At 63.6% G+C, this 56,247-nt stretch carries 52 protein-coding genes and 1 pseudogene (1 of these 53 only partly in view); 38 read left to right on the top strand and 15 right to left on the bottom strand.

The window, feature by feature from the left end:
• The 6 genes in view from EB231_RS00265 to EB231_RS00240 are tightly spaced (at most 44 nt apart) and all read left to right on the top strand, a layout consistent with a single transcriptional unit that may run on beyond the window.
• On the top strand, positions 1 to 873 hold the 3' portion of the coding sequence (locus EB231_RS00265) for an ABC transporter substrate-binding protein (protein ID WP_172347090.1). 771 nt of this gene lie to the left of the window's left edge; the window shows 873 of its 1,644 coding nt (coding positions 772-1,644); the start codon falls outside the window, past its left edge; its stop codon occupies positions 871 to 873.
• Positions 874 to 891: 18 nt separating this feature from the next.
• Positions 892 to 1,953 (top strand): ABC transporter permease, encoded by a 1,062-nt coding sequence (locus tag EB231_RS00260; RefSeq protein ID WP_172347089.1) that lies wholly within the window; start codon positions 892 to 894, stop codon positions 1,951 to 1,953.
• Positions 1,950 to 2,870, top strand: a complete 921-nt coding sequence (nikC, locus tag EB231_RS00255) for a nickel transporter permease (RefSeq protein WP_172347088.1) — start codon at positions 1,950 to 1,952, stop codon at positions 2,868 to 2,870. The genes EB231_RS00260 and nikC overlap by 4 nt, the downstream gene beginning before the upstream one ends.
• Positions 2,867 to 3,700 carry an ABC transporter ATP-binding protein gene (locus tag EB231_RS00250; protein WP_172347087.1) on the top strand — a complete coding sequence of 278 codons (834 nt, stop codon included), beginning with the start codon at positions 2,867 to 2,869 and terminating at the stop codon, positions 3,698 to 3,700. The genes nikC and EB231_RS00250 overlap by 4 nt, the downstream gene beginning before the upstream one ends.
• A complete protein-coding gene (locus EB231_RS00245; protein WP_172347086.1) occupies positions 3,697 to 4,446 on the top strand; it encodes an ABC transporter ATP-binding protein in 750 nt (249 codons plus the stop codon). Before EB231_RS00250 ends, EB231_RS00245 begins: the two co-directional genes overlap by 4 nt.
• A gap of 44 nt (positions 4,447 to 4,490) precedes the next feature.
• Positions 4,491 to 4,826 carry a hypothetical protein gene (locus tag EB231_RS00240; RefSeq protein WP_172347085.1) on the top strand — a complete coding sequence of 112 codons (336 nt, stop codon included), beginning with the start codon at positions 4,491 to 4,493 and terminating at the stop codon, positions 4,824 to 4,826.
• Positions 4,827 to 4,838: 12 nt separating this feature from the next.
• On the opposite strand, the gene EB231_RS00235 is transcribed toward EB231_RS00240, so the two are convergent.
• Genes EB231_RS00235 through EB231_RS00225 form a run of 3 tightly spaced genes read right to left on the bottom strand, consistent with a single transcriptional unit; the run spans position 4,839 to position 10,143 of the window.
• Positions 4,839 to 7,937: an efflux RND transporter permease subunit gene (locus tag EB231_RS00235; protein ID WP_281411428.1), complete on the bottom strand. Its 3,099-nt coding sequence runs from the start codon at positions 7,935 to 7,937 to the stop codon at positions 4,839 to 4,841.
• Complete coding sequence (locus EB231_RS00230) at positions 7,937 to 9,013, bottom strand: efflux RND transporter periplasmic adaptor subunit (RefSeq protein ID WP_172347084.1); 1,077 nt, start codon at positions 9,011 to 9,013, stop codon at positions 7,937 to 7,939. Before EB231_RS00230 ends, EB231_RS00235 begins: the two co-directional genes overlap by 1 nt.
• Positions 9,010 to 10,143, bottom strand: a complete 1,134-nt coding sequence (locus EB231_RS00225; protein WP_172347083.1) for an efflux RND transporter periplasmic adaptor subunit — start codon at positions 10,141 to 10,143, stop codon at positions 9,010 to 9,012. Before EB231_RS00225 ends, EB231_RS00230 begins: the two co-directional genes overlap by 4 nt.
• Positions 10,144 to 10,381: 238 nt before the next feature.
• Between EB231_RS00225 and EB231_RS00220 the strand changes: the two genes are divergently transcribed.
• The gene (locus EB231_RS00220) at positions 10,382 to 11,659 is read left to right on the top strand and encodes a 4-aminobutyrate--2-oxoglutarate transaminase (protein ID WP_172347082.1); all 1,278 of its coding nucleotides are present in this window, start codon (positions 10,382 to 10,384) and stop codon (positions 11,657 to 11,659) included.
• Positions 11,660 to 11,768: 109 nt separating this feature from the next.
• Here the strand turns inward: EB231_RS00220 and EB231_RS00215 are convergent, their stop codons facing one another.
• Complete coding sequence (locus EB231_RS00215) at positions 11,769 to 13,022, bottom strand: NAD(P)/FAD-dependent oxidoreductase (protein WP_172347081.1); 1,254 nt, start codon at positions 13,020 to 13,022, stop codon at positions 11,769 to 11,771.
• A 433-nt stretch (positions 13,023 to 13,455) separates the two neighbouring features.
• On the opposite strand from EB231_RS00215, the gene EB231_RS00210 reads away from it, so the two are divergent.
• The 18 genes from EB231_RS00210 to trmB all read left to right on the top strand — a co-directional run bounded on the left by EB231_RS00210 (position 13,456) and on the right by trmB (position 30,875).
• Complete coding sequence (locus EB231_RS00210; protein ID WP_172347080.1) at positions 13,456 to 14,745, top strand: imelysin family protein; 1,290 nt, start codon at positions 13,456 to 13,458, stop codon at positions 14,743 to 14,745.
• Positions 14,746 to 14,856: 111 nt separating this feature from the next.
• On the top strand, positions 14,857 to 15,168 hold the full coding sequence (locus tag EB231_RS00205) for a (2Fe-2S)-binding protein (protein WP_140775518.1): 312 nt from the start codon (positions 14,857 to 14,859) through the stop codon (positions 15,166 to 15,168).
• Positions 15,134 to 15,619, top strand: coding sequence for a bacterioferritin (gene bfr / locus EB231_RS00200; RefSeq protein WP_115144684.1), 486 nt, complete (start codon positions 15,134 to 15,136; stop codon positions 15,617 to 15,619). Before EB231_RS00205 ends, bfr begins: the two co-directional genes overlap by 35 nt.
• A 12-nt stretch (positions 15,620 to 15,631) precedes the next feature.
• On the top strand, positions 15,632 to 17,233 hold the full coding sequence (locus EB231_RS00195; RefSeq protein ID WP_172347079.1) for a di-heme oxidoreductase family protein: 1,602 nt from the start codon (positions 15,632 to 15,634) through the stop codon (positions 17,231 to 17,233).
• Entirely contained in the window at positions 17,233 to 18,312 is a 1,080-nt protein-coding gene (locus tag EB231_RS00190; protein ID WP_172347078.1) for an imelysin family protein, read from the top strand. Before EB231_RS00195 ends, EB231_RS00190 begins: the two co-directional genes overlap by 1 nt.
• A 3-nt stretch (positions 18,313 to 18,315) precedes the next feature.
• Complete coding sequence (locus EB231_RS00185; RefSeq protein WP_172347077.1) at positions 18,316 to 19,419, top strand: DUF1513 domain-containing protein; 1,104 nt, start codon at positions 18,316 to 18,318, stop codon at positions 19,417 to 19,419.
• A 97-nt stretch (positions 19,420 to 19,516) separates the two neighbouring features.
• The gene (tsaB, locus tag EB231_RS00180) at positions 19,517 to 20,194 is read left to right on the top strand and encodes a tRNA (adenosine(37)-N6)-threonylcarbamoyltransferase complex dimerization subunit type 1 TsaB (RefSeq protein ID WP_172347076.1); all 678 of its coding nucleotides are present in this window, start codon (positions 19,517 to 19,519) and stop codon (positions 20,192 to 20,194) included.
• Positions 20,194 to 20,688, top strand: a complete 495-nt coding sequence (locus EB231_RS00175) for a GNAT family N-acetyltransferase (protein ID WP_172347075.1) — start codon at positions 20,194 to 20,196, stop codon at positions 20,686 to 20,688. Before tsaB ends, EB231_RS00175 begins: the two co-directional genes overlap by 1 nt.
• Positions 20,689 to 20,818: 130 nt before the next feature.
• Positions 20,819 to 21,619 carry a lysophospholipid acyltransferase family protein gene (locus EB231_RS00170; RefSeq protein WP_172347074.1) on the top strand — a complete coding sequence of 267 codons (801 nt, stop codon included), beginning with the start codon at positions 20,819 to 20,821 and terminating at the stop codon, positions 21,617 to 21,619.
• 75 nt (positions 21,620 to 21,694) lie between these two features.
• A complete protein-coding gene (miaB, locus tag EB231_RS00165; protein WP_172347073.1) occupies positions 21,695 to 23,104 on the top strand; it encodes a tRNA (N6-isopentenyl adenosine(37)-C2)-methylthiotransferase MiaB in 1,410 nt (469 codons plus the stop codon).
• 135 nt (positions 23,105 to 23,239) lie between these two features.
• Positions 23,240 to 24,232 carry a PhoH family protein gene (locus EB231_RS00160; RefSeq protein ID WP_019863063.1) on the top strand — a complete coding sequence of 331 codons (993 nt, stop codon included), beginning with the start codon at positions 23,240 to 23,242 and terminating at the stop codon, positions 24,230 to 24,232.
• A gap of 18 nt (positions 24,233 to 24,250) precedes the next feature.
• Positions 24,251 to 24,757, top strand: coding sequence for an rRNA maturation RNase YbeY (gene ybeY / locus EB231_RS00155; protein WP_172347072.1), 507 nt, complete (start codon positions 24,251 to 24,253; stop codon positions 24,755 to 24,757).
• 27 nt (positions 24,758 to 24,784) lie between these two features.
• Positions 24,785 to 25,879 carry a hemolysin family protein gene (locus EB231_RS00150; RefSeq protein ID WP_172347071.1) on the top strand — a complete coding sequence of 365 codons (1,095 nt, stop codon included), beginning with the start codon at positions 24,785 to 24,787 and terminating at the stop codon, positions 25,877 to 25,879.
• A gap of 15 nt (positions 25,880 to 25,894) precedes the next feature.
• On the top strand, positions 25,895 to 26,365 hold the full coding sequence (locus EB231_RS00145; RefSeq protein WP_172347070.1) for a VOC family protein: 471 nt from the start codon (positions 25,895 to 25,897) through the stop codon (positions 26,363 to 26,365).
• A gap of 200 nt (positions 26,366 to 26,565) precedes the next feature.
• Positions 26,566 to 28,155: an apolipoprotein N-acyltransferase gene (gene lnt, locus EB231_RS00140; protein WP_172347069.1), complete on the top strand. Its 1,590-nt coding sequence runs from the start codon at positions 26,566 to 26,568 to the stop codon at positions 28,153 to 28,155.
• A gap of 138 nt (positions 28,156 to 28,293) precedes the next feature.
• Positions 28,294 to 28,713, top strand: coding sequence for a helix-turn-helix domain-containing protein (locus tag EB231_RS00135; protein ID WP_172352762.1), 420 nt, complete (start codon positions 28,294 to 28,296; stop codon positions 28,711 to 28,713).
• A 168-nt stretch (positions 28,714 to 28,881) separates the two neighbouring features.
• The gene (gene metK, locus EB231_RS00130; RefSeq protein ID WP_140775500.1) at positions 28,882 to 30,147 is read left to right on the top strand and encodes a methionine adenosyltransferase; all 1,266 of its coding nucleotides are present in this window, start codon (positions 28,882 to 28,884) and stop codon (positions 30,145 to 30,147) included.
• Between the two features lie 26 nt (positions 30,148 to 30,173).
• A complete protein-coding gene (gene trmB / locus EB231_RS00125; protein WP_172347068.1) occupies positions 30,174 to 30,875 on the top strand; it encodes a tRNA (guanine(46)-N(7))-methyltransferase TrmB in 702 nt (233 codons plus the stop codon).
• A gap of 26 nt (positions 30,876 to 30,901) precedes the next feature.
• Here trmB and EB231_RS00120 read toward each other — a convergent pair whose 3' ends face one another.
• On the bottom strand, positions 30,902 to 31,066 hold the full coding sequence (locus EB231_RS00120) for a hypothetical protein (protein ID WP_140775498.1): 165 nt from the start codon (positions 31,064 to 31,066) through the stop codon (positions 30,902 to 30,904).
• Positions 31,067 to 31,357: 291 nt separating this feature from the next.
• Between EB231_RS00120 and rimP the strand changes: the two genes are divergently transcribed.
• The 10 genes from rimP (at position 31,358) to EB231_RS00070 (ending at position 43,807) form a co-directional block, all read left to right on the top strand.
• The gene (gene rimP, locus EB231_RS00115) at positions 31,358 to 32,005 is read left to right on the top strand and encodes a ribosome maturation factor RimP (protein ID WP_172347067.1); all 648 of its coding nucleotides are present in this window, start codon (positions 31,358 to 31,360) and stop codon (positions 32,003 to 32,005) included.
• Positions 32,006 to 32,054: 49 nt separating this feature from the next.
• Positions 32,055 to 33,650, top strand: coding sequence for a transcription termination factor NusA (nusA, locus tag EB231_RS00110; protein WP_172347066.1), 1,596 nt, complete (start codon positions 32,055 to 32,057; stop codon positions 33,648 to 33,650).
• A 38-nt stretch (positions 33,651 to 33,688) separates the two neighbouring features.
• Complete coding sequence (locus tag EB231_RS00105) at positions 33,689 to 34,339, top strand: RNA-binding protein (protein ID WP_172347065.1); 651 nt, start codon at positions 33,689 to 33,691, stop codon at positions 34,337 to 34,339.
• Complete coding sequence (gene infB / locus EB231_RS00100) at positions 34,336 to 36,918, top strand: translation initiation factor IF-2 (RefSeq protein WP_172347064.1); 2,583 nt, start codon at positions 34,336 to 34,338, stop codon at positions 36,916 to 36,918. The genes EB231_RS00105 and infB overlap by 4 nt, the downstream gene beginning before the upstream one ends.
• A 125-nt stretch (positions 36,919 to 37,043) precedes the next feature.
• Positions 37,044 to 37,496: a 30S ribosome-binding factor RbfA gene (rbfA, locus tag EB231_RS00095; protein ID WP_172347063.1), complete on the top strand. Its 453-nt coding sequence runs from the start codon at positions 37,044 to 37,046 to the stop codon at positions 37,494 to 37,496.
• The gene (gene truB / locus EB231_RS00090; RefSeq protein WP_172347062.1) at positions 37,496 to 38,473 is read left to right on the top strand and encodes a tRNA pseudouridine(55) synthase TruB; all 978 of its coding nucleotides are present in this window, start codon (positions 37,496 to 37,498) and stop codon (positions 38,471 to 38,473) included. Before rbfA ends, truB begins: the two co-directional genes overlap by 1 nt.
• A gap of 98 nt (positions 38,474 to 38,571) precedes the next feature.
• Positions 38,572 to 39,666, top strand: a complete 1,095-nt coding sequence (gene corA / locus EB231_RS00085) for a magnesium/cobalt transporter CorA (protein WP_172347061.1) — start codon at positions 38,572 to 38,574, stop codon at positions 39,664 to 39,666.
• Between the two features lie 78 nt (positions 39,667 to 39,744).
• The gene (gene rpsO, locus EB231_RS00080; RefSeq protein WP_281411427.1) at positions 39,745 to 40,119 is read left to right on the top strand and encodes a 30S ribosomal protein S15; all 375 of its coding nucleotides are present in this window, start codon (positions 39,745 to 39,747) and stop codon (positions 40,117 to 40,119) included.
• A 406-nt stretch (positions 40,120 to 40,525) separates the two neighbouring features.
• Positions 40,526 to 42,673 (top strand): polyribonucleotide nucleotidyltransferase, encoded by a 2,148-nt coding sequence (pnp, locus tag EB231_RS00075; protein ID WP_172347060.1) that lies wholly within the window; start codon positions 40,526 to 40,528, stop codon positions 42,671 to 42,673.
• A gap of 123 nt (positions 42,674 to 42,796) precedes the next feature.
• Complete coding sequence (locus tag EB231_RS00070; protein WP_172347059.1) at positions 42,797 to 43,807, top strand: class I SAM-dependent methyltransferase; 1,011 nt, start codon at positions 42,797 to 42,799, stop codon at positions 43,805 to 43,807.
• Positions 43,808 to 43,824: 17 nt separating this feature from the next.
• Here the strand turns inward: EB231_RS00070 and EB231_RS00065 are convergent, their stop codons facing one another.
• The 4 genes from EB231_RS00065 to fabA form a co-directional block, all read right to left on the bottom strand.
• A complete protein-coding gene (locus EB231_RS00065; RefSeq protein WP_172347058.1) occupies positions 43,825 to 45,369 on the bottom strand; it encodes a putative bifunctional diguanylate cyclase/phosphodiesterase in 1,545 nt (514 codons plus the stop codon).
• A 175-nt stretch (positions 45,370 to 45,544) separates the two neighbouring features.
• Complete coding sequence (gene fabI, locus EB231_RS00060) at positions 45,545 to 46,348, bottom strand: enoyl-ACP reductase FabI (RefSeq protein ID WP_056569944.1); 804 nt, start codon at positions 46,346 to 46,348, stop codon at positions 45,545 to 45,547.
• 31 nt (positions 46,349 to 46,379) lie between these two features.
• Complete coding sequence (gene fabB / locus EB231_RS00055) at positions 46,380 to 47,600, bottom strand: beta-ketoacyl-ACP synthase I (RefSeq protein ID WP_172347057.1); 1,221 nt, start codon at positions 47,598 to 47,600, stop codon at positions 46,380 to 46,382.
• A 48-nt stretch (positions 47,601 to 47,648) separates the two neighbouring features.
• Positions 47,649 to 48,164, bottom strand: a complete 516-nt coding sequence (gene fabA, locus EB231_RS00050; RefSeq protein ID WP_172347056.1) for a 3-hydroxyacyl-[acyl-carrier-protein] dehydratase FabA — start codon at positions 48,162 to 48,164, stop codon at positions 47,649 to 47,651.
• 242 nt (positions 48,165 to 48,406) lie between these two features.
• Between fabA and irrA the strand changes: the two genes are divergently transcribed.
• Positions 48,407 to 48,838 (top strand): iron response transcriptional regulator IrrA, encoded by a 432-nt coding sequence (gene irrA / locus EB231_RS00045; RefSeq protein WP_172347055.1) that lies wholly within the window; start codon positions 48,407 to 48,409, stop codon positions 48,836 to 48,838.
• A gap of 78 nt (positions 48,839 to 48,916) precedes the next feature.
• Positions 48,917 to 48,967: pseudogene (locus EB231_RS35590) on the top strand (hypothetical protein); the annotation flags it as partial.
• 75 nt (positions 48,968 to 49,042) lie between these two features.
• On the opposite strand, the gene EB231_RS00035 reads toward EB231_RS35590, so the two are convergent.
• Positions 49,043 to 49,603: an SH3 domain-containing protein gene (locus EB231_RS00035; protein ID WP_172347054.1), complete on the bottom strand. Its 561-nt coding sequence runs from the start codon at positions 49,601 to 49,603 to the stop codon at positions 49,043 to 49,045.
• 148 nt (positions 49,604 to 49,751) lie between these two features.
• Between EB231_RS00035 and EB231_RS00030 the strand changes: the two genes are divergently transcribed.
• Positions 49,752 to 50,753: a 2-hydroxyacid dehydrogenase gene (locus EB231_RS00030; RefSeq protein WP_172347053.1), complete on the top strand. Its 1,002-nt coding sequence runs from the start codon at positions 49,752 to 49,754 to the stop codon at positions 50,751 to 50,753.
• A 32-nt stretch (positions 50,754 to 50,785) separates the two neighbouring features.
• Here the strand turns inward: EB231_RS00030 and EB231_RS00025 are convergent, their stop codons facing one another.
• The 5 genes from EB231_RS00025 to dnaA all read right to left on the bottom strand — a co-directional run bounded on the left by EB231_RS00025 (position 50,786) and on the right by dnaA (position 56,175).
• Positions 50,786 to 51,262 (bottom strand): GNAT family N-acetyltransferase, encoded by a 477-nt coding sequence (locus EB231_RS00025; RefSeq protein WP_172347052.1) that lies wholly within the window; start codon positions 51,260 to 51,262, stop codon positions 50,786 to 50,788.
• Positions 51,263 to 51,276: 14 nt separating this feature from the next.
• Entirely contained in the window at positions 51,277 to 52,029 is a 753-nt protein-coding gene (locus EB231_RS00020; RefSeq protein ID WP_172347051.1) for a molybdopterin-synthase adenylyltransferase MoeB, read from the bottom strand.
• A 31-nt stretch (positions 52,030 to 52,060) separates the two neighbouring features.
• A complete protein-coding gene (gene recF, locus EB231_RS00015) occupies positions 52,061 to 53,200 on the bottom strand; it encodes a DNA replication/repair protein RecF (RefSeq protein WP_172347050.1) in 1,140 nt (379 codons plus the stop codon).
• 78 nt (positions 53,201 to 53,278) lie between these two features.
• Entirely contained in the window at positions 53,279 to 54,397 is a 1,119-nt protein-coding gene (dnaN, locus tag EB231_RS00010) for a DNA polymerase III subunit beta (RefSeq protein ID WP_010913340.1), read from the bottom strand.
• A gap of 305 nt (positions 54,398 to 54,702) precedes the next feature.
• Positions 54,703 to 56,175, bottom strand: coding sequence for a chromosomal replication initiator protein DnaA (gene dnaA, locus EB231_RS00005; protein ID WP_445299295.1), 1,473 nt, complete (start codon positions 56,173 to 56,175; stop codon positions 54,703 to 54,705).
• Positions 56,176 to 56,247 lie beyond the last annotated feature (72 nt).

Here is a 56,247-nt window from a genome sequence, read left to right as displayed (position 1 = left end):
ATGAAGGAAAGCTCGGCCCAGCGCCTGGCGCTTGAAGCCGGCGACATCGACGTCGCCCGCAACCTCGAGCCGAACGATCTCGACGCCATCGCCAAGAACGCCGACCTCACCTCGACCAGCGCGCCGAAGGGCACGGTCTATTACATCAGCCTGAACCAGAAGAATCCGAACCTCGCCAAGCCCGAAGTGCGCCAGGCCTTCAAATATCTGGTCGACTACGACGCGCTGAGTTCGACCATCCTCAAGGGCATCGGCGAGATCCACCAGACCTTCCTGCCCAAGGGCGTGCTTGGCGAACTGGACGAGAACCCGTTCAAGCTTGACGTCGCCAAGGCCAAGGAATTGCTGGCCAAGGCCGGCCTGCCCGACGGCTTCAACGTAACCATGGACGTGCGCACCGGTCAGCCGACGACCGGCATGGCGGAATCGATCCAGCAGACGCTCGGACAAGCCGGCATCAAGCTCGAGATCATCCCGGGTGACGGCAAGCAGACGCTGACCAAGTATCGCGCTCGCAATCACGACATCTATATCGGCCAATGGGGCCAGGACTATTTCGATCCGAACTCCAACGCCCAGACCTTTGCCTCGAATCCGGACAATTCGGATGAAGGCAAGACCAAGACGCTCGCCTGGCGCAATGCCTGGGATATTCCGGACCTGACCAAGGAGACGGAAGCGGCCCTGTTGGAGAAGGACTCAGGCAAGCGCGCCGACATGTACAAGGACCTCGAGAAGAAGATCCTCGACACCAGCCCCTTCGTCGTCATCCATCAGCAGTTGGAAGTCGCCGGCCTGCGCAAGAACCTCAAGGGCTTCGCGCTCGGCCCGAGCTTCGACACCAATTTCGTCGGGCCGGTCTCGAAGGAATAGGGCCCGCGGACGCGCCGCATGAGTGCGGTTGAAAACGAAAGCGGGCGCGGTGGCGCCCGCGCCGTCGCCCTTGCATCATCGCTCGGCCGTTTCCTGGTCATCGCGATAACCACCTATCTTGGTCTTCTCGCGGTGACCTTCTTCATCGGCCGCGTCATCCCGATCGATCCGGTGCTGGCGGTGCTCGGCGACCGGGCGCCGGCCAATGTCGTCGAGCGCACGCGTCGCGAGATGGGCCTCGACCTGCCGCTGATCGAGCAGTTCTACATCTATGTGAAAGGCGCGCTGAACGGCGATTTCGGCACCTCGGTGCTGACCACCAATCCGGTCATGACCGACATCCGCCGCGCGCTTCCGGCAACCACGGAACTGGCGACGCTCGGGACGCTGATCGGTGCGCTGTTCGGCGTGCCGCTTGGTGTGCTGGCCGCGGTCAGGCGCGGCAGCGTCATCGACCAAATCGTGCGCGTCATCGGGCTGATAGGCTATTCCGTGCCGATCTTCTGGCTCGGCCTGCTGGGCTTGGTACTGTTCTACGCCAAGCTGCAATGGGTGGCCTTTCCGGCACGGCTCGACGTCGTCTACGAGTACACCTTCACCCCGATCACCGGTTTCTACCTCCTCGATTCGGCGATGCAGGGTCAGTGGGATGTCTTCCGGGACGCCTTCCGGCACATCATCCTGCCTGCCTCGCTGCTCGGCTATTTCTCGCTCGCCTATATCAGCCGCATGACGCGCTCATTCATGCTCAACGAACTCGCCCAGGAATACATTGTCGCGGCGCGTGCCAAGGGCCTGTCGGAAACCCGCATCATCTGGGGCCACGCGCTGCGCAACGCCGCCGTACCGATGGTCACGGTGATCGCGCTCTCCTATGCCGGCCTGCTCGAAGGCTCGGTGCTGACGGAAACCGTCTTTTCCTGGCCGGGCATCGGCCTCTACATCACCAATTCGCTGCAGAACGCCGATATGAACGCCGTGCTTGGCGGCACCATCGTCATCGGCTCGGTGTTCATCGGCATCAATCTCTTGTCCGATCTTCTCTACCGTGTACTCGATCCGAGGACGAAGACTGGATGAGTACAGACACCATCCAGAGCCGGCGCGACTGGCTGCTCAGCGAGCGGCCGGCCTCGCGCATGCAGGCAAGGCTTGGCCGCGCCTATGTCGCGTGGCGGCGTTTTTCCGCCAACCGGCTGGCGCTCGTCGGCCTGCTGATCATCATCGCCCTGCTGGTCATCGCCGCCCTTGCCGGCGTGCTGGCGCCCTATTCGCCGACCTTCGGCGATCTGAAGAACGCGCGGCTGCTGGCGCCGAGCGAGCAGCACTGGTTCGGCACCGACGACCTCGGCCGCGATATCCTTTCACGCATCCTCTACGGTTCGCGCTGGACGCTCTATGTCGTCATCCTGGTCGCCATTATCGCGGCCCCCATCGGTCTGCTGGTCGGCACCGTCGCCGGTTACGCCGGCGGCTGGACCGATGCCGTCCTGATGCGCATCACCGACATCTTCCTCGCTTTCCCGAAGCTGGTCCTGGCGCTGGCCTTCGTGGCGGCGCTCGGCCCCGGCATCGAAAACGCGGTGCTTGCCATCGCCATCACCTCCTGGCCGCCCTATGCCCGCATCGCGCGCGCCGAAACGCTGACGGTGCGCAATTCCGATTACATCAAGGCGGTGCAATTGATGGGCGCCTCGCCCACTCGTATCGTGCTGCGCCACATCATGCCGCTCTGCATCTCCTCGCTGATCGTCCGCGTGACGCTCGACATGGCTGGTATCATCCTGACCGCCGCCGGCCTTGGCTTCCTCGGTCTCGGCGCGCAGCCGCCGCTGCCCGAATGGGGCACGATGATCGCGTCCGGCCGCCGCTTCATCCTCGACCAGTGGTGGGTGGCCGGCGCCCCGGGCTTCGCCATCCTCATCGTCAGCCTCGGCTTCAACCTGCTCGGCGACGGCCTGCGCGATGCGCTCGATCCCCGCAGTGGTGACCAATGAGCGCGCTTCTTGAGGTCGAGGATCTGCGTGTCACTTTCCCAACCCGCACCGGGTTGATCGAAGCGGTGCGCGGCGTCTCCTTCTCGCTTGGCCGCGAACGGCTCGGCATCGTCGGCGAGTCCGGCTCGGGCAAGTCGCAGACTGGCCGCGCCATCATGGGACTGACGCCGCCGCAGGCCCGGATATCGGCCAACAAATTGGCCTTCGACGGCATCGACCTGCTAGGCATCTCGCCGCGCCAACGCCGGGCGTTGCGGGGCAACCGCATCGCCATGATCCTGCAGGATCCGAAATATTCGCTCGATCCGGTGATGAGCATCGGCCGGCAGATCGTCGAAACGCTGCGCACGCACGAAAGGGTTTCCAGGGCCGAGGCTCGCGAGCGGGCGCTGGCCATGCTGGAGGCGGTGCAGATCCGCGACCCCAAGCGTGTCTTCGACCTGCATCCGCATGAAGTGTCCGGCGGTATGGGCCAGCGCGCCATGATCGCCATGATGCTGATCGCCGGACCGGAAATGATGATTGCCGACGAGCCGACCTCCGCGCTCGACGTCACCGTGCAGCTCGACGTGCTAGGCATCCTCGATAAATTGGTCAGCGATCGTGGCATGGGGCTGATCTTCATCTCGCACGATCTGCGCCTGGTCTCGTCCTTCTGCGACCGCGTCCTCGTCATGTATGCCGGCAAGGTGGTCGAGCAGCTCAAGGCCTCGGAACTCGGCCAAGCCCAGCATCCCTACACGCGCGGCCTGCTGAACTGCATGCCCAAGATCGGCGCCGACCGCCACCCGCTGCCGGTGCTCGACCGCAAGCCGGAGTGGGCGGCATGACATCAGCGATTGCCGTAGACAGGCTGGAGGTGATCTTCGACCGTTTTCGCGCGCTGAAGGGCGTCAGCCTCGACGTGCAGCCGGGCGAATCGTTCGGCCTGGTCGGCGAGAGCGGTTCCGGCAAATCAACGCTGCTCAGGGCGATCGCCGACCTTGCGCCGGTCGCGTCGGGCAGCATCACCGTCAATGGCAAGACGCTCGGCGCGCGGCGCGACAAGGCCTTTTACCGCGAAGTGCAGATGGTCTTCCAGGATCCGTATGGCTCGCTGCATCCGCGCCAGACCGTCGACCGCCTGCTGCAGGAGCCGCTTGCCATCCACGGCTTTGCCGACGGCGAAAAGCGCATCGAACGCGCGCTCGACGAGGTCGGCCTCGGCAACGGTTTTCGCTTCCGCTACGCGCACCAATTGTCCGGCGGCCAGCGCCAGCGCGTGGCGATCGCGCGTGCGCTCATCCTCGAGCCGTCGATCCTGCTGCTCGATGAGCCGACCTCGGCGCTCGATGCCTCGGTGCAGGCGGAAGTGCTCAACCTTCTAGAAGAGGTCCGCCGGCGGCGCAAGCTGACCTTCCTGATGGTCAGCCACGACCTCGCCATCATCACCCATATGTGCGAGCGGCTGATGGTGATGCAAAGCGGCGAGGCGGTGGAGAACCTGAGCGCGGGCGACCTTGTCGAGCGCCGTGTTTCAAAGGACTATACGCGCAACCTGCTGCGAGCCAGCGACGGGTTTGTGAGAAGCGCCTGAATTCGTTCTTCCTGTGCACAGACCAACCGTCTTCGGGGAATTCCATGGAGGAATGGAAGTTTGCAGATCCACCCAATGTCGCGGTGCTATCGGACAAGAGTATATTCAAATCTGACGACTGGATCGCACACGTTGTGCATGAAGCCGACGACGACATCTACAACGAAGAAGCTGGCAGTTGGCAATTCCACAGCAGCGACACGCGAGATTGGAACGAACGCGAGATAATGCTCGTCGGACTGCAGGAGGTGGTTCGGCGGGATGAAAGCATCTTGGCATTGGCGGATTTGCCGAAAGGTTGGCATGCCTGGCGCAGTTCCAAATCGTCGCCATGGCAGCGCGCCAAATCACTCCCTGTGCCGTCCAACGATAACGAGTGATACAGCAGGGTCTTAAGTCGAACCTTGCGCCAGTTCGCCGTTCTCCGGAACGGATGGTTCGTCCCCTTGCTTGGGCTCCTTGACCCTGAACCACGTCACATAAAGCGCCGGCAGAAACAGCAGCGTGATCGCCGTCCCCGCGATGATGCCGCCCATCATCGCATAGGCCATCGGTCCCCAGAACACTTCGCGCGCGATCGGGATCAGCGCCAGGCTGGCGGCGGCCGCCGTCAGCGCGATCGGCCGCATGCGGTGTTCGGTCGCCTCGATGACGGCCGTCCATCGGTCCTTACCCTCTCGGACGAGATCCTCGATCTGGACGATCAGGATGACCGAGTTGCGGATCAGGATGCCGATCAGCGCCAGCACGCCGAGGATGGCGACGAAGCCGAGCGGCGCGCCGCTCGGCACCAGGGCGGCCACCACGCCGATCAGCCCGAGCGGCGCCACCGCCACGACCAGGAACAGGCGCTGGAAGCTCTGCAACTGTACCATCAGGATGGTCGCCATGATGAACAGCATCAGCGGCACCACGGCCGCGATCGGCCCCTGGCTTTTGGCGCTTTCCTCGACCGAGCCGGCGGTTTCCACCGAATAGCCCGGCGGCAGCTTGGCGATGAAGGCATCCACCGACGGCTTCAGCTCGTTGACCACGGTGGCCGGCAGCGTGTCGCCCACCATGCCGGCGCGCACGGTGATCGTCGGAATGCGGTCACGCCGCCACACTGTCGGCTGCTCGAGGTCGTAACTGAAATTGGCCACCGCCGCGAGCGGGATGGCTTCGCCGGTGCTGGTCGGCAGCTGCATGTTCTGCAGCGTCCCGATCGAGCCGCGTTCGGCATCGCGTGAGCGCGCCACGACATTGATCAGATAGGTGGCGTCGCGCACCTGGGTGATGGTGGCGCCGCCTACCGTGCTGTTCAGCGCGCTGGCGATGTCGGAGGAGGTGATGCCGAGCTGGCGCGCCTTGTCCTGCAGCACGTCGACCCTCAGCACGCGCTGCGGCTCGTTCCAGTCGAAGGTGGGGGCTGCGAGTTTCGGATTGGCCGAGATGAGGCCGGCGAATTGCTGCGCCAACTCGCGCACGGTCTGGATGTCTGGTCCGCCGACGCGATACTGCACCGGACGGCCGACAGGCGGTCCGAGTTCGAGCAGTTTGACGAAGGCGTCGGTGCCGACAAATTCCTCGCGCAACAGCCTTTCCAGCGCCGGCTTGACCCGGTTGCGCGCCTCGAGGCTCTTGGTGACGATCACGGTCTGGCCGAAATAGGGGTTGGCCGGCTGCACATCATAGGCCAGCACGAAGCGCACCGCGCCTTGGCCGATATAGGAACTGAAATGGTCGATGTCGGGATTGCCGACCAGCGCCCGCTGCTCGAACCGTTCCATCTGGTCGCGCGTCTCGGCGATCGACGAGTTCTGTGGCAGGTTCCAGTCGACGATCAGCTCCGGCCGGTCGGACGGCGGGAAGAACTGTTGCTGGACGAGGCTGAAGCCGGCGATCGAGGCCGCGAACAACAGCACCGTGACGATGATGGTCAGCCAGTGCCGGCGCACCGAAAACACCAGCGCCCGCCGGAACAGCGAAGTGAATCGGCCAGGCTGGTCGTGATGCTTGGTCTTCATCGTCGCAGGCAGGATGGTTACCCCCAGCAGCGGCGCGAACAGCACCGCCACGATCCATGACACCAGCAACGACACGGCGATGACGACGAACAGGGTGAAGGTGTATTCGCCGGCGGCACTTGAGTTGAGGCCGATCGGGATGAAGCCGGCGACCGTCACCAGCGTGCCGGTCAGCATCGGGAAGGCGGTCGAGATGTAGACATAGGTCGCCGCCTTGCGCAGGTTGTCGCCAACCTCCAGCCGCGCCACCATCATCTCGACCGCGATCATGGCGTCGTCGACCAGAAGCCCGAGTGCGATGATCAGTGCGCCAAGCGAAATGCGCTGCAGCGAAATGCCGAGATACTCCATGACCGTGAAGGTGATGGCCAGCACCAGCGGGATCGACAGCGCCACGACGAAGCCGGCGCGCATGCCAAGGCTGATGAATGAGACAGCAAGCACGATGGCCACCGCCTCGAACAGCGCGCGGGTGAAGCCCGAGACCGCCTCCTCGACGATCACCGGCTGGTCGGCGACCAGATGCACGCCGACGCCGACCGGCAGGTCGGCCAGCACCTTGTTCATCTCCCTGTGCAGCGCCGCGCCGAAATCGAGCAGATTGGCGTTGGGCTTCATGCCGATGGCGAGCGCGATGGCGTCCTGGCCGTTGAAACGGAACAGTGCCGTCGGCGGATCGACATAGCCGCGTGTGATCGTTGCCACGTCGCTCAGCCGGAAGAAGCGGTCGTTGACGCGCAGATTGATGGCACGCAGGCTCTCTTCGGACGTGAACTGGCCGTCCACGCGCACGCTGATGCGCTCCGGTCCGGACTGGATGACGCCGGACGGCGTTATCGCGTTCTGCGCCTGCAGGCTGGCGACGATCGCCTGCTGGTTGAGGCCAAGGGCCGCGATCTGGCGCGTCGAGAATTCCAGGTATATGGCCTCGTCCTGCGCGCCGACGAGGTCGACCTTGCCGGCATTGGGCACGGTCAGGATTCTTGTGCGGACGTCCTCGACATAGTCGCGCAATTGGCGCGGCGTCAGCCCGTCCGATGTGAAGGCATAGATGTTGCCGTAGACATCGCCGAAGCGGTCGTTGAAGAACGGCCCCTGCACGCCTTGCGGAAACTGCGCCTTGATATCGTTGACCATGTTGCGCACCTGAAGCCAGTTCGGCACGACATCGCGCGCCCTGGTGGTGTCCTTCAGGTTGACGAAGATGACGGTCTGGCCGGCGGTGGTGACGGATCTGGTGAAGTCGAGGCTGTCGAGCTCCTCGAGCTTCTTCTCGATGCGGTCGGTCACCTGCTGCACCGTCTCCTTGACCGACGCGCCCGGCCAGTTGGCCTGGATGATCATCGTCTTGATGGTGAAGTTGGGGTCTTCCTCGCGGCCGAGATTGAGGTAGGAGAATATGCCGGCCACCACGAAGACCAGCATGAAATACCAGACCATCGAGCGGTGGCTGAGCGCCCAGTCGGAGAGATTGAAGCCCTTCATCAGACGCCGCCCTCCGGCACTCTAACCTTCTGGCCTTGGCTCAGGCTATGGACGCCCGCGGTGACCACGCGCATGCCGGCCTCAAGTCCCTCGGCCACCGTGAAGGTGCCGCCATTCCTGGAAGCGATCTTGATGTCGCGCGTGCTCACGCTCGACGTCCGCGGGTCGACGATCCAGACTTTGTCGGAACCGTTCTTTTCGAACAACGCCGACATCGGCAGTTCGATCGTTGGCGCCACCTTGGTCACGCGGGTCGCCGTTATCGTCGAGCCGAGCCTGAAGGCCTGCGGCGGATCGGTGAGCGTCAGCCGCACGCGCCGGGTGCGCGTCGACCCCTCCGCCTGTGGCGCGATCTCGCGCAGCTTGGCCTCGGTGTGGATCGTCGGCAGCGATTGCAGGATGACCTGGAACGGCGTGCCGGCGGTGAGATCGCCGATCAGCTGGTCGGGAATGTCGATCACCGCTTCGCGCAGGTCGGAGCGCGCCACGGTGACGACTGTCTGGCCTGCCGAGACCGTCTGCCCGACCTCGGCGCCGACCGCGGTGACGACGCCGTCGAAGTCGGAGAACAGCCTGGCATAGCCAAGCTGTTCCTGCGATTTGGCCAGCGAAGCCCTGGCTCGCTCGACGCTGGCTTCCGCAGCCTCGCGTGCCTGCTGCGCGGCATCGAAGACGGCCTGCGAAGCGTTGGCCGAGGCTAGCAGCTGGCGCTGGCGCTCCTCGCTCGCCGCGGCGTTGGCGAACTGTGCCTCGGCATTGGAGAGCTCTGCCTTGGCCGCTTGCACCGCCAGCTCCAGCGCGGTCGGGTCGAGCGCGGCGATCGTCGTGCCCTTGGTGACGAGGTCGCCGACCTTGACGTCGCGCGAGACGACCCGGCCAAGCAGACGGAAGGCAAGGTCGGCGCTGACCTGCGGCTCGACCGAGCCGGCGAAGCCGAAGGTCTCGATCGTGCGCGGCTCGACCACCACCGAAAGCACCGGCCGGATGATCTCCGGCGGCTTTTCTTCGGATTTCGAGCAGGCGGCGAGCGCGCCAAGCGCGAACAGGCCGAGCACAATTCGTGGCAGCCGGTTCATTGGCCCGCCCCCGATATCTCCACCGTCTGGCCGGGACTGAGTAACTGCCCGCCCGCGGTAACGACACTCTGGCCTTCGTTCAGACCGCTGGCGACGACGACCGTGCCTGAATCGAAGGCCAGCACCTCGATCGGCGTCGTCGACACTGCCTTGGTCGCGGGGTCGACAATCCAGACGGCCGGCCTGCCGGCACTGGACGTCAGTGCCTGCCAGGGCAACAGGATCGCCTTCGCCGGCTTGGCGCTGACCGAGCCGATCACGGCCGCCCCTAGCGGCATGCCGGCCGGCGTGTCGGGAATGCCGACCCTGACCCGGATCGAACCGGAGGCCTGGTCTACCACCGGCGAGATTTCGCGCACCTTGCCTGTTGCCCGGACCTGCGGATCAGCCAACAGCGTGATCGTCACCGCCGGCGAGGCCGGCGTCCTGGCGACCAGCGTCTCCTGCACGTTGAACACGGCGTCACGGTCTCCGTCCTCGGCGACGGTGAAGACGGCTTGCGCCGCTTGCACCACCTGGCCGGTTTCGACCTGGCGGGCGGTGATGACGCCGGGCGCGCCCGCCTTGAGCTCGGTGAAGGAGAGGTTTTGCTGGGCATTGGCGAATGCGCTCTGCGCGGCATCGACGCTGCCTTGTGCCACCTTCATCGCCTGGTCGGCGGCGTCATAATCGCGCCTGGTGGTGAAGCCTTGGGCGAGCAGCGTCTTCTGCCGCTGGAAGGCGGCGGCGGACTGGGTCAACTGCGCCTGCGCCGCATCGAGATCGGCTTGTGCGGAGCGCAGATCGGATTCCTGTTCCTGTGGATCGATGCGGGCCAGCACCGCGCCCTGGTCGACATGCTGGCCGACATCGACAAACCGCTCGGCGACGCGGCCGCCGACCCGAAACGACAGATTGTTCAGCGTGCGCGCCGCGATCACCCCGGTCAGCGAGGTCCTCGGTGCGTAGTCGGCCATCGCCACCGTTTCCGCGCGCACCATGACCGGCAGTTTCCTGGCCGCCGCTTCCTGCTTCTGGCAACTGGCCAGCAGCAGGGCGGCTGCGCAGACGCAGACTGCCGAGGGAAAAGACAAGAGGCTGGAGGTTTTGACGGATGGCGGCGAGACGGACGATGTCGCGTTCCTGCTCATGGGCTCCCCCAGCCGCGGGCTGCTCGCTGACAGCGATGCCTCGCCGATATCCGGAGGATAATCGATCCCCCGAAAAAGGAAACCGTTCTCGTACCTGTATCGCCCGACTGGTTAAGGGCGGAGATCTGCTCGTCGCAGGCCCAATCGCCATCCGGTGGTGCCGACTTGAGGAAAACATGAAATAAGGTCAGAAGACATCTGATCAACGAGAATGGGCGCCGGCCCGATGAGGGATATCATGAAGAATTCAGCCATTTCCGAACGCAAGAACCAGTCGATCTCGCGCGGCGTCGGCATGACCACGCAAATCTACGCCGACCGGGCTGAAAACTCGGAGATCTGGGATGTCGAGGGCCGCCGCTACATCGACTTCTCCTCCGGCATCGCCGTCGTCAACACCGGCCACCGCCACCCCAGGGTGATCGAGGCGGTCAAGGCGCAGCTCGACCGCTTCACCCACACCTGCCACCAGGTCGTGCCGTATGAGAGCTATGTCAGGCTGGCCGAGCGGCTGAACGCCATGCTGCCCGGCAAGTTCGAGAAGAAGACCATTTTCGTCACCACCGGCGCCGAGGCGGTCGAAAATGCCATCAAGATCGCCCGCAACGCCACCGGCCGCCAGGCCGTCATCGCCTTTGGCGGCGGCTTCCATGGCCGCACCTTCATGGGCATGGCGCTGACCGGCAAGGTCGTTCCCTACAAGGTCGGTTTCGGCGCCATGCCGGGCGACGTCTACCATGTGCCGTTCCCAGTGGCGCTGCATGGTGTCTCGGTCGCCGATTCGCTTGCCGCGCTCGACAAGCTGTTCAAGGCCGACGTCGATCCGGCCCGCGTCGCCGCGATCATCATCGAGCCTGTCCAGGGTGAGGGCGGCTTCTACGACGCGCCCCGTGAACTCCTGACCGCTCTGCGCAAGCTCTGCGACCAGCACGGCATGCTTCTGATCGCTGACGAAGTGCAGACGGGCTTCGCCCGTACCGGCAAGATGTTTGCGATGGATCATCATGAGGTCGCTGCCGACATCACCACCATGGCCAAGAGTCTCGCCGGCGGCTTCCCGCTGTCGGCGGTCACCGGCCGCGCCGAGATCATGGATGCGCCCGGCCCTGGTGGCCTCGGCGGCACCTATGGCGGCAGCCCGATCGGCGTCGCCGCGGCTCACGCCGTGCTTGACGTGATCGAGGACGAAAAGCTGTGCGACCGCGCCAACACGCTTGGCGCGCGGCTGAAGCAGCGCCTGCAGTCGATTCGCGACGACGTGCCCGAGATCGTCGATATCAGGGGCCTCGGCTTCATGAACGCGGTCGAGTTCAACGACGTCAAGAAGGGCCTGCCCTCGGCGGAGATCGCCAACGCCATCCGGCTGAAGGCACTCGACAAAGGCCTGATCCTGCTGACCTGCGGCGTCTACGGCAACGTGATCCGCTTCCTGGCGCCTATCACCATCCAGGACGAGGTCATGAACGAAGCCCTCGACATCCTGGAAAGCTCGATCCGCGAAGTCTGCGTTGCCTGAGCGTTCTACCTCCCCCTCGTGGGGAGGTCGGACCGAAGGTCCGGGTGGGGGGCTTGGCGCTGACCCCACCCCGCTGCTTTGCAGCGACCCTCCCCACAAGGGGAGGCATCTAGCCCGCGGCCCTTGCCGGCTCGTCCTGCTGAAACGCGGCCAATGCCGCCTTGAGCCCCTCGGGACCCATGGCGACCGTTTGCGGCGTCGGCGAGAAGCCGGCACCGAGCATCTTGCGGCCAAGCATGTGGTCGCCGGGGCGGTTGACGGATTCGATGCCGAGCAGCCGGTCGCCGGCATAGTGATAGATGGAAAACTTGTTGTCGGGCAGGTCGCCCAGCACGACATGGCTGTCGCCGCCGGCGGTCAACCCGACCATCTGCAGCTTCATGTCGCCAATATCGGACCAGAACCATGGCACCGCCGAATAGGCGTCCGCGTGACCGGTGATCGTGCGGGCCGCGAGCCGCGCCTGGTCGGTGGCGTTCTGTACCGATTCCAGCCGTACGTCGCCGCCGGTGAACCAGTGCCGGTAGGAGGCGGCGTCGCCGACGGCCAGGATCTCCGGCACCGAACTGCGCATCTGGTGGTCGACGCGGATGCCGTTGGCGATGGCAAGGCCGGCTTCCTGCGCCAGCTCGACATTTGGCACTGCGCCGATGCCGACGATGACCATGCGCGCCGGCAGCCTTTCGCCTGACGAGGTGATCGCGGCCACGACATGGCCGTTTTCGCCTTCGAGCCTTGAAATCGAGGTGCCGGTCAGGATGCGTACGCCGGTCGCCTCCAGCCGCTGGCGGACATGGCTGGCCACCACGGGCGCCACCGCGCGGCCAAGCAGCCGGTCGACCGCTTCCACCACGGTCACCGTGCGGCCGGCCGCGCGCAGCGTCGCGGCGATCTCCAGTCCGATAAAACCGCCGCCAAGGATGACGACATCCTCGCTGCTTGCGCTGATCTCCCGGATCAGCCGTGCGTCGGCCAGCGAACGCAACGACAAAACGCCGGACAGGTCCGAGCCCGGCAGCGGCAGGACGCGCGGGCGCGACCCGGTCGCCAGGATCAGATGGTCAAAGGCAAGTTCGCCGCCGCCTGATATCTCCAGGCTGCGGCGGCCGGCATCGATACGCTCGATCCGGGTGCCCGGCCGGTAGTCGATCGCGTTGCCGGTATAAAAGGCCTCGCCACGCAAGGGTTGCGGCTTGGCCTCGGCATCCTTGATGAAGGTCTTCGACAGCGGCGGTTTGTGGTAAGGCAACTCGTTCTCGTCGCCGACGAGGATCACCGGCCCGTCATAGCCGTCCTCGCGCAGACTGGCGGCCGCCTGCACGCCCGCATGACCCGCACCGACAATGACCACACCGTTCTTCATCGCATTCCGATCCCGATTCGATCCTAGGGCGTCTGGCCAAGTGGCAATTGTCTGGCGCCGCCGCAAGAGAGCGTTTGCGGGTCGCACCCGGGATGACGGCTGTCAATCGTACAGTTCGGCGGTAAAGCCGGTACAGTCGAGGCGTAAAGTTGACATTCGTAGTTTAGAATAATTCTAAACTATTGTTTCAATTGGCTTTTCCAGACGATTTTCGTTGACTTCCATGGACGTCGAAGCTTTATGGAAGCCTGCGCGTTAGCGCATCCCTTTGATGTCTGGGCCTTGAACCCGTTCGATTGGAGGCATTTTGGTGTCTTTCTTCCCCGAACCGCGCGATCGCGTGGCAAGTCTTGCGCCCCACGGCATCGACATGGCCTGGCGCCGGCTGCCGCACGCGCCGTTTATAGAATTTCCAAAAAACTGGAGAGCGATAATGACAGCACGATATGGCGGCAGGCTTGCAGCGATTGGCGCCACGGCACTGCTGACGGCGGCGGTGTTTGTGCTGCCGGCCAAGGCGGAAACCGATGCGAAATCGGTCATCAAGACCTATTCAGACATCGCGCTTGCCAAGTATGAGGATTCGCTGACCACGGCCCAGGCCCTCGACAAGGCGGTCGACGCGCTGCTTGCCAATCCGTCCGCTGACACGCTCAAGGCCGCTCGCGACGCCTGGAAGGCATCGCGCGTGCCTTACCAGCAGACCGAGGTCTACCGCTTCGGCAACAAGATCGTCGACGATTGGGAAGGCAAGGTCAATTCCTGGCCGCTGGACGAAGGCCTGATCGATTATGTCGCCAAGAGCTACGGCACCGAATCGGATGCGAATTCGCTCTATACCGCCAATGTGATCGCCAACAAGGAAATCGAGATCAACGGCAAGAAGGTCGATGCCTCGAAACTGTCGCCGGAATTCCTGTCCGGCACGCTGCAGGAGGCCGGCGGCATCGAGGCCAATGTCGCCACCGGCTATCATGCCATCGAATTCCTGCTCTGGGGCCAGGATCTGCACGGCACCGGCCCGGGCGCCGGCGAACGCCCCTACACCGACTACGATCTCAAGAACTGCACCGGCGGCAATTGCGACCGCCGTGCCGAGTATTTGAAGTCGGCCAGCACGCTTCTGGTTTCGGACCTGCAGGAAATGGTCGGCAACTGGAAGGAGGACGGCGCCGCGCGCAAGGCCCTCATCGATGAAGAGCCGAACACCGCGATCTCGGTCATCTTCACCGGCATGGGCTCGCTGTCCTATGGTGAACTGGCCGGTGAGCGCATGAAGCTCGGCCTGCTGCTGCACGACCCGGAGGAGGAGCACGACTGCTTCTCCGACAACACCTACAATTCGCATCTCTATGACGCGATCGGCATCCGTGCTGCCTACGTCGCCAGCTATACCAGGCTCGACGGCACTGTCGTTTCCGGGCCTTCGGTGCATGACATGGTCAAGGCTGCCGATCCGGCGATCGACAAGGAACTGTCCGACAAGCTCGATGTGACCGTCGCCAAGATGGAGGCGATCAAGACGCGGGCCGAGGCCGGTGAGGCCTATGACCAGCAGATCGCTGAAGGAAACAAGGAAGGCAACGCCACCGTGCAGGCGGCGATCGACGCGTTGGTCGACCAGACCAAGTCGATCGAACGTGCCGTTGGCTCGCTGAAACTCAACGCCATCGCCTTCGAAGGGTCCGACAGCCTCGACGCGCCCGACAAGGTGTTCAAGTAAGACCGAACCTGGTGCGTGGTTCCGGAGCCTGACAATTGGCTCCGGAAAGGGCTCCGGGACCAATCAAGCCACACGGCGCGGAAGGCGCCGTCAGCCATCCGAGCACTGTAAATGCTGATCTGCCATTGCAATATCATCACGGAGAGGGAGATCGAGCAGACGATCATCGGGCTGCTGGACCAGGACCCTTGGCAACTTATCGTGCCGGCAAAGATCTATCACTCGATGCAAAAGCGCGGTCGCTGTTGCGGCTGCTTCCCAAATGTGGTGGAAACGATCATTCGGGTCACCGAAAATTACCACGCCCGCTCGGAGGCGAGCGGCGTGGATGTCGTTTCACATCTGGATCGCGTCAGAGGCCTGCGCATCCAATACGGGAGCAGAACCCATGAAGGGCGAAAGTCAGATCATCGAGCGGCTTAACGAGGCTCTTTTTCTGGAGCTTGGAGCCGTCAACCAATATTGGGTGCATTTCCGTCTGCTGGAGGATTGGGGATACACCAAGCTGGCAAAGAAGGAGCGGGCCGAATCGATCGAGGAGATGCACCACGCCGACAAGCTCATCGCGCGCATCATCTTCCTTGAAGGCCATCCGAACCTGCAGTCCGTGGCGCCGCTGCGCATCGGGCAGAACGTCAAGGAAGTGCTCGAATCCGACCTCGCCGGCGAATATGACGCGCGCACTGCCTACAAGCGTTCGCGCGAGATCTGCCACGAGGTGGGCGATTACGTAACGATGAAACTGTTCGAGGATCTGCTGGCCGACGAGGAAGGTCACATCGACTTTCTCGAGACGCAGCTCGACCTGCTCGCCTCGATCGGCGAGGAGAAGTACGGCCAGCTCAACGCCGACTCGGCCAACGAGGCGGAGTAAAGGCATGCGGGAATGCGGCGCCTCTTAGAATTCCTGCGCCGCTCGCGGCGGGCCGCCGGCTCGCCGCTTCTCCCGAAAAGACCAGCCGGACCGGCTTGTCGGCGCTCTACCATTCTTGTCCTGGCACTAACATCGTCCGCGATTGCGGGTGACCTTCAGCCAGCCGGCCTTGCCACCACGCGCGGCGACCTCGATGTCCGGGATCAGACGCGGGTCACCGCCGTCACCAGGCCGACCACGGATTTCTCCAAACCCGAGCCGTTCGAGCTGATGCAAGGTGGCGCCGGCACGTCCGAGAAGGACGTCAGCCGCGACGCCTTCTCGCAATCCTCGGCCAACATCACCTTCGAGGAAGAGGGCACTTTCAAGCTCGGCAACGCCTTGTTCCGCAAGAACTGGGTCTCGTCGCCATCCTCGACGCAGGCGTCGGACGGGCTTGGTCCGCTGTTCAACGAGCGCGCCTGCCAGAACTGCCATCTGAAGGACGGCCGCGGTCGTCCGCCGCAAGGCGATACCGGCACCACCTCGATGTTCCTGCGCCTGGCGCGGGACGCCGGCAGCGCCGAGGAAAAAGCGGCGATCGCCAACCGCCAACGGCTCAATTTTCCCGACCCGGTCTACGGCACGCAGTTGCAGGAGCTGGCGGTGCCCGGCCTGCGCGGCGAAGGCCGGATGCGCGTCGACTATCAGGAACGTAAGGTGGAACTGACGGATGGCACCGTGGTTTCCCTGCGCAAGCCCGATTATTCCGTCACCGATCTCGCCTATGGGCCGCTCGATCCGCATACCACGCTGTCGCCGCGTCTGACGCCGCCGATGATCGGCCTTGGCTTGATCGAGCAGATCGCGCCGGCGGACATTCTGTCCCACGCCGATCCGGACGACCGCGACAATGACGGCATTTCCGGCAGGCCCAACATCGTGCTCGACGGTCCGAGCGGCGAGTTGACGCTTGGCCGTTTCGGCTGGAAGGCGCAGACCGCATCGATCCGGCAGCAGGCCGCGGATGCCTTTGCCGGCGACATCGGCATTTCGACGCCGGAAGAACCAAGACATTGGGGCGACTGCACCGCGGCGCAGGCAGAATGCCTCGCAATGCCGAATGGCGTGCAGGCGCGCCTCGGTCCGGTCGAGGCGCCGACGCCGGTGATGGATCTCGTCACCTTCTATTCGCAGAACCTGGCCGTGCCGGCACGCCGCGATCTCGCTGCGCCTGATGTGCTCGCCGGCAAGAAGGTCTTCTATGCAATCGGCTGCGTTTCCTGTCACACGCCGAAATTCGTCACCCGCCGCGATGCGCCCAACAAGGCGCAGGCCTTCCAGCTGGTCTGGCCCTATTCCGACTTCCTGCTGCACGACATGGGTCCTGGCCTGGCTGACGGCCAGGCGGTAGGCGATGCGACGGGCAGTGAATGGCGCACCCCGCCGCTGTGGGGCATCGGCCTCACCGAGACCGTCAACGGCAATTCCTTCTTTCTGCATGATGGGCGCGCGCGCAGCCTGACCGAGGCGATCCTGTGGCATGGTGGCGAGGCGCAGAAGGCGCGCGACCGCTTCACCGCCGCCAATGCGGCCGAGCGCGATGCGCTGCTCAAATTCCTGGAGTCACTTTGATGCTGAAGCGTTCCGCGCTGGTTCTCGTTCTTCCGCTGGTTCTGCTGGGCGTTTTCCCGGCATCGGCGGCGGTGAAGGCCTCCGACATCATCCAGCAGGCGATCGACGGCTTCGTCCGCCCGGCCTATGCCGATTTGCACCAGCATGCCGAAACCTTGACGAAGGCGATGCAAAAGCTCTGCAAGGCGCCTTCTCAAGGCGAGCTCGACGCGGCGCGGACCGAGTTTTCCGCCACGGTCCATGCCTGGTCATCTGCCGAGATCATCGGTTTTGGACCGATCAAGGAGAACAATCGTCTGGAGCGCATGCTGTTCTGGCCGGACCGCAAGAGCATCGGCCTCAAACAGGTGCAGGCGGCCTTGTCGGACAAGGATCCGGCGGCCACCGATCCGGCACAGCTTGCCGGCAAGAGCGTCGCCATGCAGGGGCTCGGCGCGCTGGAGTTCGTGCTTTTCGGCGACGGCGCCGATGCGCTGACGGGTAAGGATGATCCCTATCGCTGCGCCTATGGAGCGGCGGTTGCCGGCAATATCGAAACCATGGCTGGCGAGGTTAGCGCAGCCTGGAACAAGCCGGACGGTTTTGCCGCACTCTGGTCCAATCCCGGGCCGCAGAACGCGCTCTACCGCGACGGCAACGAAGCGGTGACCGAACTGGTCGGTGTCTTCATCAACGAGCTGGAGATGGTCCGGGATGTCCGCCTGAAAGGTTTCCTTGGCGGCAAGCCCGAGGCGGACAAGCCGAAGCAGGCGATCTACTGGCGTTCGCAAAACACCACCAATTCGCTGGCGGGAAATCTCGCCGGCATCGATGCGCTGTTCCAGGCCTCCAAACTTGGCGATGCGCTGTCGCCCGATGCGCGCTGGATAGCGGAGTCGATCCATATCCAGCTGGTCAACGGTGTCGCCACCGCGAAATCCGTCTCGGGTCCGATCGACAAGGCGCTCGCGGACCCGGCACTGCGCGAAAAACTCGAGCATTTCGCCCTGATCACCTCCAGCCTCTCGACCCTGATCGGTACCCGGCTGACCGCCGAATTCGGCCTGACCGCAGGCTTTTCGTCGCTCGATGGAGATTGATCCTTGAAAACGCCGCTGATCGATCGTCGGGATTTCCTGAGAGCCGCGGGCATCGGCTTTGCCGTTGCGATGACGCCGTCCGCCTGGGCAAGGACGCTCGCTGCCGACGCCGTCTTCGCCACCGCTTTCGTCAAGCGTGACGGCAGTTTTGGCGCCGCCGTCCTGTCCGAGGCCGGCAAGGTGCTGCATGCGATCGACCTGCCCGATCGCGGCCATGATGTCACTTTCGATCCCATCTCGAAGCGCTCGGTGGTCTTCGCCCGCCAGCCCGGCACCTTCGCCGTGGTTTTCGATCACAGCGGGCGCGACGCCCCGCTGACCATCGCCAGCGTCACCGGCCGGCATTTCTTCGGCCATGGGGTGTTCTCGCCCGACGGCGCCCTGCTCTATGCCACCGAGAACGACTTCGACAACGCCGCCGGCGTCGTCGGCATCTACGACGCGCGGGCGAAGTTCATCCGCATCGGTGAATTCCCGACTTACGGCATGGGTCCGCACGAGCTTCTGCTGCTGGGCGATGGCAGGACGATCGCGGTCGCCAATGGCGGCATCGAGACCCATCCCGATTATGGCCGCGCGGAACTCAACATCGCCACCATGAAGCCGTCCTACGTGCTGATCGATCGTGTCACCGGCGACCTGATCGAGAAGCATGAATTGGCGGCTTCCTTGCACCAACTGTCGATCCGCCATATGGACACCGACCAGGCCGGCACCATCTGGTTCGGCTGTCAGTATAGGGGGCCGGGCACCGATCGTCCGCTGCTGGTTGGTCGCGCCGCGCGCGGCAAGGATTTGCAGTTGCTCGACATGTCGCCGGACGTGCTGTCCGGCTTTCGCAACTACATAGGCTCGGTCGCCGCCAATCCTTTAGCCGGCACCGTCGCCGTCTCGTCGCCGGAAGGCAATTCGCTTGCCGTGATCGACGTGGCGAGCGGCAGGGTGGTCTCGACCAGTGCGCTGGTCGAGGTCTGCGGCCTGGCGCCGGACGGATCTGGCTTCATGGCAACCACCGGCGCCGGCGAGATCATCGAGGGCAGCGGCGTGACACGGTCGGAACCGGACTATGTCTGGGACAACCACATGCTGCGCATCGAACAGGTTTGACGGCGCCCTGGCGGAAGCGAAGCCGCTTGACAAATTATGCTTGCGGTGGCGCGCCTTGGCGGGCACAGGGAAGTTGTTTTTCGGAACCGGTCGTTTCATGAAAGTGCTTGCCATCGACTGTGCCGCCAGCCTCTGCGCCGCCTGCGTCTACGACGCGGCGGCCGGGCGGGAGCTTGGCCGCGTGGTGCTCGATCTCGGCAAGGGCCATGCCGAGCACCTGATGGCCGTCATCGCCGAGGCGCTGAAGGCGGGCGCGACCGACTATCCCGGCCTTGGCGCCATTGCCGTCTCTGTCGGCCCAGGGTCCTTCACCGGTCTGCGCGTCGGCGTGTCGACCGCGCGCGGCCTGGCGCTGGCGCTGAAAATCCCGGCGATCGGGGTGACGACGCTCGAGGCACTGGCCGCCGAGGCGGCAGCGGCATTTCCCGGCCGTGCCGTGCTGGCGGCGCTTGATGCCGGTCGCGAGGAAATCCATGCCGCGCTCTACGACGAAATGTCAGGTTTGGCTTACGGTCCAGCGGTGACCACATTGTCGGAAGCCACTGCCCTGGCGGTGGAGAACCTTGCGGTGCTTGCCGGCACCGCGGCGGTGCAGATCGCCGCATCGGCGGGTCGGATTTCCGACATCGGGCCTCGGACGGCCACCGCCGACATCATCACATACGCCCGTCTCGCCGTCGCCAAAGGCGAGGGTGAAAGGCCAAAACCACTTTACCTGCGCGGCGCCGATGCAAAGCCGCAAGCCGGATTTATTCTTTCAAGGCAACAAAATTAATGCGCATACCTTTCTTACAGCCGCGGCGCCGGGACTATGCACTCGAACCGCTCAGGATCACCGACAGCCCTGCGGTCTCGTTGCTGCATCGCGAGGACTTTGTCCGCCCGTGGACCGATGGCGAGTTCGCCGCTTTGCTCGGACAGGACACCGTGTTCGGTTATGCCGCGCGCGAAACCGGGCAGGGTGCCAAGCCACCCGTCGGCTTCGTGCTGGCCCGGCTGGCCGCCGGCGAGGGCGAGATCCTGACTGTCGCGGTGGCGCGATCCCATCGCCGCCAGGGATTGGGCTGGCAGTTGATGGACGCCGTGTTGCGCGAACTGCATGTGCAACGCGCCGAAGCGCTGTTCCTGGAGGTAGACGAGACCAACGTCGCCGCGATCGCCCTGTACCGTCGGCTGGGCTTCCGCGAAGTCGGCAAGCGCCCGGACTATTACAAGTCGCCCGATCGCGGGCCGACCGGCGCGCTTGTCATGCGCCGCGATCTTCGCTAGCCAGACGCCGCATGACCCCGAAAATCGGTTCCGATTTTCGGAAAGGATCGTGCGTCGAAATTAAAGCATTACGGCGTCCTTTGCGCGTCCAAGAGAACGCGCGGCGCTGTAATGGCAGGATCAGGACAGCATGATCGGAAAAATCAGGATTTTCCTGGCCCTGGGCCTTGTCGTCGCCGGTTCGCTGGTCCTGGTGCCGCTGCAGATCCTGTCGATGAAGACCGGCTGGTGGCCGGAAACCTTCATCCTCAAGATCTGGCACAGGCTTGTCCTCAGGGCGCTCGGCATGCGCGTCCATGTCAAAGGGGGCCTGTCGGCCAAGCGCCCGTTGCTCGTTGCCTCGAACCACATCTCCTGGACCGACATCATGGCGCTGGGCTCTTTTGCCGATGTGAAGTTCATCGCCAGGGCCGATATGGAAGGCTGGCCGCTGATCGGCATGCTGTCCAAGCTGCAGCGCACCGTCTTCATCGAGCGCGAGCGCAAGCGTTCCTCCGGCGACCAGGCAAGCGAGATCGCCAGCCGCATGGCCAAGGGCGACGCCATGGTGCTGTTCGCCGAGGGGTCGACCGGTGACGGCAACGTTGTCCTGCCATTCAAGAGCACGCTGTTCGGCGCTGCCTCGATGGCGATTTCGGAGGGAGCGGCCGAGCAGGTGTTTATCCAGCCGGTGGCGATCGCCTACACGCGCCTGCATGGCGTGCCGCTCGGCCGTCGGCACCGCCCGATCGCGGCCTGGATCGGCGACGAGGATCTGATGCCGCATCTCAAGGTGCTGATGGCGGAAGGCGCGCTCGACGTCGAAGTGCATTTCGGCGAACCGGTCGCCTTTGCGAAGGGTTCGAACCGCAAGGAAACGTCGAAGCTGATGGAAAGCCATGTGCGCGGGATGATGCAGGCGGCACTCGCCGATCCGCGCCCAAGCCGCTAGCCCCGACATGCGCCTTGGGGGCGCACGCCGAGAATCGTCTGTTTTTTGTCACGGAAAGGCGTTAGAAGCCGCCGGATGGACTTGAACACGATTGAAAGCGACGACATCGGCACGGTGGCCGGACAGCCGGCATCGCTCGCCACGGCAGCGAAGAAGGTCTTCATCAAGACCTATGGCTGCCAGATGAACGTCTATGACTCCCAGCGCATGACCGACGCGCTGGCCGCCGACGGCTATACCGCGACCGATGCCATCGGCGAGGCCGATCTGGTGCTGCTCAACACCTGCCATATCAGGGAGAAGGCGGCCGAAAAGGTCTATTCCGAGCTCGGCCGCATCCGCGACATGAAGGCGGAGCGCGCCATTGCCGGCCGCGAACTGCTGATCGGTGTCGCCGGCTGCGTGGCGCAGGCCGAGGGTGCGGAGATCATCAGGCGTTCGCCGGCCGTCGACCTTGTTATCGGGCCGCAGACCTATCACCGCCTGCCCGACGTGCTGGCTAGAGTGCGCGGCGGCGAGAAGATCGTCGAGACCGACTACGCCATCGAGGACAAGTTCGAACACCTGCCACAGCCCAAGCGCGCCGAGGTGATCAAGCGCGGTGTCACCGCCTTCCTCACCGTGCAGGAAGGCTGCGACAAGTTCTGCACCTTCTGCGTCGTGCCCTATACCAGGGGCTCGGAAGTTTCGCGGCCGGTGGCGCAGATCGTCGCGGAAGCCGAGCGCCTGGCCGAAGCTGGCGTGCGTGAGGTGACGCTGCTTGGCCAGAACGTCAATGCCTGGCACGGCCAGGGCGGGAACGGCGAGGAGTGGGGCCTTGGCCGGCTGCTGTTCCGGCTGGCTGAAATCCCCGGCCTGGCCCGGCTGCGCTACACCACCAGCCACCCGCGCGACATGGATGACGAACTGATCGCGGCCCACCGCGACCTGCCGTCGCTGATGCCTTATCTGCATCTGCCGGTGCAATCGGGCTCCGACCGCATCCTGAAATTGATGAACCGCAGGCACACGGCCAGGGATTATCTGGCGTTGCTCGATCGCATCCGCGCCGCGCGCCCCGATATCGCCTTGTCCGGTGACTTCATCGTCGGCTTCCCCGGCGAGACGGAAGCCGATTTCGAGGCGACCATGGAACTGGTGCGCCAGGTGAACTACGCTTCGGCCTTCTCGTTCAAATATTCGCCGCGCCCGGGCACGCCGGGCGCCGACATGCCTGATCATGTGCCGGAAACGATCAAGGACGAGCGCTTGCAGCGCCTGCAGGCACTGCTGCTGAAACAGCAGCAGGATTTCGGCTTGAGCCTTGTCGGCAGCACCATCGACACGCTGATCGAGAAGCCTGGCCGCCAGGCTGGTCAGAAGGTCGGCCGCTCACCTTGGCTGCAGCCCGTTATTGTTGATGAAAAGGCCGGCGAAATCGGTGACATTATCCAGGTGCGAATCACGAAGACGGGCTACAACAGCCTGTTCGCCGAGTTGGCCTGATGCATGTCGCTCAAAAGTGATCCCGGTTCTGGGACACGACATGCATAGCCACAGACCTCGGCAGATGAGGAGAGACGGTTGAGCGCAGCAGAGCTGAAGAACCTGCCCCCGGTACCGGCATCTGGGGCTTCTGACATGGCGCACATCGTTCTGACTTTCGACAACAACAAGCTTGCCAGCGCCCTTTACGGTCAGTTCGACGAGAACCTCGCCCGGCTCGAGCAGAAGCTCGGCGTCGATATCCGCTCGCGCGGCAACCAGCTGACCATCAAGGGGTCAGCTTCGGCCGCCGAGCAGGCACGCCGCGCCTTGGACAATCTCTACGGGATTCTGCAGAAAGGCGTCGATATCGGCCAGTCCGATGTCGACGGTGCCGTGCGCATGGCGGTCGCCGCCGACGATCAGCTGACGCTGCCGACGCTGGAGCGCAAGGGCAAGGTCTCCGCCGCCCAGATCGCCACCCGCAAGAAGACCATCTATGCCCGCTCGTTGAACCAGGACGCCTATATGCGGGCGCTCGAGCGCTCCGAACTGGTATTCGGCATCGGTCCGGCCGGCACCGGCAAGACCTATCTGGCGGTGGCGCATGCGGCGATGCTGCTCGAGCGCGGCATGGTCGAGCGCATCATTCTGTCGCGGCCGGCCGTCGAGGCCGGCGAGCGGCTGGGCTTCCTGCCCGGCGACATGAAGGAGAAGGTCGATCCTTATCTGCGGCCGCTCTACGATGCGCTTTACGACATGATGCCGGCCGACAAGGTCGAGCGCGCCATTGCCGCCGAAGTCATCGAAATCGCACCTCTTGCCTTCATGCGCGGCCGTACCTTGGCGCATGCCGCTGTTATCCTCGACGAGGCGCAGAACACCACGCCGATGCAGATGAAGATGTTCCTGACGCGTCTTGGCGAGAACTCGCGCATGATTGTCACCGGCGATCCGACCCAGATCGACCTTCCTCCGAGCACCAAATCGGGCTTGGTCGAGGCCTTGCGTGTCCTCGACGGCGTGGCCGGCGCGGTAACCGTGCGCTTCAACGATGTCGACGTCGTTCGCCATCCGCTGGTGGCGGAGATCGTCAGGGCCTATGACCGCGATGCCAAACTGGCGCGGGGCCTCGGCGCGGAGAATTGATTTCAGCGATGCGGCTTCATGCCTGAGGACAATTTATCCGGCGACGGGAGCCCTTCGGTGTCCGTCGACATCGATATATCGGTCGAAGCGGGCGACTGGCCCGATGAGGCAAGCCTGACGCGGCTGGTCGATCGGGCGGTTGATGCTGCTTTCGCCGAGACCGGCGTGGCTGGTCGTTCCGAGCTCAGCGTCGTTTTTTCCGACGACGCCCATATCCGTACGCTCAATGCCGGCTGGCGCGGCAAGGACAAACCCACCAACGTCCTGTCTTTCCCGGCTTTTCCGCCCGTGCCCGGCGGCCCACTGCCGCCGATGCTGGGCGATATCGTGCTTGCCGCCGAGACAGTGACGCGCGAGGCGGCACTGGAAGACAAGCCCCTGGAGAACCATATCACCCATCTCGTCGTCCATGGCCTGCTGCATTTGCTGGGCTATGATCACGAGACCGACGCCGAGGCCGAGGCGATGGAAGCCATCGAGCGCGCAGCCCTTGCAAGGCTTGCCATTCCCGATCCCTACGCGTAACTACATCTGACAATTGACCGGACGACGATGAACGACAAACCAGAGACTGCCGCCCGCCCCGACGCCGGCAGTGCGCCCAAGGCTTCCGATACGTCGGAAGAGGGATCAAGTCCGAGTACCATTACCCCTGGTGTTGCCAACACCGGCAGCGCTGCCGGCGAGTCTTCGCCTGCCGGCCCCTCCCTGTTCGACCGCGTTTTGGGCCTGTTCAGGCAACGCAACGGCACCAGCCTGCGTGAGGAAATCGCCGGCGCGCTGGCCGAGACGGCTAGCGACGTCGAATCCTTCTCGCCTGGCGAGCGCGCCATGCTCAACAACATCCTGCGGCTGCGCGAGGTGCGCGTCGAGGACGTCATGGTGCCGCGCGCCGACATCGAGGCGGTCGAGATCGCCACAACGCTCGGCGACCTCTTGGGCACCTTCGAGCAGTCCGGCCATTCCCGCATGCCGGTCTATTCCGAGACGCTCGACGATCCGCGCGGCATGGTCCATATCCGCGACGTGCTGGCCCACATCACCAAGCTCGCGCGCGTCAAGAAGGGCCGCACGACCAGAAAGACCCCCGTCGCCACGCAACTGGATCTCGCTCAGGTCGACCTCGCACGCACCATCGGCGAGCTCAATCTGATCCGCCAGGTTCTGTTCGTGCCACCATCGATGCTTGCTTCCGACCTGATGGGCCGCATGCAGACGACGCGCACGCAGATGGCGCTGGTCATCGACGAATATGGCGGCACCGACGGACTTGTGTCGCTCGAGGATATTGTCGAGATGGTCGTCGGCGACATCGAGGACGAGCATGACGATGATGAGCCGATGATCACCCAGGCCGGGGACGGCGTGTTCATCGTCGACGGCAAGGCCGAGATCGACGACGTCGCCAAGATGATCGGCGAGGACTTCGCGGCAGGCGAGCACGGCGAGTATGTCGACACCATTGGCGGCATGATCTTCAACACGCTCGGTCGCGTGCCGACGCGTGGCGAGGTGGTACAGGCCATTCCGGGCTTCGAGTTCCATGTGCTCGATGCAGATCCGCGCCGCGTCAAGCGCGTGCGCATCGTGCAGAGCCAGAAGGGCGAGCGCCGCCGGCGGGCCACGGCGCGCACCGAACAAGCCTGAACGGTTCGGCTCTCGATGACGATCGACGACCCGTTCAGGCACGCAAGTCTGGGTTCCGGCGTCTTCTACAGGGATCCCCGCGCAGCGCTGGCATGGCTCGAAGCGGCTTTCGGCTTTGAGCCCAGCATGGTGGTGACCGATGCCGCGGGAAAGCTCGTCCACTCCGAGATGCGGTTCGGCGATTGCTACATCATCGTCGATTCCGAATGGAGCGATTATGTCGCGAGTCCTGCATCGGTGTCGGGCAAGAACACGCAGTCGGTCTATGTCAGGCTCGTGGGCGCGCTGGATGCGCATTGCGAGCAGGCGCGCGCGAGCGGCGCCGAAATAATCCAGGAGCCGGCGGATCAGTTCTACGGCGAACGCCAGTATCGGGCGCGCGATCCCGAGGGTCATGTCTGGACCTTCACTCAGCCCAGCTGTTCCGTTTCCCGCGAAGAGGCCGAGCGGCTGAGTGGCCTGCGCATCGACGGCTGGCACCGTTAGTGGGCGTCGCCCAGAAGTGACCTCGGTTTTGGCAGAACGACATGCATAAAGAACAAAGACCTGAAGCGTGTCGCATGAATCTGTTTCGACGCGGCGCGTTTTAGAGCGGCGGTCGAGGCATCCCGGCCGATCGGCCGTTTGGAGCGCAGGCCGCGGCCTGATAAATCTTGCGTCCTGATTCGCGCGACTCGGAAGTATGCATGGAGCGCCTTGCCGGCCGGATAATTCTGCTTTGGGGTTGGCGGCGCGCGCTCGTGGCCTTTCTTGCCGGAGCGCTGACGGTGCTTGGGCAGGCGCCCTATGATTTCTTCGCAGCCTGCTTCATCTCGTTTCCGGTGCTGGTCTGGCTGCTTGATGGCGCGACGGGCGAAGCCTCCGGCAGCCTGTTCCGGCGCCTGCGGCCGGCCTTCGCCGTCGGCTGGTGGTTCGGTTTCGGCTATTTCCTCGCCGGTCTCTGGTGGATCGGCTCGGCGCTGCTGGTCGAGGCCGATGATTTTGCCTGGGCGCTTCCCTTCGCCGTGGTCGGTATTCCCTTCGCTCTCGCCTTTTTCTATGGCTTCGCAACGATGGTTGCCCGCCTGCTGTGGAGCAGCGATATCGGCCGCATTGCCGCCTTGGCCTTCGGCTTCGGGCTGACGGAGTGGCTGCGCGGCTTCCTGTTCACCGGTTTTCCCTGGAATGCGATCGGTTACGCGGCAATGCCCGTGCCTCTCCTGATGCAGAGCGTCTCGGTGACCGGCATGATCGGTATGAATGCGCTTGCCGTGTTCCTTTTTTCGCTGCCCGCGTTGCTGGCGGCGCGCCGGCATCTTCGCCTGGGCGCGGCGCTGTTCATCCTGCTTGCTGCGGCCCATGTCGGGTTCGGCTATGTCAGGCTTGCCGCTCCTGAAAAGCCGGCGCAGCGCAGCCTTGATGTCCGCATCGTCCAGCCTGCCGTCGACCTGTCGGAAAAATGGGACGCCTCGGTGCGCGATCGCATCTTCGCTACCTTGCTGGGCCTGTCCGCCAAGGCGCCGGACCCCGGTCACGGTAAGCCGCAACTCATTCTTTGGCCGGAAACCTCGGTGCCATTCCTCTTCACCGAGCGTCCAGATGCGCTGACGGCGCTGGGCGACATGCTGGCCGATGGCCAGATGCTGATCGCCGGCGTCGTTCGCGAGGAAGGCGGCTCCGCGGCCGCCGACAGCCGTTATTACAATTCCGTGGTGGCGATCGACGACAAGGGCGAAATCACCGATGCCGTCGATAAGGTCCATCTGGTGCCGTTCGGCGAATACCTGCCTTTCGCCGACCTGCTCAACCGTTTCGGCATCGCACAGCTTGTTGCTGGGCCGGTGACGTTCGCAGCCGGCAACGAGCGGCACGCCATCACGCTGCCTGGCGGCATCCGAGCCCTGCCATTTATTTGTTATGAGGTGATCTTTCCGGATCTTGTGGCGGTTGACGCTCCGTCAGCGCAGCTTATTGTGAACGTTACCAATGATGCCTGGTTTGGGGACACGCCAGGACCTTATCAGCATTTCAGACAAGCCCAGATTCGCGCGGTGGAGAATGGATTGCCCTTGCTGCGTGCTGCCAACAACGGCATTTCGGCCGTCGTCGATCCACACGGACGCATCGTCGATGCGCTGGCGATCGACGCGCGCGGCGCCATCGATGTGAAGGTGCCGATTTCCGGACAGACGGTCGTTTCCTCGGGCCAGCGGCGCATTAACGGAATGCTGATCATGTTGCTGTTTGCGGTGGTGGGGGTGCTGCTGAACGTAAGGCAAAGGCTACGGGTGAATTGACAGTCGACACATTAGAAACTCATACTGTACTGCCTGAAAAATTCTCAAAGCCGGTGGATCGTTCTGTTGGGGCAGTCGCCCCGGCTTTGTTTGGGTGGAAAAAAAATCACAAAGCCGAAAAAATTCGGCGAGGAAAATATGACAGAAGAAAACAAGAAAAAACCGAATCCCATCGACATCCACGTTGGAAGTCGCGTCCGGCTTCGGCGCAACATGCTCGGAATGAGCCAGGAGAAGCTGGGCGAGAATCTCGGCATCACATTTCAACAGATCCAGAAATATGAAAAGGGCACCAACCGCGTCGGCGCCAGCCGCCTGCAGGCGATTGCCTCCATACTCGGCGTGCCCGTCGCCTTCTTTTTCGAGGATGCGCCGGGCCAGGAGCCCACGGCCAATCGTGGCTTTGCCGAGGATGCGTCGATGGCTTTCGCCGTGGAATTCTGCGGCAGTCCCGAAGGCCTTCAACTCAACCGGGCCTTCGTCAAGATCGCCGACGTCAAGGTACGCCGCAGGATCATCGATCTGGTGAAGTCGCTCGCCGCGGACGACCTCGACTGACGCTCAATGCGCCTGCCACCGGCGGCATCCGCCGCCGGTGGCACAAGATATTGACATCGACAGTCGTGCCAGAATGGCGGCAACGCTTGACGAGCGGCGCTTTGCCCCGCTAACACGTGGCGCGCCAAAATCGGCAGCCTGCCGATCGTTTTTCAAGAGGGGACACCCGTGACGCGGCAGAATTACTTCTTTACCTCGGAGTCCGTTGCCGAGGGCCATCCCGACAAAGTCTGTGACCGGATCTCCGACGAAATTGTCGATCTGGTTTATCGTGAGGCCAAGAAGACCGGCATGGACCCATGGAAAGTGCGTGTCGCCTGCGAGACGCTGGCGACCACCAACCGTGTCGTCATCGCCGGCGAAGTGCGCGTCCCCGAGACGCTGCTGAAGAAGGACAAGGCAGGCAATATCCTCAAGGACGCGGCCGGTCACCCGGTCGTGAATCCGGCGAAGTTCAAATCCGTCGCCCGCAAGGCGATCCGCGAGATCGGCTACGAGCAGGCCGGCTTCCACTGGAAGACAGCCAAGATCGAGGTTCTCCTGCACGGCCAGTCGCCGGATATCGGCCAGGGCGTCGACAACGCCGCCGACCGCCAGGGCGAGGAAGGTGCCGGCGACCAGGGCATCATGTTCGGCTATGCCTGCCGCGAGACACCGGACCTGATGCCGGCGCCGATCTACTACAGCCACAAGATCCTCGAATTGCTGGCCGCCGCCCGTCACGAAAACAACGGCGAGGCCGGCAAGCTCGGACCGGACGCCAAGAGCCAGGTCACCGTCCGCTACATCGACGGCAAGGCCGCCGAGGCAACGCAGATCGTGCTGTCGACACAGCATCTCGATGCGACCTGGGATTCCAAGAAAGTCCGCAAGGTCGTCGAACCCTATATCCGCGAGGCGCTTGGTGATCTCAAGATTGCCGACGATTGCATGTGGTACATCAACCCGACCGGCAAGTTCGTCATCGGCGGCCCGGACGGTGATGCCGGCCTCACCGGCCGCAAGATCATCGTCGACACCTATGGCGGCGCGGCACCGCATGGCGGCGGCGCGTTCTCCGGCAAGGATACCACCAAGGTCGACCGTTCGGCCGCCTATGCGGCGCGCTACCTGGCCAAGAATGTCGTGGCGGCGAAGCTTGCCGACCGCTGCACCATCCAGCTTTCCTACGCCATTGGTGTGGCCCAGCCGCTGTCGGTCTACGTCGACCTGCACGGTACCGGCAAGGTCGACGAGGCAAAGCTCGAGGAAGCGCTGCGCAGCGTGATGGACCTGTCACCATCCGGCATCCGCCGGCATCTCGACCTCAACAAGCCGATCTACGCCAAGACGTCGTCCTACGGTCATTTCGGCCGCAAGGCCGGCCGTGACGGGTCTTTCTCCTGGGAGAAGACCGATCTCGCCAAGGCGCTCAAGGATGCTGTCGCGGCCTGAGCCGCGACAGACCTCGCGCCAACCAGATGAGCCCTGAAAACAGGCCAAGCCGTACGACCGAAGCCTTCTTCGGTCGTCGACGCGGCAAGCCCGTTCGCCCGCAGCAGGCGGCGGCCCTGGAAAGCGGGCTAGGCGCCTACCGGCTCGATCTGACGGCCGAAGCGCCGTCGGATCTGCGCACTCTGTTTGCGGCGGATATTTCGGCGGTTCGGCTCGAAATCGGCTTTGGCGGCGGCGAGCATCTTCTGCATCGCGCAATCGAGACGCCGACGGTCGGCTTCATCGGTGTGGAGCCGTTCGTCAACGGCATGGCCAAGATGATGATGGCGGTGCGGGCGAGGCCGCTGGCCAATCTCAGGGTTTACGACGATGATGCCACCCGCCTGCTTGACTGGTTGCCCCCGGCCTCGCTCGACGGCATAGACCTTCTCTATCCCGATCCCTGGCCGAAGAAGAAGCATTGGAAGCGGCGTTTCGTCAGCCCGGTCAATCTTGACCGTTTCGCCCATGTGCTGAAGCCGGGTTCAAAATTCCGCTTCGCGTCAGACATCGATACGTATGTCAACTGGACCTTGCTTCATTGTCGGGCGCATGGCGCCTTCGCATGGCAGGCTACGGAAGCGGCGGATTGGCATCGCCCTTACGATGGTTGGCCAGGCACGCGTTACGAGGCGAAGGCCATTCGCGAGGGCCGCCCACCGGCCTATCTGACTTTTATCAGGAAATAAGTGTCACGGCGCCTCCCGCCGGATTTTCAGAAACGACCGATCCGGTTGAAGACAGCCGGATCCATGCCAAGCTTGCGCAGGTCGTCAGCGCGCGGCTTGCGGCCGGCTTCCACGGCGCGCGATGCGGCCACCGCGCTGCCGAACGTCGTGAATAGATCGCCTATGGCGGAAAAAATCTTACGGTTGCTCATGGTCGTGCCCTTTCGCGTCTGCGAAATCTCTCTGAATTTGTGCGATGCACTATAGATGGGGATGCGGCATCAAGGCTCACAGAGGTGCGGCTGCATGGAGGCCATGCGTCCGACGCAACGCTGGCGCGGCGGCGTGACACCTCGTCGGTTTGCCACGGCGGGCTTGAAACACGGGCAGTGTTCGTTTATATCAGCCTCAAATTCTTGGTCGGTATGACGAAGAGTGGGTCCACCCGGTCCCGCTCTTTTTTATTACCTGCCGATAGGTTTGAAACGAACGACAGGTAATTGATGACTGCGACGGCAAGCGAAGGTGACGACCGCATCATCCGCGAAAGCGGCATCGATGCGCGCATCGCGCTGATCATTCAGCCGGTGCTGCGCGGCATCGGCTTTCGTCTGGTGCGTGTGCGTCTGTCCGGCCAGAACGGGCTGACGCTGCAGGTCATGGCCGAGCGCGAGGACGGCACCATGACCGTCGAGGATTGCGAAGAGGTCAGCCGCGCGGTGTCGCCGGCGCTCGATGTCGATGATCCGATCGAGAAAGCATACCATCTCGAAGTTTCCTCTCCCGGCATCGACCGGCCGCTGGTCCGCAAGTCGGATTTCACGGCGTGGACCGGCCATCTGGTGAAGATGGAGACATCGGTCGTCGTCGCCGATCGCAAGCGTTTCAAGGGCAAGATTGCCGAGGCCGGCGAAAATGACGTGCTGATCGAGCGCGACAAGGCGGCCTATGGCGAGGAGCCGACGGTGCGTGTGCCTTACGACACGATCGCCGAGGCACGCCTGGTCCTGACCGACGACCTCATCCGCGACGCGTTGTCGAAGGACAACAGGGCGCGCAAGGAAGCCAAGAAACGACGCGGCGAGCCGGACGACGACGTGCCAGAGGGTGCGGAAGCGGACGCTACGGAAGAACACGAACAGGAAAGTTGATTGAGCTGCCGGGCGAGAAGGTCCGGCAAACAGGCTCGGGAGAAAAAACATGGTTGTAAGCGCCAACAGACTTGAACTGCTCCAGATTGCCGACGCGGTCGCGCGTGAAAAGTCGATCGACAAGTCGATCGTTATCGCCGCCATGGCCGATGCGATCCAGAAGGCGGCGCGTTCGCGTTATGGCCAGGAGACCAACATCCGCGCCGACATCAACCCGAACACCGGCGAGATGAAGCTGCAGCGGCTGATGGAAGTGGTCGAAAAGGTCGACGACTATGCCACGCAGATCGCCATTTCCTCGGCCCGTGAGCGCAATCCCGACGCCCAGCTCGGCGATTTCATCGCCGAACAGCTGCCGCCGATGGATTTCGGCCGCATCGCCGCCCAGTCGGCCAAGCAGGTCATCGTGCAGAAGGTGCGCGAGGCCGAGCGCGACCGTCAGTACGACGAATACAAGGACCGCATCGGCGAGATCGTCAACGGCACCGTCAAGCGCGTCGAGTATGGTAACGTCATCGTCGATCTCGGCCGTGGCGAGGCCATCATCCGCCGCGACGAGCTGATCCCGCGCGAAAACTACAAGTATGGCGACCGCGTCCGCGCCTATGTCTACGATGTGCGCCGCGAGCAGCGCGGTCCGCAGATCTTCCTGTCGCGCACGCATCCGCAGTTCATGGCCAAGCTCTTCACCATGGAAGTGCCGGAAATCTATGACGGCATCATCGAGATCAAGTCGGTTGCCCGCGATCCGGGCTCGCGCGCCAAGATCGCCGTCATCTCGCGTGACAGCTCGATCGATCCGGTCGGCGCCTGCGTCGGCATGCGCGGCAGCCGTGTCCAGGCCGTCGTCGGCGAACTGCAGGGCGAGAAGATCGACATCATTCCGTGGTCGCCCTCGGCCGCCTCCTTCATCGTCAATGCGCTGCAGCCGGCGGAAGTCGCCAAGGTTGTGCTCGACGAGGACGCCGAGCGCATCGAAGTGGTGGTTCCCGACGATCAGCTGTCGCTGGCCATCGGCCGCCGCGGCCAGAACGTGCGTCTCGCCTCGCAGCTCACCGGCTGGGATATCGATATCCTGACCGAGGCCGAGGAGTCCGAGCGCCGCCAGAAGGAATTCGTCGAGCGCTCGGCGCTGTTCATGGAAGCCCTCGATGTCGACGAGATGGTCGGCCAGGTGCTGGCCTCCGAAGGCTTCACCAGCGTCGAGGAAGTCGCCTATGTCGACGCCGGCGAGATCGCCTCGATCGACGGCTTCGACGACGACACCGCTTCCGAAATCCAGACCCGTGCTCGCGAATATCTCGAAAAGATCGAGGCCGAGCATGACGAGAAGCGCAAGGCGCTGGGTGTCTCGGACGAACTGCGCGAAATCCCCGGCATCACCACCGCCATGATGGTGACGCTCGGCGAGGACGGCGTGAAGACGATCGAGGATTTCGCCGGCTATGCCGCTGACGACCTGACCGGCTGGAAGGAACGCAAGGACGGCGAGACAAAAGTCTATCCGGGCGTGCTGGCCAATCACGGCGTTTCGCGCGCCGATGCCGAGCAGATGGTGCTCAATGCCCGCCTCAAGGCCGGCTGGATCACCGAAGACGAGCTTGCGGCCGAAGAAGCATCGGCTGACGAAGCCGTTGGTGCGTGAGGTGAAACCGCATCGCACAGAACCCGCCCCAGGACGAGATGAACGATCGCACCTGCATCGTCACCCGCAAGCAGGCCGAACCGGATGATCTGATCCGGTTCGTCGTCGGCCCGGATTCGGCCGTCGTTCCCGATCTCAAGAGAAATCTGCCCGGCCGTGGTTGCTGGGTGAGCGCCGACCGCCTACATATCGACAAGGCGGCGGCCAAGAACCTTTTTGCCCGCGCCTTCAAGGCACAGGTGGTTGTGCCGCCGGATCTTGGCGGCATGGTCGACGGACTGCTCTCCAGATCCGCGCTGGGCATGCTGGGTCTCGCCCGCAAGGCAGGCGCGATCGCTCTCGGTGCTACCAAGGTCGAGAGTGCCGTGCGTGGCGGGCTGGCGCTTTTCGTGCTCCACGCGACCGAGGCGTCCGACGATGGCGTACGCAAGATCAGCCAGGCGCGGCGAGCGACCGTCCATATCGGCGGCCCCTCCATCCTTGCCTACAAACTTTTCTCCGAGGCCGAGTTGAGCTTGGCATTGGGGGGTACAAATGTGATACATGCTGCCGTCCTCGCGGGAGACGCGGGTAAGGCGGTCCAGAAGCGCATGGTTGCGCTCGACCGGTATCGGGGCGGTACCCCGGACGATCTGGCAATGCTTGCGGCCGTTGCTGACGAAGATGAGGCCGCAGAGGATATGGAATGAGCGATACGAAATCGGGCGACGACAAGACGTTGAGTGTTACACCCAAGAAGACCTTGACGCTGAAGCGCCCCGGCATGGAACAGGGCACCGTGCGCCAGAACTTCTCGCATGGCCGTACCAAGTCGGTCGTGGTCGAGACCAAGAAGCGCAAATTCTCCCTGCCCGGCGACAAGCCGGAGCCGGTTGCCGCTGCCCCTGTGCCTGTCTTCGCGCCGAAGCCGCCGGTCGCGGCAGCGCCTGTCGTGCAGGAAGCGCCCAAGGCACCGCCTCCGCCTCCGCCGCCAGCTCCTGTCGAGCGCAGCGGCATGGTGCTGAACGAATTGTCGCGCAGTGAAATGGAAGCCCGCCGCAGGGCGCTTGAAGGGTCCAAGGTCCGCGAGGTCGAAGACCGTCAGCGCGCCGCCGAGGAAGCCAAGCGCCGCGCCGAGGACGAAGAGCGCCGCAAGCGGGAACGCGAGGAATCCGCGCGCCGCCAGGCCGAGGAAGAGGCACGGTTGCAGACCGAGGCCGAATCGCGCCGTCGCGCCGAGGAAGAGGCACGCCGCCGCGCGCCGCAGGCCGCGGAACTGGCAACCGTCGACGAAGAGGAAGAGGTCAAGCCGAAGCGGACCGGCGCCGGTGCGCCGGTACGTCGCCTGGTCACGCCCGAAGTGGCGCGTCCGGCCAAGCCGACCAAGGGCGAGGAAGATCGTCGCCGTGGCAAGCTGACACTGAATTCCGCGCTTTCCGACGAGGATGCGCGGGCCCGTTCGCTGTCGTCGATGCGTCGCCGCCAGGAGAAGTTCAAGCGCGCGATGCACAATGAGCCGCGCGAGAAAGTCATGCGCGAAGTGATCCTGCCCGAGACCATCACCATCCAGGAACTGGCGCAGCGCATGTCCGAACGTGCGGTCGATGTGGTCAAGTTCTTCATGAAGCAGGGCCAGATCCTGAAGCCGGGCGACGTCATCGACGCCGATACGGCCGAGCTGGTCGCCACCGAATTCGGCCACACAGTCCGCCGCGTCGCCGAGTCCGACATCGAGGAAGGCCTGTTCAACATCGCCGATCGTCCGGAAGACCTCGTGTCGCGTCCGCCTGTGGTGACCATCATGGGCCACGTCGACCACGGCAAGACGTCGCTGCTCGATGCGATCCGCAATGCCAATGTCGTCTCCGGCGAGGCCGGCGGCATCACCCAGCATATCGGTGCCTATCAGGTCGAGAAGAATGGTCAGAAGATCACCTTCATCGACACGCCCGGCCACGCCGCCTTCACGGCGATGCGTGCCCGCGGCGCCCAGGCCACCGACATTGCCATCCTGGTGGTGGCGGCCGACGACAGCGTGATGCCGCAGACGATCGAATCGATCAGCCATGCCAAGGCGGCCGGCGTTCCGATCATCGTGGCGATCAACAAGATCGACAAGCATGACGCCGATCCGCAGAAGGTGCGCTCGGAACTGCTGCGCCATGAGGTCTTCGTCGAATCCATGGGTGGTGAAGTGCTGGACGTCGAAGTGTCGGCGACCAAGGGCACCAATCTCGACAAGCTGCTCGAGGCGATCCTGCTGCAGGCCGAAATCCTCGACCTGAAGGCCAATCCGGACCGTACCGCCGAGGGCGTCGTCATCGAGGCGCAGCTCGACAAGGGCCGTGGCCCCGTCGCCACCGTGCTGGTGCAGACCGGAACCTTGATGCCGGGCGACATCCTCGTCGCCGGCAACGAATGGGGCCGGGTGCGCGCTCTGGTCAACGATCGCGGCGAGCAGATCAAGGAAGCGCCGCCGGCTATGCCGGTCGAGGTGCTCGGCCTTCAGGGCACGCCACAGGCTGGCGATCGCTTCGCGGTCGTCAACAACGAGGCCCGCGCCCGCGAGATCACCGAGTATCGCCAGCGTCTGGCGCGCGAGAAGGCGGTGGCCAGGCATGCCGGCCAGCGTGGCTCGCTCGAACAGATGATGTCGCAGTTGCAGACGAGCGGGCTGAAGGAATTCCCGCTGGTCATCAAGGGCGACGTTCAGGGTTCGATCGAGGCGATCAACGCCGCACTGGACAAGCTCGGCACCGACGAGGTGCGTGCGCGCATCGTCCATGCCGGCGCCGGCGCCATCACCGAAAGCGACGTCTCGCTGGCGGAGACTTCGGGTGCTGCGATCATCGGCTTCAACGTTCGCGCCAACGTGCAGGCGCGCGCCGCGGCCGCGGCCGCGGGCATCGAGATCCGCTACTACTCGATCATCTATAACCTCGTGGATGATGTGAAGGCGGCTCTGTCGGGCCTGCTGTCGCCGGAGCGTCGCGAGACCTTCATCGGCAATGCCGAGATCCTCGAAATCTTCGACATCACCAAGGTCGGCAAGATCGCCGGCTGCCGTGTCACCGAAGGCAAGGTCGAGCGCGGCGCGGGCGTACGCCTGATCCGCGACAACGTCGTCATCCACGAAGGCACGCTGAAGACGCTGAAGCGCTTCAAGGACGAGGTTTCGGAAGTCCCCGGCGGCCAGGAGTGCGGCATGGCCTTCCAGAACTACGAGGACATGCGCGTTGGCGACATCATCGAGTGCTTCCGCGTCGAGATGGTGACCCGGACGCTCTGAGTTCGCGTGACTTGCGGTGCCGGGCGGTGGTCGAAAGACCGCCGCCCAAAGCCTTTTGAGAATGACCCATTTGAGACATGCGGCACGGTCCTACTCCGCGCCTCACGCTTTCAGGATTGAGAAAAATGCCCCGTTCCACCACATCCGGCCCATCCCAGCGCATGCTGCGCGTCGCCGAGCAGGTGCGCCATGCGCTGTCTGAAACATTGCAACGCGGCGAGATCATCGATCCGCTGATCGAGAACACCGTCATTTCGGTGTCGGAAGTGCGTATGTCCACCGATCTGAGGGTCGCTACCGCGTTCGTTTCGCCACTCGGTGCCAAGGATACCGATGCGGTAGTCGAGGCGCTGAACAAGCATGCGAAATTCGTCCGTGGCCGTGTCTCGGGCGCCCTGCGGCAGATGAAATTCATGCCGGAGTTCCGCTTCAAGCTCGACACCTCCTTCGACAATTTCGCCAGGATCAACGATCTCCTGAAGTCGCCCGAGGTGGCGCGGGATCTGGGTGCCGAAGGCCAAAACGATGACGACAAGGACAAAGACATCAAGGCCAAAGACGACAAGGACAGCGAATAATGGCGCGCCGCGGCAAGAAGAAGGGCCGGCCGGTCTCCGGCTGGGTGGTGCTCGACAAGCCGGTCGGCATGGGCTCGACCGAGGCTGTCTCCAAGATCAAGTGGCTGTTCCAGGCAGAGAAGGCCGGCCATGCCGGCACGCTCGATCCGCTGGCTTCCGGCATGCTGCCGATCGCGCTCGGCGAAGCCACCAAGACCGTGCCTTACGTGCAGGACGGCGCCAAGATCTATCGCTTCACCGTCGCCTGGGGCGATGAGCGCTCCACCGACGATCTCGAAGGGCCGGTGACGAAGAGCTCCGACCTGCGTCCGGCGGAAGCCGAGGTGAAGGCGTTGCTAGCGAAATACACCGGTGTCATCATGCAGACGCCGCCGCAATTCTCGGCCATCAAGATATCAGGCGAACGCGCCTATGACCTTGCCCGCGAGGGCGAGACGGTCGACATTCCCCCGCGCGAGATCGAGATTGGTCGTCTGGACATCATCGAGCACCATGCTGATCGCACGGTTTTCGAGGTCGAATGCGGCAAGGGCACCTATGTACGCTCGCTGGCCCGCGACATGGGCCGCGACCTTGGCTGCTTCGGCCATATTTCCGACCTGCGCCGGGTCGAGGTCGAGCCGTTCACGCAAGAGGATTTCGTCACCATCGCCGAGCTCGAGGCGGCTCGCTTCGGAGCACGAGGTGAGGACAAACCGGAGCCCGCCGACGGCGCGGAGCCGATAGAGATCCCCGTCGACTTCGATGCCATCGATGCGCTTCTTGTCGACACATCGGCCGCTCTCGACTGCTTGCCGCAGATCGCCATCAGCGATGACGCGGCGACCAAGATCCGTCTCGGCAATCCAGTCATCATTCGCGGCCGCGATGCGCCGGTGGAGGCCGAAGAGGCCTGCGCGACGGCGCGCGGCAAGCTGGTGGCCATCGGTGCGATCGAACAGGGCATGTTCAAGCCCAAGCGGGTCTTTGCCGGCTGACGGCTGAAGCAATTCCAGGAAAAGTGTGAAACGGTTTTCTGTTCGAAATTGCGAGAACAAGGTTCTAACTTCACGTCGACTCTACGCTCGAGGGGCACATGGCAAAAGCCGAGGCGGTGAAAAAGCGGGCGCCGGTGAAGACAAGGCGGCCGCCGGTCGGCGCCTCGCCGGGTACGCTGATCGCCGATCCGGCGGCGCGGCGCTCCGAATTGCGGCTGACCTTGATCTCGCCGCAGAAGTTCAAGACCATCGACAATGCCAGCATCGCCGACGTCGAGGCGAATTGCCGGAAATGGCCGGTGATCTGGCTCGACTGCACCGGCCTCGCCAACATCGGGCTGATCGAGGAGATCGGCCGCATCTTCAGCCTTCATCCGCTGGCGCTGGAGGATGTCGTCAACACCGGCCAGCGGCCGAAGGTCGACTTCTTCGAGGATCATGCCTTCGTCGTCGTGCGCATGATCGACGATGTCACCTCGCATCGCTACGAACAGATCGCTCTCTTCCTCGGCGAGAACTTCGTCGTCACCTTCCAGGAGCGGGAGGGCGATCCGTTCGACCCGGTGCGCAAGCGCATCGAGAGTTCGGCGCCCAACCGGTTGCGGACCCGCGGCGCCGACTATCTGGCCTACGCGCTTATCGACGCTATCGTAGACAGCTATTTTCCGCCGATCGAGGGGGCCGGCGATCTGGTCGACAGCATCGAGGATGAGATGCTGCATTCGCCGCACAAGCATCAGATGCGGCAGTTGCACGAATTGCGGCGCGACGCCAATGTGCTGAAGGGCGTGCTGTGGCCGATGCGCGATGCGTTGGCGACGCTGATCCGCAACGAAGTGCCCTATGTCAGAGCCGAGACCAAGGTCTTCCTCAATGACACGCTCGACCATTCGCTCAGGCTGATCGAACTCGTCGAGACCCAGCGCGACATGCTGACCGGCCTGATCGAGATGCATCTGTCCCTGAGCCAGGCGCGCACCAACGACGTCATCAGCTATCTCACCATCGTTTCGGTCATCTTCATGCCTCTCACCTTCCTGGTCGGTGTCTGGGGCATGAATTTCGATCCCGAGAGCTCGCCGTGGAACATGCCGGAGTTGAAGGCCTATTACGGCTATCCGGAAGCGCTCCTGTTCATGGCTGTTATCGCGGTCGGCCTGATTGCGTTCTTCAAATGGAAGAAATGGCTTTGACTGCGCCGAAACTTGCCATTTGGGGCTGAAAAGCCGGCTTGGTGAATTGGGCTGGTGTTTTGCCGGGAATTGCACTATATGCGCCGCAGCATAGCGCCACGACGCTTTGCTCGCACCGGCCCCTGCTGGACGACATCCCGGCTGAGGGCGACCCGTTTCCTCAAACAGATAAGGAAAAACACGATGTCGATTACTGCCGAGCGCAAGAAGGAATTGATGGGTGAATTCGCTACCGCCAAGGGCGATACCGGTTCTCCGGAAGTCCAGGTGGCCATCCTTTCCGAGCGCATCAAGAACCTGACCGACCATTTCAAGGACCACAAGAAGGATAACCATTCCCGCCGTGGTCTGCTCGCTCTCGTGTCCCAGCGCCGCAGCCTGCTTGATTATCTCAAGCGCAAGGACGACGCGCGCTATCAGACACTGATCGAGAAGCTCGGTCTGCGCCGTTGACGAATTGACCGGCGGGCTCCTTCAAGGAGTCCGCCGGTCGCGCATTCGAGCCCGGGCCAACCCGATCTCGGATGCAGGACTGGAGCGCCGCGCACCCTTCCGGATGCCGGCCGGGCGCTCCAAAAGTTGAATTTGCGCATGACGCGTTCCGTAAGCCGTGGGTTTCGGGGTTGTGCGCAGGCCAGTCGATCGATTGGCCATATCCGGCTTCGAGCGCGCAGAGGGCCACTCGAAGCCACCCATGGACGGTCATGGGGCAGGATTGCAGGACGCTCGTAAGGCCACCGCGCCGATGAAACCCGAGCCTCCCGTTGTCTTGCCCGTGGCTGCCCGAGAAAGGAAGCAGAGGAAAGGGCACCCGCGCACGCTGAAACGGCGCGGCCTTTCCTCATACAAAGGACAAGACATGTTCAATCAACACAAAGTAGAAATCGAATGGGGCGGTCGCCCGCTCATCCTCGAAACCGGCAAGATCGCGCGCCAGGCTGACGGCGCTGTGCTTGCCACCTACGGCGAGACCAAGGTTCTGGCCACCGTCGTTTCGATGAAGGAGCCCAAGCCCGGCCTGGATTTCTTTCCGCTGACCGTCAATTACCAGGAAAAGACCTACGCCGCCGGCAAGATCCCGGGCGGCTATTTCAAGCGTGAAGGCCGTCCGAGCGAAAAGGAAACGCTGGTTTCGCGCCTCATCGACCGCCCGATCCGTCCGCTCTTCGCCGACGGCTACAAGAACGATACCCAGATCGTCGTCACGGTCGTCCAGCATGACCTCGAGAACGATCCGGACATCCTGTCGATCGTTGCCACCTCGGCCGCGCTGACCCTGTCGGGCGTTCCCTTCATGGGTCCGGTCGGCGGCGCGCGCGTCGGCTACATCAACGGCGAGTACGTTCTCAACCCGCACATCGACGAGATGCAGGAATCCAAGCTCGACCTCGTTGTCGCCGGCACCGCCGACGCCGTGCTGATGGTTGAGTCGGAAGCCAAGGAACTTGGCGAAGAGCTGATGCTCGGCGCTGTCATGTTCGGCCACAAGGGCTTCCAGCCGGTTATCGATGCCATCATCAAGCTGGCCGAAGTTGCCGCCAAGGAGCCACGGGACTTCACCGCGCCTGACTATTCCGCGCTCGAAGGCGAAATGCTGAACATCGTCGGCGACGAGCTTCGCGAAGCCTACAAGATCACCGACAAGCAGAAGCGCTATGCCGCCGTCGACGCCGTCAAGGCCAAGGTCAAGGCCGCGTTCGCTCCGGCCGAAGGCGAAGAGCCCAAATACACTTCCGAGCAGATCGGTTCCGTGTTCAAGGAACTCCAGGCCAAGGTCGTGCGCTGGAACATCCTCGACACCGGCTCGCGCATCGATGGCCGCGACCTGAAGACGGTCCGCAAGATCGTTTCCGAAGTCGGCGTGCTGCCGCGCACCCATGGTTCGGCGCTGTTCACTCGCGGCGAGACCCAGGCGCTGGTCGTTGCCACGCTCGGCACTGGCGAAGACGAACAGTATGTCGATTCGCTGACCGGCATGTACAAGGAGAAGTTCCTCCTTCACTACAACTTCCCTCCCTATTCCGTCGGCGAGACCGGCCGCATGGGTTCGCCGGGCCGTCGCGAAATCGGCCACGGCAAGCTCGCCTGGCGCGCCATCCGGCCGATGCTGCCGAGCGCTGACCAGTTCCCCTACACGCTGCGCGTCGTCTCGGAGATCACCGAGTCCAACGGCTCGTCGTCGATGGCAACCGTCTGCGGCACCTCGCTTGCGCTGATGGATGCCGGCGTGCCGCTGGCCAAGCCCGTTGCCGGTATCGCCATGGGCCTGATCAAGGAAGGCGAGCGCTTCGCGGTTCTGTCCGACATCCTGGGTGACGAAGATCACCTCGGCGACATGGACTTCAAGGTCGCCGGCACCGCCAACGGCATCACCTCGCTGCAGATGGACATCAAGATCGAGGGCATCACCGAGGAGATCATGAAGATCGCGCTGGACCAGGCCAAGGATGGCCGCCAGCATATCCTCGGCGAAATGGCGCATGCCCTGACCGGCGCCCGCGCCGAACTCGGCGAGTTCGCGCCGCGCATCGAGGTCATGCATATTCCGACCGACAAGATCCGCGACGTCATCGGCTCGGGCGGCAAGGTCATCCGCGAGATCGTCGAGAAGACCGGCGCCAAGATCAACATCGAGGACGACGGCACGGTGAAGATCGCTTCCTCCAACGCCAAGGAGATCGAGGCGGCGAAGAAATGGATCCACACCATCGTCGCCGAGCCGGAAGTCGGCGAGATCTACGAAGGCACGGTCGTCAAGACCGCCGACTTCGGCGCTTTCGTCAATTTCTTTGGTCCCCGCGATGGTCTCGTCCACATCTCGCAGCTCGCCAATGACCGCGTTGCCAAGACCTCGGATGTCGTCAAGGAAGGCGATAAGGTCTGGGTCAAGCTGATGGGCTTCGACGAGCGCGGCAAGGTCCGCCTGTCGATGAAGGTTGTCGACCAGGCCACCGGCAAGGAAATCGTGCGCGAAAAGAAGGCCGAAGGCGAAGAAGACGCAGCCTGAGCAAACTGACCGACAATCGGAGCGGGCGCGGCTTATGTCGCGCCCGTTTTCGTTTGGCGCAATTCCAGGAAAGTGCGTAGTGCTTTCCCACAGGAATTGCGTAAGACCATGGGGAACACGGCTATGCCCGCTGAAGCGCTGAAGACGCTTTTCCATCCGTTCGAGGCCGAGGCTATTGCCTTGCCGGGAAAGGGCGAGCGCATCCTCTTCCTCGGCGCCGAGCCCGGCCTGCGCTCACCACCTGGCTTCGAGGCCTCGCTGCATCTCGTACAGGGCTTCCGGCCGCATTTCCGCGCGTTGCAGGCGGCGGGTTTCACGGTCACGCCGCAACCGGTGGGTGACGGTTTTGATGCCGCCCTGGTGCTCGCTGGCCGCCATCGCGGCCAGAACGAACTGCGTATCGCCGAGGCTCTCGAGCGCGTGGTGCCGGGCGGACTGGTCATCATCGCCGGCGGCAAGGACGAGGGGGTTGCCAGCCTGCGCAAGCGCGTCGACGAGTTCGTGTCCCTCGACGGGCATATGCCGAAATATCACGGCATTGCCTTCTGGCTGCGCCGTCCGGCGGATATGCGAGCTGCCGCGGCGTTTCGGGCCGCCAACCCCACCTTGCTGGTCGAGGACCGGTTCCGCACCGCACCCGGCATGTTTTCCTTCGATCGCGTCGATGCGGGTTCGAAACTGCTGGTCGACAATTTGCCCGGCGATCTGCGTGGCAATGCGGCCGATTTCTGCGCCGGCTGGGGCTATGTGGCGGCTGAAATGGCTGCCCGTTCGCCGGGCTTGTCGGCGCTCGACCTTTACGAGGCGGATTTCGATGCCCTGGAGGCTGCCAAGGGAAACCTCGGCAGCACCGTGGCGCAAGGCTTCTTTTGGACGGATCTGCTCGCCGAGCCTGTCGAGCGCCGCTATGACGTCATCGCCATGAACCCGCCCTTTCATCGCAGCCGTGCGGCGGAGCCGGAGATCGGTGCCGGCATGATCCGCGCGGCAGCCAAGGCGCTCAAGCCCGGCGGCAGGCTGGTCATGGTCGCCAACCGCCAGCTTCCATACGAGCCGGTGCTGTCGGCCGCCTTTGCCAGCCACGCCGAGCTTGCCCGCGACGGCATGTTCAAGGTGTTTGTCGCGCGTCGCTGAAACGATGCGTATCGCGTTCAGTGCAGATTGGCGACGCGTCGGACCTCTTCCGTGGCTTGCCCGCCACCAAGGCTGATCTTGAGTGGCGCCGGCCGGCCGAACAGGTAACCTTGCACCACCTCGCAGCCGGCCGCCCGCAGCAGCGTTGCCTGGCTCTCGGTCTCGACGCCTTCGGCAATGATGCTGACGCCAAGCGCACGCGAAAGCCCGACAATGGTCGAGACGACGGCGCCGGAGCTGGAATCGGTATCGATGCGGCTGACGAAGGAGCGGTCGATCTTCAGCTTGCCGAACGAGAAATCGATCAGATAGCTGAGGTTCGAATAGCCGGTGCCGAAATCATCGACGGCAACGGAGATGCCCATTTCGGCAAGCTCTTTCAGGATGGCGGCAGCGCGATCGCGATCCTGCATCATCGCCGTCTCGGTGACCTCCAGCTCCAGCCGCGACGGTTTGATGCCGGTGGCCCGCATCGTGTCGCGCACGATGCCGACGAAATCCTTGGTCATGAACTGGACCGGCGAAATGTTGACCGCGACGAAACAGTCGTCTGGCAAATGTCGGGCGTCGTTGCAGGCTTTGCGCAGGACCCATTCGCCGATCGGGTTGATCATTCCGGTTTCCTCGGCGATCTGGATGAACTCCATGGGCGGGATCATGCCTCGTTCAGGATGGTTCCAGCGGATCAACGCTTCATAGCCGACGATGCGGCCGCTCGGCAGGTCGAGCTGTGGCTGATAGTGGAGGTCGAAATCGCCACGTTCGAAAGCCGTGTGCAGCTCGGATTCCACCCATTGGCGATAATCGGCGACTCGTCCCATCTCGCTGTCGAATACCGACCAGTTGCCGACGCCGCTGGCGCGCGCATGCTGCAGCGCCAGGTTGGACCGGCGCAGGATAAGGACCGGATCGACGCCATCCTTGGGCATGGCCACGATGCCCACGGACAGGCTCACCGATTGCTGATGGCTGCTGAGTTCATAGGGCTCCATCATCTCGTCGATGAGCCGCTCGATCATGCCCTCCATCGTCCCTTGGATCTGGTGATCCGGTAGCAATATTGCGAACTCCCCGGCCCCGATGCGCCCGATCAGGGCGCGTGCGGGCACGCTGTCTTGCAGCCGCTTGGTGAAGGCGCGGATCAACTCGTCGCCCTGGCTATAGCCAATCGCATCGTTGACCTGCTTGAACCGGTCGATGTCGATGTCGATCAGGAACACCGGTTCCCCGGTCCGGCTTGTCACGCATGCCGCCTCGGCGATCTTGCCGACCATCGCCGGTCGCGCCAGAAGTCCCGTCAGCTTGTCGAAATGGGTTTCGTTGAAAACGAAATCCGCCGATTCATCGACGCCGGCGAAGAAGGACATTGCCGCCACCGATGCCGCGAGCGCGCAAAGCGCAGCCATGATCGCGACCATCATGTCCACCGATATGCCGGCAAACTCAGCGCCGAGACCGTGCTTCAGACCCCAGATGCCGAGGACGAAACTGCCAATCCCCGAACTCGCTATCGTGAGCAGTCGGAACACCGGTGTTCGCTTCGGGTTGCTGACGGCAGGCATTCAAAGGTCCCCAGATTGCGGGCCTCTATAGCGGAAATCCTCTTAAAATGAGTTTCCGCGAATGCATCCAATTTTACTGGAGAGGATTATTTCTTTACTGGAAAAGGACCATTCCTGCGAAACGGCTCCATCCATGTTGCCCGAAACGTGTCGCCTTGACCCGTTCCAGTACTCGTTAGCCATCCGTCTGCTTCAACTCATCGAGCGTCGGCATCGATACGATGTGATAGCCGGAATCGACATAGTGGATTTCACCGGTGACCCCGGAAGCCAGGTCGGACAGCAAATAAAGCGCCGAGCCGCCGACCTCGTCGATGGTCACGGTACGGCGCAGCGGCGAGTTGCGCTGCTGGTAGGAGAACATGTGGCGGGCGTCCGAAATGCCGGCGCCGGCGAGCGTGCGCACCGGCCCCGCCGAGATGCCGTTCACCCGGATGCCGCGCGGACCATAGTCATTGGCGAGATAACGCACGCTGGCCTCGAGGCCGGCCTTGGCGACGCCCATGACATTGTAGTTCGGCATGACGCGGACCGAACCGGCATAGGTCAGCGTGATCATCGAGCCGCCCTGCGTCATCAATGGCGCGGCATTGCGGGCGACTTCGGTGAAGGAATAGCAGGAGATCACCATGGTGCGGACGAAGTTGTCGCGGCTGGTGTCGGCGTAAAGGCCCTTCAGCTCATTCTTGTCGGAAAAGCCGATGGCATGGACGACGAAATCCAGCCCGCCCCAGGCATTGCCAAGCGTCTCGAACGTGGCGGTGACCGAAGCGCTGTCCTCGACATCGCAGGGAACGACCAGCGACGCGCCCAGCCTGTCGGCGAGCGGCTTGACCCGGCGGCCGAAGGCCTCGCCCTGGTAGGTGAAGGCGAGCTCCGCCCCATGTTCGGACAATTTCTGAGCGATGCCCCAGGCGATCGAATGATCGTTGGCGACACCCATGACAAGCCCGCGCTTGCCCTTCATCAATCCGTCCATGTCAGGCAATCCTTTTAGAAAAGCGCTAGCCTTATGCGGAATAGCGCTGGAAAACGAGCGTCGCGTTGGTGCCGCCGAAACCGAAGGAATTTGACAGGACGGTGTCGATCTTGGCGTTGTCGATGCGCTTTCGCACAATCGGCATGCCCTCGAATTCAGGGTCGAGCGTTTCGATATGGGCGCTCTCGCCGATAAAGCCGCCTTGCATCATCAGGATCGAATAGATGGATTCCTGCACGCCAGCCGCGCCCAGCGAATGGCCGGTCAGCGATTTCGTCGAGGTGATGAACGGCATCTTCTCGCCGAACACCTCGCGGATGGCGCCCATTTCCTTGGAATCACCCACCGGCGTCGAGGTGCCGTGGGTGTTGATGTAATCGATTGGCGTGGAAACCGTCGCCAGCGCCTGGCGCATGCAGCGGACCGCGCCTTCGCCGGAAGGCGCGACCATGTCGTAGCCGTCCGAGGTCGCGCCGTAGCCGACGATCTCGGCATAGATCTTGGCGCCGCGCGCCTTGGCATGTTCCAGTTCTTCCAGAACCAGCACGCCGGCGCCGCCCGCGATGACGAAACCGTCGCGATTGACGTCATACGCGCGGGATGCGGCCGATGCCTTGTCGTTGAACTTCGACGACATGGCGCCCATGGCGTCGAACAGGTCCGACATGGTCCAGTCGAGATCCTCGTGGCCGCCGGCAAAGACGATATCCTGCTTGCCCCACTGGATCAGTTCGTAGCCATTGCCGATGCAATGCGCCGAGGTCGAGCAGGCCGATGAGATCGAATAGTTGACGCCGTGGATCTTGAACCATGTGGCCAGCGTCGCCGACGCGGTCGACGACATCGCCTTTGGCACCGCGAACGGGCCGATGCGCTTGGGGCTACCATTCTTGAGCGTGGTTTCGGCCGCCTCGACAATGGTACGGGTGGAGGGGCCGCCCGAGCCCATGACGATGCCGGTGCGCTCGTTGGTGACGTCGCTTTCGCTCAAGGCGGCATCCGCGATCGCCTGATCCATGGCGACGTGGTTCCAGGCCGCACCTTGGCTCAGGAAGCGCATCGCGCGACGATCGATCATGGCGGACGGGTCGAGTGTAGGTGCGCCCCAGACCTGGCAGCGGAAGCCATGTTCGGCGAAGGAATCGGAAAAGCTGATGCCGGATCTGGCGTCATGCAGCGAGGTCTGCACCTCGTTGGCATTGTTGCCGATCGACGACACGATGCCGAGGCCTGTGACTACGACACGTCTCATTCGCAACTCCTTCCAGGGATGCTGGCCAGTGGTCGGCCAGGATTGCGGTCAAGCGACCGCCGACTGCTTGGACAGACCGACCTTCAGGTCGGTAGCCGCATATATGGGCTCGCCATCCGCCTTCATCCAGCCATCGGCGATGCCGAGTACCAGTCGGCCACGCATCACGCGCTTGAAATCCACGCCATACTCGACCTTTTTGACCGATGGGGTGACCATGCCCTTGAACTTGACCTCACCGGTCGACAGCGCCATTCCCTTGCCGGGTTCGCCGAGCCAGCCGAGATAGAAGCCGGTCAACTGCCACAAGGCGTCGAGGCCGAGACATCCTGGCATGATCGGATTGCCGATGAAATGGCAGGCAAAGAACCACAGGTCCGGCTTGATGTCGAACTCGGCGCGGATGAAGCCCTTGTCGAAGGCGCCGCCCGTCTCGCTGATTTCGGTGATGCGGTCGAACATCAGCATGGGCGGGTAGGGCAACTGGGCATTGCCCTCACCGAACAGTTCGCCGCGGGCGCAGGCCAGCAATTCTTCGTAGTCGTAGCTGGATTTATCCGCCATCAATCTCGTCCCCATATCGTCCGGGCGGTAGCGCGCCCTTGTCGTCGGTGTCCTAACACAATCTGTTTCAGGCCGGAAACCGGCGTTTGCGCTTAACCCGCCAGTCTGCCCGGGTCAATGCGCGCTATTGATCGCATTCGGACGACAGAATATATGTCAACAGGGGTCCGGTTTCGGCAGACGTTCATTTTTTTGCCATTCTGGGCGTGTCTTGAAGCGGGACTGCAAGCTTGGAAGACCAGATGGACCGGGGCTGCCGGAAGGAAAATGTCGCTGTGGACAAGCGGGTGCGTGAAGCCGGCCTGAGGCCGACGCGCCAGCGTATTGCGCTGGCCGACCTGCTTTTTGCCAAGGGCGACCGCCATTTGTCGGCCGAGGAGTTGCACGAGGAAGCGCTGGCCGCCGGCGTGCCGGTGTCGCTGGCCACGGTGTACAACGCGCTCCACCAGTTCACCCAGGCGGGACTGCTGCGAATCCTGGCCGTCGAGGGCGCCAAGACCTATTTCGACACCAACACCTCGGACCACCACCATTTCTACATCGAAGGCGAGAACCGGATTTTCGACATTGCCAGCGGCCCTGTGACGGTCACCAACCTGCCGGACCCGCCCGAGGGCATGGAAATCGCCAATGTCGATATCGTGGTGAGATTGCGCCCCAAGCGCCAGGAATGAGCGGCAAGACCAGAACAATCGACCAGGTCGGAATAATCGGCAAGGGACGAAACCCCTCGACCTGACAATCCGGCTCGAATCGGCTGTCGTGCGGCCGTCTGGATCGCCCACATCGCCATCGACCGCGCATTGGGCTATGGCCTGAAACCGTCAACCGGCCTTCAGGATCCCATCTCGGCCGTATCGGGCACGAACGGAACGACCTCAGTCCTTGACCCGCTCGCCGGGATAGGCGCCCCAGACCGCCGCCTGGGCGAGCCAGCCAGTATGGCCGTCGAGCGTCATTTCGCACCATTGGCCGTCGCAGGACTTGATCGTGCCCATGACGCCCGGCTCGATGATCGCCACCACGCTGGCATCCTTGTCGGGGCTGCGCAGAAGATTGATCTGGGCGCCCTTGCCGCGCTGCCAGGGCGCGATGATCGCGGTGCGCCGGCCTGACAGCAGCGACTGGTTGATCCAGCCTTCCGAACCGTCGGCATCGCGCACGCGGCGCCACGTATCGAACTCCTGGATGATCTCCATCGGCAGCCCTGCCTTCATATACATCCAGTCGACCGAATAATTGGCGCCGGGGCCGACGCGCGAGTTGACGCGTCCGGATTTCAGGCTGACGAATCGCGGCAATGGCAGGCCGCTCGGCCCGAGCGTGACGGCGCTCTGGGCTGGTGCGGCCGCGCTCTGCGCCGCGGCGAGCGGGGAATAGAGGAGAGCGCCGAGAAATGCTGCGCTGAGGGTCAGGCGAAGCGACGCGAAACCAGACACTTTCGTTCCTTTCGGCGCTGGCCCGGTGACCTCTGCGCCCCTTTTTCTTTGTCTTCGGCGGCACCGCTTGTTACATGGGTAAATCGGCTACCGCGACCGGCTTTCAGTTTCGCCGGTCTTGGTTAAAGAGGTCTCAACGAGGGAAACAATGCCAGGCAAAAAGAAGCCTCTCGTGGTCATCACGCGAAAGCTCCCCGACCCGGTCGAGACCCGCATGCGCGAGCTGTTCGACGCGAGGCTGAATGTCGAGGACAGGCCGATGACGCAGCCGGAACTGGTTGCCGCCGTCAAGGAGGCCGACGTGCTGGTGCCGACGGTGACCGACCAGATCGACGCGGCGCTGATCGCCCAGGCTGGCGACAACCTCAAGCTCATCGCCAATTTCGGCAACGGCGTCGACAAGATCGACGTGGCTGCGGCGGCCAAGAAGGGCATCACCGTCACCAATACGCCCAATGTACTCACCGAAGATACCGCCGACATGACCATGGCGCTGCTGCTGGCGGTGCCGCGCCGGCTCGCGGAAGGCGCCAATGTGCTCACCGGCGACAAGAAATGGGCGGGCTGGTCGCCGACCTGGATGCTTGGCCGGCGCATCTGGGGCAAGCGGCTCGGTATTGTCGGCATGGGGCGCATCGGCACGGCCGTCGCTCGGCGCGCCAAGGCCTTCGGCCTCTCCATCCACTACCACAACCGCCATCGCGTCCTGCCGGCTGTCGAGGACGGGCTTGAGGCGACCTATTGGGAAAGCCTCGACCAGATGCTGGCCCGCATGGACATCATCTCGGTCAATTGTCCGTCGACGCCGGCGACTTTCCATCTTCTGTCGGCACGGCGCTTGGCTCTGCTGCAGCCCACGGCCTATGTCGTGAACACCGCGCGCGGCGACATCATCGACGAGGAAGCGCTGGTCAAGCTGATCCAGGACGGCAAGATCGCCGGGGCCGGCCTCGACGTCTACGAGCACGAGCCGGCGCTCAACGCCAAGCTGCTCAAGCTCGCCGCCAGGAACAAGGTCGTGCTTCTGCCGCATATGGGCTCGGCGACGCTCGAAGGCCGCATCGACATGGGCGAGAAGGTCATCATCAATATCCGGGCATTCGTCGATGGCCACCGCCCGCCGGACCGCGTGCTGCCGCTCAGGACCTGACCGGCTCGCCGTCTTCAAGCGAAAGCTGAAGCTTACGAAAGAGCCTTGCGCATGGTGATCGAGGTCGGCCTGGCGTAGCCGTCATGCGCCGTCCGTTCGGTCTCGTGAAAGCCGAGGCGGGCAAAGGCGGCATGGTTGGAGGTGAGCTCGATCCGTGTCTGTAACTCCAGCGCCGCCTTGCCGTGGTCGAGCGCGAACTGTTCGACCGCCCGCATCAGCCGCCGGCCAATGCCTTGCCCCTGGCGGTCCGGGTCGACGGCGAGCTTGCCGACGTAGAAATCATCTGCCCTTTCAAGAGCAAAGACGCAGCCGACGATCCTGGCGCCGTCGAGGGCCACCAAACCGGTCTCCCGCCCGGCCTTGTCGCGCAGTGTGTCTACGGTGAGCAGGTGAGCAGAGGACGGCGGGTCGATAACGCCGTCCATGAAGGCGAAGGCACGCATGATCAGGGAAAGCACCTCGTCCCAACGATTGAAGGCGATCGAAATGCGGTCGATGGAAAGGGGCATCGTTTGCGTCAAGGTCAGCGCCTGGCGTAGCGGATCGTTTCGAAGCGTGCTGCGAGCGCGTCGTAGAGCAACAGCCTGCCGACAAGCGGCTCGCCGATACCGGTTATCAGCTTGATCGCCTCCATCGCCTGCAGCGTTCCGACGACGCCGGTCAGCGCGCCAAGCACCCCGGCCTCGGCGCATGACGGCACAAGGCCCGGCGGCGGAGCTTCCGGGAAGAGATCGCGATAGCCCGGGTTCGGCTTGCCATCCTTGCCGTTCTCGAATGGCTTCAGCACCGTCACCGAGCCGTCGAAGCGACCGACAGCGGCATGCACCAGCGGTTTGCGCGCGCTCGCGCAGGCATCGGCCACCGTATAACGGGTCTCGAAATTGTCGGAACCGTCGACGACGATGTCATAGCGGGCGACAAGGGCAGGGGCGTTCTCCGCGCTCAGCCGGACTGTGTGGGTCTCGACGGCGGTGTTGGGATTGATGCGGGCGATTGCCGCCTTTGCGCTCTCGGTTTTCAGCATGCCGACCGTATCGGTGCCGTGGATGACCTGGCGTTGCAGATTGGACAGCGACACGGTGTCGTCGTCGATAATGCCGAGCGTGCCAACACCGGCGGCCGCAAGATATTCGAGCACCGGCGCGCCCAGCCCGCCGGCGCCGATCACCAGGACCCGTGCTTGCTTGAGCTTCTGCTGGCCCGCGCCGCCGACCTCTGGCAGCACGATGTGGCGGGCGTAGCGTTCGATTTCGTCGGCGGTAAGCGCAGTGGTCATGTCGGGACCATATAGCGGCTGAAAAACCTTGTCAGGAGCCTTCGGTTGGCCCAACCGTGCCGTGGTCGACGGTCAGGAACTGCGCGCGGCCTTGCAAGCTGGAAAACAGCGCGGCATCGGTTCCCGTCATGAAGGCCTGGCAGTTCAACTCCTCGAGGATCGAAAACAGCGCCGCCCGCCGCCCGCTGTCCAGATGAGCGGCGATCTCGTCGAGCAGCAGGATCGGTGTCAGGCCCGACATCTCGCCGGTCAGCCGGGCATGGGACAGGACGATGCCGACCAGCAGTGCCTTCTGCTCGCCGGTGGAACAGAGTTCGGACGGCATTGCCTTGGGCCTGTGTCTCACCAGGAGATCGGAACGGTGCGGCCCTTCGAGCGTACGTCCGGCGGCACGGTCACGATCGCGGCCATCGGCGAGCGCCCGTCGGAACCGCTCCTCGACATCGACTGCCGGCGCGGCGGAAACCTCGGTTTCCAGATCGCCGGAAAGGCTGATGTCGGCCTGCGGGAACGGTCCCGTGTCGGGCAGCCTGTCGATCATGGCGGCGAGCAGGCGCACCAGTTCGGCGCGCGCCGCAGCAATGGCGACGCCGGTTTCGGCCATCTGTGTCTCGATCGCCTCGAACCAGCGATCGTCCCGAGACCCATCCATCAGCAACCGGTTACGGCCGCGCATCGCTTTTTCGTAGTCGAGCGCCCGCTGCCCATGGCCGGGATCGATTGCCAGCACCAGCCGGTCAAGAAAGCGTCGGCGATCCGCGGCCGGTCCGGTGAACAGCGCATCCATGGCCGGCGTCAGCCACACCACTCGCAGCCATTCCAGCATGTCTTCGGCCGATCTCGCGGTCGCGCCGTTGATGCGAACCCGCCTGCCGCCTTCGCCCTCACCGCCGGAAATGCCCGTGCCGATCTCGACTTGGCCGTCAGGTCCGTCGAGGCGGGCGTGCAGCGCGAAGCCGCCATCGCAGCCCTCGCGTGCGACGTCGGCGTAGGGCGCACGTCGCAGGCCGCGTCCCGGCGTCAGGAAGGAAATTGCTTCGAGGAGGTTGGTCTTGCCGGCGCCATTGTCGCCGGAAAAGACCACGGGCCCCGGGGCGAGATCGATCGTCAGCGCCGCATAGTTGCGAAAATTAGTAAGTGTAAGCTTACTTATATGAGTTTGTGCCGGCAACCGCTATCCGCCTGTAGAAGTCGCCATTGTTATCGCTGCCGGTCCCGCCGCGGAACCGGATCGATGATGCAGCGCCGGCTATACCCGCATCGGCATCAGCACGTAAAGCGCGGTCTCGTCGGCCATGTCGTGGATCAGCGTCGGCGAACCGGCATCGGCCAGCATGAATTTGGCTTCCGTGCCGGTCAACTGCGCGGCGACATCGAGCAGATATTTGGCGTTGAAGCCGATCTCGATCGGGTCGGACGAATAGTCGGCGGCCAGTTCTTCGGTGGCACTGCCTGAATCCGGATTGTTGACCGCAAGCGTCACCTGGCCTTCGCTGATCGAAAGCTTCACCGCGCGGCCGCGTTCGGAGGAGATGGTCGAGACGCGGTCGACCGCGGCGGCAAAACTCTGGCGGTCGAGGATCAGCTTCTTGTCATTGCCGGTCGGAATGACCCGCTGATAATCGGGGAAGGTGCCGTCGATCAGCTTCGAGGTCAGGACCACGCTGCCAATGGTGAAGCGGATCTTGGTGTCGGACAGTTCGGTCGTCACGGCGACATCCGGGTCGTCGACCAGCTTCTGCAGTTCGCTCACCGTCTTGCGCGGAATGATGATGCCGGGCATGCCCTCGGAGCCCGCCGGCGCGTCGATTTCGGCGCGCGCCAAACGGTGGCCGTCGGTCGCCACCGAGCGCAGCTTCAGCTTGCCGCCGACCTCATGCGTGTGCAGGTAGATGCCATTGAGATAGTAGCGCGTCTCCTCGGTGGAAATGGCGAACTGCGTCTTTTCGATCAGCCCCTTCAGGGCAACCGAGTCGAGCCGGAAGATATGCGAGAAGGATCCGGCCGAGAGCTCGGGGAAATCGGATTGCGGCAGGCACTGCAGGCGGAAGCTCGATCGGCCCGACGTCACCGTCATGGCGTTGCCGTCCTCGTCCGTCTTCAGCATCACCTCGGCGCCGTCCGAGAGTTTGCGCACGATGTCGTAGAGCAGGTGCGCCGGAACCGTCGTCGCACCGCCGCGCTCGACCTTGGCGGGCGTCGCTTCCGTCACCTCCAGATCGAGGTCGGTCGCCTTCATTTCGAGGCTGGCGCCCTCGGCGCTGAGCAGCACATTGGACAGGATCGGTATCGTGTTGCGCCGTTCGACCACGCGATGGACGTGGTTGAGCGACTTCAGGAGATTTGACCGTTCCAGGATAACACGCATGACGAAACAGGCTCGCTTGAAAGGATGAGCGGGTCTCCGGCTGGCGGCGCCCCGCGAAAGGTCTGAACAGGCTCAGAATCTGCGTAAACTGACAGGAAAAAGCCAGCAAACGCAAGCCCGCGCCGCCGGTTCCGGCCGGCTGCGCGGGCTTTCTGGGGATAAAGGCCGCGAAGACCGCCGGGCAGGGTGCTGAATCGGGAATCCGGATCGTCGCCAGCCAGTGCCGCGAGCCCATTTCAGCGAGGCCACGGAGCGGCCAAGCCATTGAATTCCGGTGCGGTTCTGGCTTGCCTGTCTTGGTCCGATCAGGCTTGATCGTTGATCAAGCGTCGCAGCAGCTCAAGTTCCTGCGCCAGCGTGTTGTCGTTGCCGGACAGGTCCTCGATCTTGCGCACGGCGTGCAGCACCGTTGTGTGGTCACGGCCGCCAAAGCGCCGTCCGATTTCGGGCAGCGAGCGCGGCGTCATCACCTTCGACAGGTACATTGCGACCTGTCGCGGCTTGACGATGGTGCGCGTGCGCCGGTTGGACAGCAACTCCGTCTTCGAGACATTGTAGTGGCGCGCCACGATGCGCTGGATGTCCTCGATGCGAACCCGCTTCGGCTCGCCGGTGCGATAGATATGGCCGAGGATCTCGTCGATGCGGTCGATGGTGATCTGCGGCTCGAACGACTGGCGGAACAGCAGCTGATTGAACGCCCCCTCCAGTTCGCGTCCGCTGCCGGTCACGGTGCGGGCGACGTGATTGAGGATTTCGTCTGAAATGTCGAGCGACGCGTCGTCAACCCGGGCCGTGGCCAGGCGCAGCTTGAGCATGCCGAGGCGCATGGCGAAATCAGGCGCCGACATTTCGAGCGCGACACCGCCATTGAGGCGCGAGCGGACCCGCGGCTCAAGCGATTCCAGCTCCGACGGCGGCCGGTCGGCGGCGACAACGACTTGCTTGGCGCTGTCGAGCAGCATGTTGATCAAATGGCAGAATTCATGCTGGATCGACTTGCCCTGCAGGAACTGCATGTCGTCGATGATCAACAGGTCGATGTCGCGCAGCTGTTCCTTGAGCGTCAGTGCATTGTTGTCGCGGATCGCCGTGGCGAAGCGCCACATGAAATATTCCGCGGTGAGATAGACGACGCGCGACTTGGGGTTCTGTTTCAGCGATTCCGCCGCGATGGCCTGCAGCAGATGGGTCTTGCCGAGCCCGACAGTCGCGTGAAGGAAAAGCGGATTGAAGCGCACTGCGCTCGACTGCGATTCCGCCACGGCCTTGGCGGCGGCGAAAGCCACCCGGTTCGACGGGCCTTCGATGAAGGAACCGAACGTGTAGCGCGGGTCGAGCGGGGATCCCAGCACATTGTGGCGGAACTCGCTCTCGGTCGCGGCGCCCGGACGCGGCACCGGGGGGCGTTCCACCCTGCCGGGGCTCACGGTGCCCGCGGCCAATGCGGTTTGCGTCTGCCGTGTCATCTTGCGTGCCGGGGCCAAATCCGGTTCCGCATGGTTGCGTCCCTGGCGGGTGGCCGTGCGCACCACGATCTCGATCTTGAGGAGATCGGCATCCTCCTGCTTCCACAGCTCGGAGATGAGGTCGAGATAGTGGCCGTTGATCCACGAGCGCAGGAACGCGGTGGGCACCGAGATGCGGACAATGCCCTTGGATGCCTCCGCGACCTTCATGCGGCCGAACCAGCTCGAATAGACTTCAGCCCCCAGACGCGCCTTCAACTGAGTCTTGACCCGGTCGAACTTCTGTTCCGCGTCGCTGGAGACCGCCATCTCGTTTGCTCCGATCAAAGTTCCAGGAAATGGGAGGTCGCCCGTAAGCTCCCTTTCGATGCCGCTCTGCAT

It is taken from the genome of Mesorhizobium sp. NZP2298 (genome assembly GCF_013170825.1).
Classification (GTDB): domain Bacteria; phylum Pseudomonadota; class Alphaproteobacteria; order Rhizobiales; family Rhizobiaceae; genus Mesorhizobium.
Note: the sequence above shows the minus strand (reverse complement) of the source record. Positions and strands in the feature narration are given on the sequence as shown.

Excerpts from the sequence above, each read along its gene's own strand:
- EB231_RS00225 (WP_172347083.1), bottom strand. The coding sequence starts at position 10,143 with ATGAGCAGGAACGCGACATCGTCCGTCTCGCCGCCATCCGTCAAAACC.
- dnaN (WP_010913340.1), bottom strand. The coding sequence starts at position 54,397 with ATGCGTGTTATCCTGGAACGGTCAAATCTCCTGAAGTCGCTCAACCAC.
- EB231_RS00150 (WP_172347071.1), top strand. The coding sequence starts at position 24,785 with ATGAACGACAAACCAGAGACTGCCGCCCGCCCCGACGCCGGCAGTGCG.
- nikC (WP_172347088.1), top strand. The coding sequence starts at position 1,950 with ATGAGTACAGACACCATCCAGAGCCGGCGCGACTGGCTGCTCAGCGAG.
- EB231_RS00145 (WP_172347070.1), top strand. The coding sequence starts at position 25,895 with ATGACGATCGACGACCCGTTCAGGCACGCAAGTCTGGGTTCCGGCGTC.
- EB231_RS00135 (WP_172352762.1), top strand. The coding sequence starts at position 28,294 with ATGACAGAAGAAAACAAGAAAAAACCGAATCCCATCGACATCCACGTT.
- irrA (WP_172347055.1), top strand. The coding sequence starts at position 48,407 with ATGGACCGGGGCTGCCGGAAGGAAAATGTCGCTGTGGACAAGCGGGTG.
- corA (WP_172347061.1), top strand. The coding sequence starts at position 38,572 with ATGGCAAAAGCCGAGGCGGTGAAAAAGCGGGCGCCGGTGAAGACAAGG.
- EB231_RS00120 (WP_140775498.1), bottom strand. The coding sequence starts at position 31,066 with ATGAGCAACCGTAAGATTTTTTCCGCCATAGGCGATCTATTCACGACG.
- nusA (WP_172347066.1), top strand. The coding sequence starts at position 32,055 with ATGGTTGTAAGCGCCAACAGACTTGAACTGCTCCAGATTGCCGACGCG.
- EB231_RS00220 (WP_172347082.1), top strand. The coding sequence starts at position 10,382 with ATGAAGAATTCAGCCATTTCCGAACGCAAGAACCAGTCGATCTCGCGC.
- lnt (WP_172347069.1), top strand. The coding sequence starts at position 26,566 with ATGGAGCGCCTTGCCGGCCGGATAATTCTGCTTTGGGGTTGGCGGCGC.
- infB (WP_172347064.1), top strand. The coding sequence starts at position 34,336 with ATGAGCGATACGAAATCGGGCGACGACAAGACGTTGAGTGTTACACCC.
- bfr (WP_115144684.1), top strand. The coding sequence starts at position 15,134 with ATGAAGGGCGAAAGTCAGATCATCGAGCGGCTTAACGAGGCTCTTTTT.
- rimP (WP_172347067.1), top strand. The coding sequence starts at position 31,358 with ATGACTGCGACGGCAAGCGAAGGTGACGACCGCATCATCCGCGAAAGC.
- miaB (WP_172347073.1), top strand. The coding sequence starts at position 21,695 with ATGGACTTGAACACGATTGAAAGCGACGACATCGGCACGGTGGCCGGA.
- truB (WP_172347062.1), top strand. The coding sequence starts at position 37,496 with ATGGCGCGCCGCGGCAAGAAGAAGGGCCGGCCGGTCTCCGGCTGGGTG.
- EB231_RS00065 (WP_172347058.1), bottom strand. The coding sequence starts at position 45,369 with ATGCCTGCCGTCAGCAACCCGAAGCGAACACCGGTGTTCCGACTGCTC.
- EB231_RS00250 (WP_172347087.1), top strand. The coding sequence starts at position 2,867 with ATGAGCGCGCTTCTTGAGGTCGAGGATCTGCGTGTCACTTTCCCAACC.
- fabB (WP_172347057.1), bottom strand. The coding sequence starts at position 47,600 with ATGAGACGTGTCGTAGTCACAGGCCTCGGCATCGTGTCGTCGATCGGC.
- rpsO (WP_281411427.1), top strand. The coding sequence starts at position 39,745 with ATGCGCCGCAGCATAGCGCCACGACGCTTTGCTCGCACCGGCCCCTGC.
- EB231_RS00020 (WP_172347051.1), bottom strand. The coding sequence starts at position 52,029 with ATGACCACTGCGCTTACCGCCGACGAAATCGAACGCTACGCCCGCCAC.
- EB231_RS00170 (WP_172347074.1), top strand. The coding sequence starts at position 20,819 with ATGATCGGAAAAATCAGGATTTTCCTGGCCCTGGGCCTTGTCGTCGCC.
- EB231_RS00240 (WP_172347085.1), top strand. The coding sequence starts at position 4,491 with ATGGAGGAATGGAAGTTTGCAGATCCACCCAATGTCGCGGTGCTATCG.
- EB231_RS00195 (WP_172347079.1), top strand. The coding sequence starts at position 15,632 with ATGCGGCGCCTCTTAGAATTCCTGCGCCGCTCGCGGCGGGCCGCCGGC.
- EB231_RS00190 (WP_172347078.1), top strand. The coding sequence starts at position 17,233 with ATGCTGAAGCGTTCCGCGCTGGTTCTCGTTCTTCCGCTGGTTCTGCTG.
- EB231_RS00025 (WP_172347052.1), bottom strand. The coding sequence starts at position 51,262 with ATGCCCCTTTCCATCGACCGCATTTCGATCGCCTTCAATCGTTGGGAC.
- EB231_RS00210 (WP_172347080.1), top strand. The coding sequence starts at position 13,456 with ATGACAGCACGATATGGCGGCAGGCTTGCAGCGATTGGCGCCACGGCA.
- EB231_RS00260 (WP_172347089.1), top strand. The coding sequence starts at position 892 with ATGAGTGCGGTTGAAAACGAAAGCGGGCGCGGTGGCGCCCGCGCCGTC.
- EB231_RS00030 (WP_172347053.1), top strand. The coding sequence starts at position 49,752 with ATGCCAGGCAAAAAGAAGCCTCTCGTGGTCATCACGCGAAAGCTCCCC.
- EB231_RS00205 (WP_140775518.1), top strand. The coding sequence starts at position 14,857 with ATGCTGATCTGCCATTGCAATATCATCACGGAGAGGGAGATCGAGCAG.
- fabA (WP_172347056.1), bottom strand. The coding sequence starts at position 48,164 with ATGGCGGATAAATCCAGCTACGACTACGAAGAATTGCTGGCCTGCGCC.
- EB231_RS00160 (WP_019863063.1), top strand. The coding sequence starts at position 23,240 with ATGGCGCACATCGTTCTGACTTTCGACAACAACAAGCTTGCCAGCGCC.
- EB231_RS00230 (WP_172347084.1), bottom strand. The coding sequence starts at position 9,013 with ATGAACCGGCTGCCACGAATTGTGCTCGGCCTGTTCGCGCTTGGCGCG.
- dnaA (WP_445299295.1), bottom strand. The coding sequence starts at position 56,175 with ATGGCGGTCTCCAGCGACGCGGAACAGAAGTTCGACCGGGTCAAGACT.
- EB231_RS00245 (WP_172347086.1), top strand. The coding sequence starts at position 3,697 with ATGACATCAGCGATTGCCGTAGACAGGCTGGAGGTGATCTTCGACCGT.
- pnp (WP_172347060.1), top strand. The coding sequence starts at position 40,526 with ATGTTCAATCAACACAAAGTAGAAATCGAATGGGGCGGTCGCCCGCTC.
- rbfA (WP_172347063.1), top strand. The coding sequence starts at position 37,044 with ATGCCCCGTTCCACCACATCCGGCCCATCCCAGCGCATGCTGCGCGTC.
- trmB (WP_172347068.1), top strand. The coding sequence starts at position 30,174 with ATGAGCCCTGAAAACAGGCCAAGCCGTACGACCGAAGCCTTCTTCGGT.
- fabI (WP_056569944.1), bottom strand. The coding sequence starts at position 46,348 with ATGGACGGATTGATGAAGGGCAAGCGCGGGCTTGTCATGGGTGTCGCC.
- EB231_RS00215 (WP_172347081.1), bottom strand. The coding sequence starts at position 13,022 with ATGAAGAACGGTGTGGTCATTGTCGGTGCGGGTCATGCGGGCGTGCAG.
- EB231_RS00235 (WP_281411428.1), bottom strand. The coding sequence starts at position 7,937 with ATGAAGGGCTTCAATCTCTCCGACTGGGCGCTCAGCCACCGCTCGATG.
- EB231_RS00175 (WP_172347075.1), top strand. The coding sequence starts at position 20,194 with ATGCGCATACCTTTCTTACAGCCGCGGCGCCGGGACTATGCACTCGAA.
- tsaB (WP_172347076.1), top strand. The coding sequence starts at position 19,517 with ATGAAAGTGCTTGCCATCGACTGTGCCGCCAGCCTCTGCGCCGCCTGC.
- EB231_RS00070 (WP_172347059.1), top strand. The coding sequence starts at position 42,797 with ATGCCCGCTGAAGCGCTGAAGACGCTTTTCCATCCGTTCGAGGCCGAG.
- EB231_RS00105 (WP_172347065.1), top strand. The coding sequence starts at position 33,689 with ATGAACGATCGCACCTGCATCGTCACCCGCAAGCAGGCCGAACCGGAT.
- ybeY (WP_172347072.1), top strand. The coding sequence starts at position 24,251 with ATGCCTGAGGACAATTTATCCGGCGACGGGAGCCCTTCGGTGTCCGTC.